This window comes from Agromyces arachidis, from assembly GCF_052805135.1.
Genome location: NZ_JBRBDK010000006.1, coordinates 1 through 57,671 on the forward strand (window position 1 = coordinate 1; position 57,671 = coordinate 57,671).

Here is a 57,671-nt window from a genome sequence, read left to right on the forward strand (position 1 = left end):
CTTCTCTGCCTAATTTGCTATGGTTAGAGGGGGGGGCTGTGTGTCTTGGGTTGTGGGGGGGGGCGGAGAATCCGGTGGTGACATGGGTGGGGGGGGGGGCCCCCCCCCCCCCCCCCCCGCCCGGGTCCGGACCGCTCAGGCCCTCCAGACCTGCACGACCGAGGGCCTGGGCGCGACCACGCCGCCGTCGGCGGTCGAACCGAAGTCCGGGAACAGGGACGTGGGCGACGCGAACGTGCCGTCCTCGCCCGGGTGCTGCACGGCGACGAGGACCATCCCCTCCTCGGCGCGGATGACGGGACCGCAGGTCTCGGCGTCCCGCGGCACCGAGAGGAACTGCTGGACGCGGCCGCGCTCGGCGCCCTCGAGCGGCACCTTGAACAGGCCGTCGTTGCGGCGGATGGTCGACGGGGCGCCGTCGGTGGAGATCCACAGGTTGCCCTCGCTGTCGAACGCCACGTTGTCGGGGCAGGAGATCGGCGAGACGAGCTCCTTCGGGTACCCGGCGAAGTAGGTCTGCCCGATTCCGGCCGGGTCGCCGCACAGCAGCAGGATGCTCCACGCGAAGCGCGTGCCGCCCTGCCCGTCGAGCTCGGTGAGCTCGATGACGTGGCCATCGCGGTTCGTCGCGCGGGGGTTCGCCTCGTCGACGGCGTAGTCGAGGCCGCGTCGCGTGTTGTTGGTGCACGCGATGTAGACCCTGCCGGTCGTCGGGTGCGGTTCGACGTCCTCGCAGCGGTCCATCTTCGTCGCGCCGACGAGGTCCGCCGCGAGGCGCGTGTTCACGAGGACCTCATCGATCGCCATTCCGGGGACGACGCTCCGGCCGTTGCGGGTCAGGGCGACCCACTCCCCCGAGCCGTCGAACGCGCCGTCGGTCGGCAGCGCCCCGGTCCCCGTGATCTCCGCCGCGGGAGAGTTGCCCGAGAACCGGGCCACGAACAGGTCGCCCTCGCTCAGCAGGCGAAGGTTCTGCTTCCGCGCCGCGGCGTCGGCACGGTTCGGGTTGAACCGGTGCTTCGACACGAACTTGTAGAGGTAGTCGCCGCGCTCGTCATCGCCCATGTACGCGACCACGCGGCCGTCCTCGGCGACGTGGACGTTGGCGCCCTCGTGCTTGAAGCGTCCCATCGCGGTGTGCTTGACCGGCGTCGAGGCCGTGTCCTGCGGGTCGATCTCGACGATGTAGCCGAACCGGTTCGCCTCGTTCGCGTACCCGGCCGCGGTGCCGTCGAATCGAGGGTCCCATGTCTCCCAGCCGGTCGACGTCGCGGACTGGCGGAAGCCGTACCGCGCTCGCGCGGGCGTATCGGCGGGTGCGGAGAAGTAGCCGTTGAAGTTCTCCTCGCCCGACAGCACGGTGCCCCACGGCGTCGTCCCGCCGGCGCAGTTGCCGAGGGTGCCGCGCACGATGCGACCCGTCGGGTCGGCCGCGGTCGTGAGCAGGTCGGAGCCGGCGGCGGGACCGGTGAGCTCGAACTCGCTCTCGACGGTCAGACGGCGGTTCCGACGCCCATCGACGACGATCCGCCAGGGACCGCCGACCGCGTCGCGCTCGACCTCCACGACCGCCATCCCCTGGGCCATCTTGAAGATCTCGCTGCGGGTCCGCAGTTCGGCGGGGTCGCCCGTCGGCGGGAACATGATGCCGGGGTTCACGTACTCGTGGTTCGCCACGAGGACGCCGGTGAGCCCGCCTTCGTCCGCGATCACGTCGAGGTAGTCGTTGTTGTACCCGAACTGCCGCGCCTGCGCCGCGGGCGTCTGGTTCGCGAGGTCGAAGACCGGGGCGTCGGAGAAGATCGGGTCGCCCCAGCGCACGAGCGCCTGCCAGCGGTAGCCCGTCGGCACGGTGAACTCGTCGACCGTCGAGGCGACCGGGGCGATGGGGGCGAACGGCAGCCCGGATGCCGCGGCTGAGGCGACGCCCGGGATCGCCTGCGCGGACGTCGCACGGAGGGCGTCGCCGAGCCCGATCGCGATCGCGCCCGCGGCCCCCAGGCCGAGGACGGACCTGCGCGACAGCGCGGTCGACGCGAGCGCGCGGAACTCGGGGTTCGCCGAGGTGTTGCACTCCGGTCCGAGGCACGCGTCGGCGCACTTCAGCCGGCACGTCACCGGCGAGCGCTTCCCCTTCGCGTGGTCGACGACGGAGAGTCGGAGTTCGGGCAGGGCCATGGCAGCTCCTCGTTCTGGCGCGCATGCGCGACGCGGGTCGGCGGATGCGGCGAGCCTCGCGGCGACGGGTGACCGGCGCGAGGATCGCCGTCGACCGGGAGGTGAACGCCGATGGTCCCGTTCGCGAACGCCGAGCGGCTCCGAGCGTCGCCGTCGCGCCGTAGCACCCCCTCGGAGCCGGACGCAACCTCCGTCGTACCCCTGCCGCCGAGCGGGGCGCTTTCACTACGCTGTGCGCATGACATCATCGGCATCGTCGACCGGCAAGTCCGCTGCCAGCGCAGCGCAGAATTCGCGCATCTTCGAGATCGTGGCCCGCATCGGCTACGTGGTCCTCGGGATCGTCCACATCGTGATCGGCGCGATCGCGGTATCCGTCGCGCAGGGCGCCGGCGGCGAGGCGGATCAGGGCGGGGCGATGCAGCAGGTCGCCAGCTGGCCGTTCGGTCTCCTCCTCCTCTGGGTCATCGCCCTCGGGCTGTTCGCCCTCGCGATCTGGAACGTCACCGAGGCGTTCCTCGTGCGCGAGGACGACGCGAAGAAGAAGTGGGGCTACCGGATCAAGTACGTGGGTACGGCGATCGCCTACATCGCGATCGGCATCACCGCGCTCACCTACGCGCTCGGAGGGCGATCGAACTCCGACCAGTCCTCCGAGACGCTCAGCGCCCAGCTGCTCGCCGCGCCCGGCGGCGTGTTCGTCCTCGTCCTCATCGGCCTGGTCACCCTCGGCATCGGCGTCGCCTTCGTCTACCGCGGTGCGACGCGCAGGTTCGAGAAGCGCCTGCTGCTGCCGGGCAACGAGGCGACCCGCAAGGGCATCCTGACGTTCGGCATGGTCGGCTACATCGCGAAGGGCATCGCCGTCGCCATCATCGGCGTCCTGTTCGTCATCGCCGCGGTCACGGCCGACCCCGAGGCCGCGGGCGGGCTCGACGCCGCGCTGAAGAGCCTCGTGGGCCTGCCGTTCGGCGTGTTCATCCTGTGGCTCATCGGTGCCGGCCTCGTGGTCTACGGCATCTTCTGCTTCGCCCGGGCACGCTACGCGAAGATGTGAGCCTCGCCCGTCGAACGCGACGCCGAACGCCCCCGCCGCCCGTCAGGGCGCGGGGGCGTTCCGCGTCGGCGACTCCGGCGGGCTCAGCGCCCGAGCGCGGCGCGCACGCCGTCGATCGGCGTGCTCGTCCGGTCGCCCGTCGCCCGGTCCCAGACCTCGACGACGCCGTCGGCCACGCCGCGACCGGCGATCACGATCGTCGGCACGCCGATCAGCTCGGCGTCGGCGAACTTCACGCCCGGTGAGAGCTTCGGGCGGTCGTCGAAAAGCACGTCGAGGCCGGCGGACTCGAGGTCGGCGACGATCCGCTCTGCGGCGTCGAACGCCGCCTGGTCCTTGCCCGTGGCGAGCACGTGCACGTCGAACGGCGAGACCGACGCGGGCCAGACGAGCCCCTTGTCGTCGTTGTGCAGCTCGGCGATGATCGCGAGGATCCGCGTCACGCCGATGCCGTAGGACCCCATCGTGACCGTGGCCAGCTTGCCGTTCTCGTCGAGCACCTTGAGCCCGAGGGCCTCGGCGTACTTGCGCCCGAGCTGGAAGACGTGCCCGATCTCCATGCCCCGCGCGAGTTCGACCGGTCCCGAGCCGTCCGGTGCCGGGTCGCCCTCGCGGACGTTGGCGGCCTCGATCGTGCCGTCGGCGACGAAGTCGCGGCCGGCGACGAGGCCGAAGACGTGCTTCTCGTCGAGGTTCGCGCCGGTGATCCACTCGGTGCCGTCGACGACGCGGGGGTCGACGAGGTAGCGGATGCCGGTCGACGACTCGGCGCCGAGCACCGCGCCCTCCGCCGACCACGGACCGATGTAGCCCTTCACGAGTCCGGGGTGCTTGGCGAAGTCCGCGTCGGTGGCGGCCTCGACCTCGGCCGGGGCGAAGGCGACCTCGACGCGCTTGGCGTCGACCTCCCGGTCGCCCGGGATGCCGACCACGACGACCTCGCGACTGCCGTCCGGGTGGGTGAGGGCGAGCACGACGTTCTTCAGCGTGTCGGCGGCGGTCCACGCCCGTCCGTCGGGCCGCGGGTACTCGCGGTTCGCCAGGTCGACGAGCGTGGCGATCGTGGGCGTGTCCGGCGAGTCGAGGATCTCGGCGGCGGGCAGCCCCTCGAAGGGGATCGACTCGGGCGCGAGCGTCGTGAACGCCTCGACGTTCGCGGCGTAGCCACCGGCCGAGCGCACGAACGTGTCCTCGCCGACCGGAGTGGGGTGCAGGAACTCCTCGCTCTTGGAACCGCCCATCGCGCCGGCGTCCGCCTGCACGATGACGTACTCGAGTCCGAGGCGGGTGAAGATGCGCTCGTACGCGTCGCGCTGCGCCTGGTACGACGCGTCGAGGCCGGCATCGCTGACGTCGAACGAGTACGCGTCCTTCATCGTGAACTCGCGGCCGCGCAGCAGACCAGCCCGGGGGCGCGCCTCATCGCGGTACTTGTCCTGGATCTGGTAGATCGTGAGCGGCAGCTCCTTGTACGACGAGTACAGGTCCTTCACGAGCAGCGTGAAGACCTCCTCGTGCGTGGGCGCCAGGAGGTAGTCCGCATCCTTGCGGTCCTTCAGCCGGAACAGCGCGTCGCCGTACTCGGTCCAGCGGCCGGTCTGCTCGTACGGCTCGCGCGGCAGCAGCGCCGGGAAGTGCACCTCGTGGGCCCCGGCGGCCTCCATCTCCTCGCGGACGACTCGCTCGATCTTCGCCTTGACCCGCAGACCGAGCGGCAGCCAGGCGAACACGCCCGGCGCCTGGCGCCGGATGTAGCCGGCGCGCACGAGCAGCTTGTGGCTCGCGACCTCGGCGTCGGCGGGGTCTTCGCGGAGTGTGCGGAGGAAGAAGTTCGTCAGGCGTGTGGGCACCCGAAGATTCTAGCGAGGCGCGGATGCCGCGCCCGCGCCGCCTACGGGGTGACGACCGTCGGCGAGCCCACGGGTGCGTCGGCGCCCATCTCGTCGGCGATGCGGTTGGCCTCGGCGATGAGCGTCTCGACGATCTCGGCCTCGGGCACGGTCTTGATGACCTCGCCCTTGACGAAGATCTGGCCCTTGCCGTTGCCGGACGCGACGCCGAGGTCGGCCTCGCGCGCCTCGCCGGGACCGTTCACGACGCAGCCCATGACGGCGACGCGCAGCGGCACGCTCATGCCCTCGAGCCCGTCGGTGACGTCGTTGGCGAGCTTGTAGACATCCACCTGGGCGCGGCCGCACGACGGGCACGACACGATCTCGAGCTTGCGCTCGCGGAGGTTGAGCGACTGCAGGATCTGCAGGCCGACCTTGACCTCCTCGACCGGCGGGGCCGAGAGCGAGACGCGGATGGTGTCGCCGATGCCCTCGCCGAGCAGGATGCCGAACGCAGTGGCCGACTTGATGGTGCCCTGGAACGCGGGGCCGGCCTCGGTCACGCCGAGGTGCAGCGGCCAGTCGCCCCGCTCCGCCAGCATCCGGTACGCCTTGACCATGACGATCGGGTCGTTGTGCTTGACCGAGATCTTGAAGTCGTGGAAGTCGTGCTCCTCGAAGAGGCTCGCCTCCCACACCGCCGACTCGACGAGCGCCTCGGCGGTCGCCTTTCCGTACTTCTGCAGCAGGCGCGGGTCGAGCGAGCCGGCGTTCACGCCGATGCGGATGGAGACGCCGGCCTCCTTCGCGCGACGCGCGATCTCGCCGACCTGGTCGTCGAACTTGCGGATGTTGCCGGGATTCACGCGCACCGCGGCGCACCCGGCGTCGATGGCCGCGTAGACGTAGTTCGGCTGGAAGTGGATGTCGGCGATGACCGGGATCTGGCTCTTCTTCGCGATGATCGGCAGGGCCTCCGCGTCGTCGCGGCTCGGCACGGCGACGCGCACGATGTCGCAGCCCGACGCGGTGAGCTCGGCGATCTGCTGCAGGGTCGCGTTGATGTTCGGCGTGGGCGTCGTCGTCATCGACTGCACGCTCACGGGAGCGTCGCCGCCGACGAGCACCTTGCCCACCTTGATCTGGCGCGACTTGCGTCGGGGAGCCAGGACTTCGGGGACCTTGGGCATTCCGATGTTCACTGCAGGCACGCTGCCAGTCTAGGGCGACGCCGCTGGGCGGCACCTCCATCGAACGGATGGCCCGTGACACCCGCGGGGACCGCCAGCGGACTCAGTCCGACGCGTCGGACCGTGCGGCGGCGGCCTCGCGGCGGATCGCGCGACCGAGCCGGCGGTCGCGCCATTCGGCCTCCTCCGCACTCGCCAGCCGGCTCGTCCCGCGACGGGGCAGGTTCATCCGCTCCTCCGCCGGGATGCCCGCCTGGAGCTGGCGTGCGCGCTCCAGCTCGGCGTTGAACTCCGCGCCGAGCAGCAGCGCCGCGTTGGAGATGAACAGCCAGAGCAGGAACACGACGATCCCGGCGAGCGACCCGTACGTGCGGTCGTAGTTGGCGAAGTTCGCGACGTAGAGCGCGAATCCGGCCGAGGCGATCGCCAGCAGCGCGATCGCGAGCAACGCGCCCAGGCTGATCCAACGGAACCTCGGCTGCCGCACGTTGGGCGTCGCCTGGTAGAGCAGCGCGACCACCAGCACGACGACGACGGCCAGGATCGGCCACTTGGCGATCTCCCAGGCGACGCGCACCGTCTCGCCGAGGCCGAGCAGCGAGCCGATCGCCTCGGTGACCGGCCCCGAGACCACGAGGATCACCGCGACGATCGCGACGAGCACGATCGCCGCGACCGTGATGAGCAGTTGGTAGGGCCGCAGCTTCCAGAACGGCCGCCCCTCGTCGACCTCGAAGATCCGGTTCATGGCCCGGGTGAAGGCCGCGATGTACCCGGATGCCGACCAGAGCGCGATCACCAGCCCGGTGACGAAGCCGAGGCCCGCTGCGCTCGAGCCGGCGAAGTCCCGCAGCGGCTCCGCGACCACCTCCAGCGCCGATCCGGGTGCCACCTGCTCGGCCAGGCCGAGCAGTTCCCGGATGGCGCGGCCGTCCTGACCGACGAGCGCGAGCAGCGAGGTGACCGCCAGGAGCCCCGGGAACAGCGCGAGGGTGCCCCAGTAGGTCAGGGCGGCAGCGGTGTCGAGGCACTCGTCGTCGATGAACTCGCGGGCCGTGCGGCGCGCCACGTACTTCCACGCGCGCGGCGTGATCTCGGTGAGCGTGTCGGGCTTGCGCGGGTCGCGCGGGTCGAGCTGTTCCATGGCTGCCCCCTCGGCCTGGTCCGTCACCCCATCCTCGTCGCGACCACGACATCGCGCGAGGGGGTGGCGCCCGCCGAGCCTCAGGCGCAGCCCTCCGCGACGTCGGCGGGAGCGCGGAGCAGGGTCACGGTCTCGTCGGCGGACGGCGGCGTCTCGCGCATGCCGATCGCCCCGGAGAACGTGAGGCTCACCCCCACGGTGTTGGTTGCTCCTCCGGCGCGCGCGACCTCGAGGGTCTCGACCGCCCACCCGCTGCAGGTCCACAGCTCGGGGTCGATCGGCTGCGAGAGCTGGTCGGTGCGGTCTCCGACCCGGCCCGCGGCCGAGGTGATCGCGGCATCCCCGACCTCGGACGCCTCCGCCAGCGCGATGAGGCGCGGCCAGACCAGGTTGTCGAGATCGGCGTCGACGCGGCGCTGCTCGTCGTACTGCGTCTCGATGAGGCGGAAGCCGTCCCAGCGGTGCTCCACGCCGCCCGGGAAGTGCGGGGACGCCTCGATGGGATCGGAGACGGGATCGGCGCCGAACACCGTCGTCAGCGTCGCGACCGCCTCGGCCGGATCGCCCATGTAGTCCACCTCGGCCACGACCGAGCCGCCGTCATCGATGAGTTCGAGCACGTCGGGTCGCAGCACCACCGCGACGACCGCCTCGAGCGGGTCGGCCGGTTCGGCGGATGGCGATGCGCTGACGGGCGCCGGCTCGGCCGGCGGGGCCGACGCCGGGGCCGGCTCAGCGGCGCAGGCTGCCAACGGGAGGACGAGCGCGGCGACGAGCGCGGCGCGGAGGCGCGAGTACCGGGTACGGATCATGACGGCTCCCTCGGTGTTCATTCGCAGACGTCGGTGGAGATCGGCGAGCTGATGTATCTGACGGTCGGCGAGCCCTCCACGGCGACGCCGCGCGTGCCGACGATCTCGGCCATGAGCGAGTTGCAGGCCGTGCGTTCGAGGTCGTCGGGAGCCGGATCGCCGACCGCGAGCCCATCGACGGTGACCAGTCGGAGTCCACCCGCCGCGGCGGCATCGAGCTGGACGCCCCACGTCGGCGCGTCGGGAACCTCGGCCACCATGCCGACCGGGTACTCCATGACGGCCAGCCCGTTCCAGCGATGGAAGGTGCCGGTGCCCTCGGTGAACTGCGACTCGTAGGTCTCGACGGCGGGCTCGCCGAGCAGGTCGGTGAGCCGGGCCAGCGCGGCGTCGACGGGCTCGGCGTAGGGATCGCGAGCGCCCTCGATCGGCTCGCCCGCTCCGTCGAAGTACTCGACCGCATCGGCTCGTACGAGGATCGCGGCGACCTCCGGCTCGGGGTCTGGGGCGTCGGGCGTCGGCGACGCCGTCTCGACGGATGCCGCTTCGGAGGCCGTGGGCGTCGGCGAGCCATCCGAGCTCGGCGCGCAGGCGGCGAGGGCCAGGCTCGCCGCGATCACGAGGGCGGGAAGCATCGCGGCACGGGTTCGGCGGATCATGGGACTTCGCTCGTTCGATCCGGGCATCATCAGACCGTGTTCGCGCCGAGGTTCACGGGCGCGATGAGCGTCGGCTCCGCGACGGGGCCGGCCACCTGCACGATGACGGAATAGGCGTTCGGCATCCCCTCGATCACCTCGGGTCCGAGCTCGGAGCCCGTCTCGAGCGGGACCTGGACCCAGTCCGGGCCGCCCGGATGGTCCACGCGTCCCTCGAGTGCGTCGATGTCACCGCCGACGGCGAAGCCATCGCCGGCCATCACTGCGACATCGCCGACGGCGGCTGCGGCGGCGACGACCGAGACGTTCATGTTGCGCACATCGGGCCGGTCCTCGTCGATCCAGTCCCGCTCGTCGTCGTCGGTGAAGTACCCCATGTGGTCGTCGACGACACGGAAGCCGTCCCAGTGGTAGATCGTCATGCGCGGTGCCTCGCAGCACACCCCCGCGAACTCCTCGATCTCGGCGTCGCTGCCGAACACGGCGGCGAGGGTCTCGACGATCGCGACGGCCTCGTCGTCGTACGAGACCTCGGCCACGACCGTTCCGCCGGCGTCCGTGAGGTCGAGGCCCTCCGGGCGCATCACCACCGTGGTGACCGACTCGAGCGGATCGGCACTCGGCGTCGGAGCCGGAACTGCGGTCTCGGGCGCACCCGAGGGCTCGGCCGCGGGAGCGGGCTCTGTGGCGCAGCCGGACAGCGCGAACGCGAGTCCGGCGGCGAGGGTCAGGGCGGGCAGCGCGGCGCGGCGCGAGGGTCGGGTCAACGGAACTCCTGTTCGGAAGGGCGGTGGGGAACCGTCGTGCCCAGCATGGCAGCGGGGGTGCGCCGTCAGGCGCACCCCCGCGTCACGAATCGGTATCGCTTCTCCGCTTCAGGCGGCGGCCGCATCCTCGCCGCCCACGTGCGCGAGCAGCTCGCCGACGAACCGCTCGGGCTCCTCGAGCAACGGCGAATGGCCGGAGGCCTCGAACACCGCCTCACGATAGGTGCCGCCCTGCTCGGCGTAGCGGTCGAGCACCGCCCTGGTCTGCGCGATCATCGGCTGCGGCGGTGCGACGTCCGGCCCGGGCCAGCCCGGGATCACGCCGAGCGCGCCGAGGTGGTTGAGGTCGAACAGCGACGTGTCGGACACGATGACGTCGTTCGCACCGCGGATCCACAGGATCGGCGGCTTCCGCTCCAGGTCGGCGATGCCGCTGACGTCGAAGTGCGTCGGCGCCATGGTGTTCAGCACCCCGCGGTCGCCCGGCGCGAAGCCGGGCCAGTTCTCGGAGGCGCGCGAGTCTCCCGGGTAGTTGCCCTCGCCGATCGCGGTCGTGAGCATCGACTCGACCCAGAGGTCATCGTGGTCCGACGTGAAGCCGGGCGTGACGTAGGTGCCCAGGTAGACCGAGCGCGGTGACGACGGCGCGTCGGCGGTCCGATCGCCGCCTTGGAGCCGCGCGATGAAGTCGGGGTTCGCTCCCCCGCCGCCCGAGCCTGCGGCATCCGGCGTGAGCAGCCGGCCCGCGGCATCCGTCGCCCCGAAGCCGTAGGGCGACACGGGGTTCACGAGCGTGACGGATGCCACGGGCAGCTCGTGCTCGAGGAGCGCCTGCATCACGACGCCGCCGCCCATGCTCCACCCGACCAGGTGCACCTCGTCGAGCCCGAGGGCGTCGACCACGGCCGCGACGTCCTCGGCGTAGTCGCCGAGGCCGCGGGTGGCGTCGACCGGCCGCACCTCGCTGCCGCCGAAGCCGCGGAGGTCCACGGCCAGTGCGCGCACGTCGGCCGGGAGGGCGAGCATGGTCGGCTGCCAGAACAGCGACGACGACACGTTGCCGTGGACGAAGAGCACGGTCGCACGCGGGGCGTCGGCGTCTTCGGCGGGGCGCTCGATCACCTGCGCGGTGTAGCGCGGTGTCACGAGCTCGTGCACGACGATGCCGGGGAGGATGTGGTCCATGTGGCGCTCCTTCGGGCCTGCTGGGTGTGATGCGGATGATGCGGGTCGGAACGGTGGATCGGGGCGGCCGCCGGCGGGCCGGGACCGCCCCGGAATCGGCTACGTGGCCAGCGCGGTGACGCCGGAGGTGTCGAGGGCGGGCTGGGTCTTCTCGACGACCTCGTCGACGGTGACGCCCGGCGCCACCTCGACGAGCTTCAACCCGTCGGGCGTCACGTCGATGACGGCGAGGTCGGTGATGATCCGGTCGACGACGCCCTTGCCCGTGAGGGGCAGCGAGCAGGTATCGACGATCTTCGGCGAGCCGTCCTTGGCGACGTGCTCCATGAGCACGATGCGCTTCCGGGCGCCGTGCACGAGGTCCATCGCGCCGCCGGGGCCCTTGACCATCTTCCCGGGGATCATCCAGTTCGCGAGGTCGCCGTCCTTCGACACCTGCATGGCGCCGAGGATGGCCGCGTCGACCTTGCCGCCGCGGATCATGCCGAAGCTCGTGGCCGAGTCGAAGTAGGCCGCACCGGGGAGCACGGTGACGGTCTCCTTGCCAGCGTTGATCAGGTCGGGGTCGACCTGGTCCTCGGTCGGGTACGGTCCGACGCCGAGGATGCCGTTCTCCGACTGCAGCACGACGGTGACGCCGTCGGGCACGTAGTTCGGGACGAGGGTCGGCAGGCCGATGCCGAGGTTCACGTACGAACCGTCGGCGAGCTCCCTCGCCGCGCGCGCGGCCATCTCGAGCCTGGTCAGCGCCATGGTCAGTTCCCCTCTCGCACGGTGCGGCGTTCGATCCGCTTCTCGATGTCGCGACCCACCTCGACGATGCGGTCGACGAAGATGCCGGGCAGGTGCACGGCGTCGGCGTCGATCTCGCCCGGCTCGACGAGCTCCTCGACCTCGGCGATGCAGATGCGACCGGCCATCGCGCAGAGCGGCGAGAAGTTGCGGGCCGACTTGTCGAAGACGAGGTTGCCGTGCCGGTCGCCCTTCAGCGCGTGCACGAGCGCGAAGTCGGTCGTGATCGCCTCCTCGAGCACGAACTCGCGATCCTCGCCGCGCATCGTGAAGGTCTGCACTGGCTTCGGCTTCGAGGCGATCGCGATCGACCCGTCGGCGGCGTACTTCTGCGGCAGGCCTCCCTCGGCGACCTGCGTGCCGACGCCGGTCTGGGTGAAGAACCCGGCGATGCCCGCACCGCCGGCGCGGAGCTTCTCGGCGAGCGTGCCCTGCGGCGTCAGCTCGAGCTCGAGCTCGCCCGAGAGGTACTGCCGCTCGAACTCCTTGTTCTCGCCCACGTACGACGAGGTCATCTTGCGGATCAGGCCCGCACCGAGCAGGACCCCGAGGCCCCAGTCGTCGACGCCGCAGTTGTTCGAGACGACCGACAGGTCGCCGACCCGGCGCTCGAGCAGCGCCTGGATCAGAACCATGGGGATGCCGCAGAGCCCGAACCCGCCGACGGCGAGCGACGCGCCGTCCGGGATGTCGGCGACCGCCTCAGCGGCCGATCCGACGGTCTTGTCCAGTGTCATCGTGTGACCTCCTCGTCAACGCGTCCCGACGGATGCCGCGGCGTCCGCCTCGGCGAGCCGAGGTTCCACGATCGCGGCGACCCGCGCCGCGCCCGCATCCGTCATGACGATGGTGTAGTGGTTGAGCTCCGCGACATCGGTGACGCGGAGCGCCGGCATCCGTTCTGCGGTCGCCGCCACCCGATCGGCAGGGTACAGGGCCTCGGGCTGGTCGAGCAGCCCGCGCCCGGCGCGGATGAAGTCGACCGGCGCGGGAAGGCCCTCGAGCTCCGCCGCGTAGCCGTCGCCGCCGTCGAGCTCGAGCACGTTCTGCGCCACCGCGTCGGCGACGGACGAACTGCGCAGCTCGGGGGCACTGCCGACGAGGTCGTAGGCGACGTAGTCCGCGATGCGCTCGTCCCACGCGGGCCCGATCGCGGGATGGGCCTTCCAGAACTGGTCGTACGCGGCCCCGTCCGCAAACCGCATGGCCAGCCGTGCGATCGCCGGCCCGAGGACCGCCGCGGCCACCTCGTCGGGCGCGAGGCCCTCCGGATGCGGGATCGGCAGCCCACCGTCGACGAGCACGACGCCCGCGACCCGGTCCGGGTGCGCCGCCGCGAACCGCACGGTCACGAAGGCGCCCATCGAGTGGCCGACCACGAGCGCGCGGTCGATCCCGAGCGCGTCGAGCAGGCGGGCCTGGTCGTCGGCGTGGTCGCGCAGCGACCACGGTCCGGGCAGGTCGGCCGAGCGCCCCCGACCGCGCAGGTCGGGAGCCACGATCCGGCGCGCGGGCAGCGCGTCGGCGACGTGGTGCCAGGCGCGGTGGCTCGCGGTGATGCCGTGGATGGCGAGCATGGGCGTTCCGGCGGCGTCCGCGCGCCACTGGCCGCCGGCGAGATCGCCGCCGCGCACGGGCGCGGTGAACGGGGCCGGACCGGTCATCGCGCGCTCCATCCGCCGTCCATCGTGTAGCTCGCGCCAGTCACCATCCGGGCGTCGTCGCCCGCGAGCCACCGGACGAGGCTCGCGACCTCGGCCGGCTCGGTGAGGCGCTTGATCGCCGATTCGGTCAGCATCACCTTCTCGACGACCTGGTCCTCGGGGATCCCGTGGACCTTCGCCTGGTCGGCGATCTGCTTCTCCACGAGGGGGGTGCGCACGTAGCCCGGGTTGACGCAGTTCGACGTGACCCCGTGGGGTCCGCCCTCGAGCGCGGTCACCTTGCTGAGCCCCTCGAGTCCGTGCTTCGCGGCCACGTACGCCGACTTGTAGGGCGAGGCGCGCAGCCCGTGCACGCTCGAGATGTTGATGACGCGACCGAACCGGCGCTCGTACATGCCGGGCACCGCGGCCCGGATGAGCAGGAACGGCGCCTCGAGCATGACCCGGAGCAGGAGCGAGAACCGCTCCGGCTCGAACTGCTCGATCGGGCGCACGTGCTGCAGGCCGGCGTTGTTCACGAGGATGTCGACGTCGAGGGCGAGGTCGGCGAGCGCCGCGGTATCGCCGAGGTCGACCGTCCAGGCGGCGCCGCCGATGCGCTCGGCCGCGGATGCCGCGGCCGCCCCGTCGAGGTCGGCGATGGTCACGTGGGCACCCGACTCCGCGAGCGCCTCGGCGCACGCCAGTCCGATGCCGCTCGCACCCCCGGTCACGATCGCCCGGCGTCCGGAAAGCTCGGTCATGCGTCCTCCTCGTCGCTGCGGCGCGCGCCCCGTCCGAGGGCGCCGCCGATGAATCGCATCATCTCGTCGAGCACGTGCTCGGGCACCGCGCTGGTGCCCGACGCGGTCGGGTCGGCGTCGTCGCCGGCCCCGCCCTCGCTCCCCCACAGCACCCAGCGCATGCCGATCATCTCGCCGATGCCCATGAGCGCCCAGGCGGCGACCGTCGGGTCGACGTCGCCGATCTCGCCGTCGAGCTGCGCCAGGCGCAGCCCGTCGATGTAGCCCTCGACGATGCGCGTGTAGTGCAACCGGAGCGACTCCGGCGAGACGAACTCCGCCTCCCGGACGATCCGGTACAGGGCCGGGTGCTCGGCGGTGAACCGGAAGAACGCGGCGAAGCCCGCGCGCTCGGCCTCGAGGCGCGTGGCCGCGGAGGCCGCGCCCTCGCTCATCGCCTTGCGCACCCGCTGGTTCAGGTCCTCGACGAGCTCCTCGAAGATGCGCAGCTTCGTGTCGAAGTACAGGTAGAAGGTGCCCTGGCCGACCCCGGCGCGCTCGGTGATCCGCGAGACGGACGCCTCGGTGTAGCCGTGCTCGGCGAACACGTGCTCGGCGGCCTCGAGCAGCCTCCGGCGCGTCTTCTCCCCGCGCGCGGTGCGCGGCGCGGCGGCGGTCACGATCGCACCGCTTCCGACTCGCGGACGGCTCGTTCGGCCAGCACCCGCCGCAGCGTCTTCGACGCCGTCGACCGGGGGATCTCGTCGATGAACCGGATGTCGCGCGGCACCTTGTACCCGGCGAGGGAGCCGCGGGCGAACTCCGTGAGCTCCGCGGCATCCGTGATCGCGCCGGGCCGCAGGACCACCCATGCCGAGCCGGCCTCGCCCCAGCGTTCGTCGGGCACGCCCACGACGGCGACGTCGGCGACGGCGGGGTGCCCGATGAGCACCGCCTCGACCTCCGCCGGCGAGACGCCCTCGCCCCCGGAGATGTAGACGTCGGTGAGCCGGTCGACGATCGTGAAGTAGCCGTCGGCGTCGCGCCGGACGAGGTCCCCGGTGCGGAGCCGGCCGCCGCGCAGTGCCTCGGCCGTGGCGTCGGGATCCCGGAAGTAGCCCGCGAACACGCCGGGACCCGAGACGAGGAGCTCGCCCTCGGCCTCACCGTCGAGCAGTTCGCCCGTGGCCGGGTCGGCGACCGCGACGTCGACGTGGGCGTACGGCAACCCCGCCGAGCCGACGCGGCGGGTGGCGTCGCGATCGGGCAGGCAGAGCACGTTCGGCGACGCCTCGGTGAGCCCGTATCCCTGCGTGAGGGCGACGCCCCGCGCGTGCCAGGCGCGCAGCAGCGCCGGGGGCATCGGCGCACCGCCGACGACCGCATGCCCGAGGCTCGAGAGGTCGGTCGCGGCGAAGTCCGGGTGCTGGGCGAGGAAGAGGTAGTTCGCCGGCACGCCCATCATGGTGGTGATGCGACGCTCGGCGATGAGGTGCAGCACCCGGCCCGGATCGAAGGTCCGCTCGAGCACCACGGTGGCACCGGACCACCACGCCAGCAGGGGCTGGATGTTCCAGCCCCCGACATGGAACTGCGGCATCACCGACAGCACGACGTCGTACTCGGCGATCGGGATCGTCTTCGACAGCGAGAGGTTGGTCCAGAAGCAGTTGGCGTGCGTGAGCACCGCGCCCTTGGCGCGCGAGGTCGTGCCCGAGGTGAACACGATCAGCAGCGGGTCGTCGTCGTGCACGGCCCGGCGCGTGGCCGGCGGCACCGCGCGCGGGCCGGGATGGGGCACGTCGCGCTCGACGCCGTGCGCGCCGAGGGCGCTCGTCGGCAGCCGGCGGGCCAGCCGCTCGAGGGCGGCGCGCGCCAGGCTCGCGAACTCGTCCTCGACGAGCAGCAGGACCGGATCGGCGAGCTCGAGCTGCTCGGCGAGCTCCCGCGGCGAGAGTCGCCACGACAGCGGCACCAGGACGAGCCCGGCTTTCGCGCAGGCGAAGAACAGCACGACGTGGTCGGCGCTGTTCCCGGTGAGCGTCGCGAGCCGGTCGCCGACGGCGTACCCGGACCCGCGGAGCGCCGCGGCGAGGCGCTCGGCGCGTTCGTCGAGCTCGCCGTAGGTGACGACGACCCCGCGATCGTCGATGGCCACGGCGTCGGGCGCGGTCCGCGCGCGATCGGCGGTCCATCGGCCCAGGGTGCAGGGCCCGTCGTGGACGGGGGGTGCGTCAGGCATCGACCGCCTCCTCGCGTTCGGCCGGATGCTGCCGCCTCCCGGTGCGGATGCGATCGGGAAGTCCGGCGATGCCCCCGGGGAGGAACAGCACCACGAGCACGAACAGCGTGCCCAGGATGAACAGGGGCTCGGACAGCGGCACACGGAGCACGTCGGGCAGCGCGGCGACCGCGTCCGAACCGGCGAGCGCCGTGAGCCGCTGGTCGAGCAGTGTGTAGACGATACCGCCGACGATCGCGCCCCAGCGCGCACCCACCCCGCCGAGCACCACGATGACGAGGAGGGTCAGCGTGAAGTCGGCCGTGGCCACCCGCGGCGCTGCGCCGGACTGCAGGAGCAGGTAGCCCATGCCCGCGACCGCGGCGAGCACCGAAGCGACGATGAACACGAGCAGCTTCACGTCGTACGGGCGGATGCCGATGACGTGCACGCGCAGCTCGTTCTCGCGGATCGCCTCGGCGACGTGGCCCGCGCGGCTGCGTTCGACCCACAGCACCACGAGGTACACGACGACGAGCACGCCGAGCGCCATCCAGTAGAGGTTGCGGGTGTCGACGACCCCGACGAGTTCGGGCGGCACGTTCGCGGTGTCGAGCGAGAGCCCCTCCTCGCCGCCCGTGGCCCCGGCGGGGTTGCGGCGGATGAGCACGGAACCGGCCTGGGCGAAGGCGAGCGTCACCATCGCGAACGAGATGCCCGTGACGCGGAGCGCGAGCGAGCCGACGGTGGCGGCGAGCAGCAGCCCGGCGACCAGCGTGATGCCGATCGAGACGACGAAGATCGCCGGGCTCGGCCAGTCCGACGGCCCGAACGCCTCGAGCGTCATCGCGAGGCCGTACGCTCCCGCGGCGAAGAAGAGCGCGTGCCCGAAGGACAGGAGGCCGGCGAGGCCGAACATCATGCGGTAGCTGAGGGCGAGCGCCGCGATGAGCAGCGCGAACGCGAGCATCTGCAGGGTGCCCGGCGTGTACGTCGGGCCGGGCAGCACGCCCGGGATGTCGATCGCGAGCAGCGGCAGCACCGCGAGTCCGGCGACGAGCAGGATCCCGCCGATGACGAGGCGGAGCGACGTGGCGGTCATGCGGCCTTCCCCAGGAGTCCACGCGGGCGGATGAGCAGCACGGCGGCCAGGAGCACGACGACCACGAGGTCGCCGGTGCCGCCGAGGAAGAAGTTCGCGAACTGCTGCAGCACGGCCACGAGCACCGAGGCGATCGCGGCGCCGGTGAGCGAGCCGAGTCCGCCGATCACGGTGACGATGAACGCGAAGATGAGCAGCACCGAACCGAGGTGCGCCGAGACGTACCCGTAGTAGACGGAGGCCAGCACGCCGCCGAGGCCGGCGGCGGCGCCGCCGATCGCGAACACCAGGGTGAACGAGCGTCGCACGTCGATCCCCAGCGCCGTGACCATGTGCCGGTTCTCGACGCCGGCGCGGATGATGAGCCCGTACCGCGTCCGGCGCAGGAAGAGCACGATGCCCCCGAGCACGAGGCCCGCGCACAGGATGAGCAGGAACCGGTCGTTGGGGATGCGGGCGCCGAGGATCTCGGTGGTCTGCGTGAGCCACGCCGGCCGGTCGGTGTAGATCGGGTCGGAACCCCAGATGCCCTCGAACAGCGCGACCGCGGCGAGCGAGATGCCGACCGTCACGAGCGCCTGCTCGATGTGGCGCTCGTAGAGCCGGCGGATGACGAGGACCTCCGTGAGCACCGCGACGGTCGCGCCGACGACGATGCCGACGGCCATCGAGACGAGCAGGCCGGTCCAGGTGCCGTCGGAGATGCGACGACCCGCCTCCCAGCCGAGGAACGCCGCGATCGTGAGGAACGCGCCGTGCGCGAAATTGAGCACGCCCATGAGCCCGTAGATGAGCGAGAGCCCGCTCGCGACGAGGAAGTAGAGCGCGCCGAGCCCGAGCCCGGTGATCAGGAGGAGGACGACGGTGTCCATCAGGCGGCCTCCCGTTCGTCGTGCACGCCGAGGAAGCGCTGCACGCGGTCGTGGTCGTCGAGGAGCTCGTCGGCCGTGCCGGTGAACACGACCCGGCCCGACGAGAGCACCACCACGCGCTCGGCGAGGCGGCGCACGACGAGCAGGTTCTGCTCGACGAGGAGGATCGGGGCGGTGCGCGCGGCCTCGGCGAGCGCATCGGCGACCTCGTCGACGATGCGCGGGGCGAGCCCCTTGGTCGGCTCGTCGACGAGCAGGAGCCGGTTCTCGTTGACGAGCGCCCTGGCGAGCGACACCATCTGCTGCTGGCCGCCCGAGAGCGTGCCCGCGCGCTGCTCGAGCCGGGCCTGCAGGTCGGGGAACAGGGACGCGACGAGTTCGCGGCGCGGCGTCCGGTCGCGTTCGGCCAGGCGCAGGTTCTCGGCGACGGTGAGCGAGCCGAAGACCTCGCGGTCCTCGGGCACGTAGGCGACGCCGCGCTGCACGATCCGGTGCGTCGGCATCCGGTCGATGCGCTCGCCGGCCAGGCGCACCTCGCCGGAGCGGTCGATGAGGCCGAGGATCGACCTGATGGTCGAGGTCTTGCCGACGCCGTTGCGGCCGAGGAGGGCGGTCACGCCGGTCGCGGGCACGTCGAAGGAGACGTCCTCGACGACCTGCTGGCCGGCGATGCGTCCGTGCAGGCCCCGGATGCTGAGGATCGGCTCGGCGGCCGTGGGCTCCGCGCTCATGCGGCGGTGCCGAGGTAGGCGGACTGGACGGTGGGGTTCGCCATGACGGCCTCCGGTGAATCGACGGCGAGCAGTTCGCCGTGGTGCATGACGGCGACCCGGTCGGCGAGGCCGAGCACGACGTCCATATGGTGCTCGACCATGAGCACGGTGCGCCCGCCGCGGTGGAGCCCGCGGATCACCTCGGTGAGCGCGGGGACGTCGGCTGAGCCGACGCCCGCCATGGGCTCGTCGAGGAGGATCACGCGGGGCTCCATCGCGATGAGCATCGCGATCTCGACCTTGCGCTTCTCGCCGTGGGCGAGGCCGGAGGCGACGGCGTCGGCCCGGTGGGCCATGCCGACCTCGTCCAGCGCCGCGAGGGCCCGCCGGGTGGCGGCATCCGTGCGCCGCGGCGTGCGGAACACGGATGCCGCGCTGCCCTCGCGCACCTGGGCGGCGAGCCGAACGTTCTCGCGGACGTCGAGCGCCGGGTAAAGGCTCGAGGTCTGGAACGTCCGGCCGAGTCCGGCTGCCGCGCGTCGGTGCACGGGATGCCGCGTCACGTCGGCGCCCGCGAGGCGCACCACGCCGCCGGTGGGCCGCAGCACGCCGGAGGCGACGTTGAACAGCGTCGTCTTGCCGGCCCCGTTCGGGCCGATGACGCCGAGCATCTCGCCCTCGGGCACGGCCAGCGAGATGTCGTGCAGCAGCTGCGCGCCGCCGATGCGGAGGGTGACGTGCTCGAGCTCGAGCGCCGGCCGGTCGGTCATGTCGGTGCGGTTCCGATCGTGAGGTGGCGGATCAGGTCACTTGCCGTCGACGACCGGCGGTGCGACCGTGTCGGCGTCGACGGTCTCGACGAGCTCGGGCTCCCACCCGGCGTCGCCCTCGGCCAGCGCGACCTGGAACATCGGCTGGATGAGCGCGTGGTCCTCCGCCCGCACGGTGACCTCGCCCTTGACCGAGTCGAAGGTCCAGCCCTCGAGCGCGTCGATCATCGACTCGACGTCGTCGCCCCCGCCCTCGCGGACGGCCTGCACGATCATCTGCGCGGCCACGAAGCCGTCGACCGAGAACAGGTCGGGCTCGGCGCCCGCCTCCTCGAGGTGCTCGATCATCGCCGCCTCGACCTCGGTGCCGGCCGCGCCGCCGAAGTAGTGGTTGAGGAACGAGATGTCGCCCGACGCGTCGCCGTACGCCTGGTAGGTGGCGACGTCGCCGAGCCCGGTGACGACCGTGGTGGCGTCGAACACGCCCTGCTGCTGCAGCGAGGTCCACATCGCGCCGGAGGAGGCGCCGGCCCATGCGACGAACACGAGGTCGGGCTGCGCGGCGATGATCTGCTGCGCGAACGGCGTGAACTCGGTCGCGTCCTCGGCGACGAGCACGCCCTCGACCTCGGCGCCCTGGCCGCCGAGCACGCCCTCGACGCCGGCGAGGTTGCCCTGGCCGAACGCGGTGTCCTGCGCGAAGACGACGATCTTCTTGCCGGCGGGGTCGCCGATGAAGGTCCCGGCCGTCGCGACGTCCTGGTAGGTCTGCCGACCCGAGCGGAACGTGTACTCGTTGACGCCGGTGACGGCGTCGGTCGCGGCGGGACCGGAGATGTAGAGCACCTCGTTCTGCTCGGCCTGCTCGGCGAGCGAGGTGGCGATCCCGGACACGACCGTCCCGGCGAGGATCATCGTGCCCTGGCCGATGAGGTCCTTCGCCTTGGCGACGGCGGTGTCGGGGTTGCCCTGGTCGTCCTCCCACGTGATCTCGAGCTCGCGTCCGTCGACCGCGCCGGTACCGTCGGTGGCGTAGTCGAGCCCGGCCTCGAAGCCGGCGGTGTACGCCTCGCCGTAGGCCGCGAGCGGACCGGTCTGGGACGTGATCATGCCGATCGCGACGGGCGCGGCGTCCGCGCCGTCGTCCTCGCCTCCTCCGGCGGCGCTCGTCGGTGCGCAACCGGCGAGCGCGATGGCGGTGGCCGCGGCGGCGACGAGCGCCGGCGCGAGGTACTTCGGTGTAACTCGCATGCTGAGAGCCTCTCTGGGTGACGACGATGTCAAACCTGACAACTGGTTCAGGTCTCAGGAACGTACACTAGGGGCCAACGCGCACGACGCGCAACCCGATCCGGGTGCGCACCATCCCCGCGCACCCCGAGACGAAGGAGTCCACCCGAATGAGCTTCCCCGACGTCGTCATCGTCGCCGGCGCCCGCACCCCGTTCGGCCGCATCGCCGGCAACCTCGGCGGCCGCACCGCCGTCGAGCTGGGCACGGTCGCCATCCGCGGCGCCCTCGAGAAGGCCGGCGTCTCACCCGACGACGTCGATGCCGTGATCATGGGCCAGGTGCTGCAGGCCGGCGCCGGCCAGAACCCCGCCAAGCAGTCGGCGGTCGCCGCCGGGATCCCGTGGCGCGTGCCGGCGATCACGCTGAACAAGGTGTGCCTCTCGGGGCTCGTCGCCGTGACGGATGCCGCCCGGCTCATCCGCCTCGGCGAGGCCGACGTGGTCGTGGCCGGCGGTCAGGAGTCGATGACGAACGCCCCGCACGTGCTCCCGGGCTCCCGGAAGGGCCACCTCTACGGCGCGATCGAGCTGCTCGACACCACCGCGCACGACGGCCTGACCGACGCGTTCGACCACGAGTCGATGGGGGCGTCGACGGAGCGGTTCAACGAGCGGTACGGACTGGGCCGTGCCGAGCAGGACGAAGTGGCCGCCGCCAGCCACGTCCGCGCCGGAAGGGCGCAGGCCGACGGCCTCTTCGACGCCGAGATCGTGCCCGTCGAGATCCCGCAGCGCAAGGGCGATCCCATCGTCGTGACGACCGACGAGGGCGTGCGACCCGACTCGACGCCCGAGACGCTCGGCCGGCTCCGCCCGGCCTTCGCCGAGGGCGGCGCCATCACGGCCGGCAACTCCTCGCCCATCTCCGACGGCGCCGCGGCCGTGGTCGTCGCGAGCCGCGCGTGGGCCGAGGAGCGCGGCCTGCCCTGGCTCGCGATCGTCGGCGCCTCCGGCCAGGTCGCGGGGCCCGACAACTCGCTGCACTCCCAGCCGTCCAACGCCATCGCGGCCGCGCTCGACCGCGCCGGGTGGCAGGCCGGCGACCTCGACCTCGTCGAGATCAACGAGGCGTTCGCCGCGGTGTCGCTGCAGTCCATGAAGGACCTCGCGCTCGACCACGAGAAGGTGAACGTCCATGGCGGTGCGATCGCCCTCGGCCACCCGATCGGCGCGTCCGGCGCCCGGCTCGCCCTGCACGCCGCGCTCGAGCTGTCGCGCCGGGGCAGCGGCAAGGCCGCGGTCGCGCTGTGCGGCGGGGGCGGCCAGGGCGAGGCGCTCCTGCTCTCGCGCTAGTCGCCTCCGGTCCGGGTGACGCGCCCGCGTCGACGCTGATGCAGACTGTCAGCACGACGCGGGCGCGAGCCCGCCCCGGGAGGGGCCGCATGAGCGAGACCAGCACCGACGACGCCCGGCACGCGGCATCCGCGCCCGCGCGTCTCGACCACCGACTCCGCCGGATGACCGGCCGCGATCCCGCGGAGCCGCACCGCTCCGCCACCCCGCTCGAGCTGTTCTTCGACCTCGTGTTCGTGGCCGCGTTCAGCGCCGCCGGGAGCCAGACCGCGCACCTGCTGGAACTCGGCCACTTCGCCGCCGCCACGGCGGGCTTCGTCTTCGCGGTCTTCGCCATCGCCTGGGCGTGGATCAACTTCACGTGGCTCGCCTCCGCGTACGACAACGACGACGTGTACTTCCGCGTCGCCACGATGGTCGTGATGATCGGCGTCATCGTGCTCGCACTGGGACTCCCGGCGACGTTCCGCTCGATCGACGAGGGCGGCGAGCTCGAGAACGGCGTCGTCGTCCTCGGGTATGTGATCATGCGCGTCGCCGTCGTCGCCCTCTGGCTCCGAGCGGCGCGCCACGACCCGCCACGGCGGCGCACCGCGCTCACCTACGTCGTGCTCGTCTCCACGGCCCAGGTCGGTTGGATCGCGCTCCTGCTCGTGAATCCGCCGCTCCCGGCGACCTTCGTCGTGTGGCTCGTGCTGGTCGCCTACGAGATGGCGGGACCGGTGATCGCCGAACGGGTGGGCGGCGGCACGCCGTGGCATCCGCACCACGTCGCCGAGCGGTACGGCCTGCTGGTCATCATCACGCTCGGCGAGATCGTCCTCGGCACCATCCTCGCGATCAACGCCGTGGTCGAGGAGCAGGGCTGGGACCTCGAGGCCGTGCTCGTCACCGTGGGCGGCACGACGCTCGCGTTCGGGCTGTGGTGGGTGTACTTCACGATGCCGTCGGCTGCGGTGCTGGCCCGCCACCGCGAACGCGGGTTCGTCTGGGGCTACGGCCACATCGTGATCTTCGGCTCGCTCGCCGCCACCGGCGCGGGCCTGCACGTGGCCGCCTACGTGATCGAGGGCCTCGCGCACATCGACGACACCCTCGCGGTGCTCACCGTGGCGGTGCCCGTCGCCGTGTTCTCCACCGCGCTGTTCGCGATCTACACCGCGTTGCTGCGGCAGTTCGACCCGTTCCACATCCTGCTCTACCTCGGCAGCCTGGTGCCGCTCGCCGCCGGAACGGCATGGGTCGCCGCCGGAGCGACCATGGGCACCGGACTCCTGGTCGTCGCGGTGTCGCCGCTCGTCGTGATCGTCGGCTACGAGACCGTCGGACACCGCCACCAGGCGGCCGCGCTCGAGCGCGCGCTCGCCTGAGCCCGCCGGGCCCGCGGCATCCGATCGCCGCGACCGACGGGCGGGTCAGAGCACGCTGATCGGCTTGACGAGGTCGGCGTAGATGAGCAGCGCACTCATGCCGCCGAGCACGACGACGACGGCGAAGGTCAGCGGCATCAGCTTCGCGAGGTCGACCGGCCCCGGGTCCGGCCGGCGACGCAGCTTCGCCCACCCGCGTCGGATCGCCTCCCAGAGCGCACCGGCGACGTGCCCGCCGTCGAGCGGGAGCAGCGGGATCAGGTTGAACACGAACAGCGCCACGTTCAGCGACGCGAGCATGCCGATCATGAACGCCGCGCGGGAGGCCACCGGCACCTCGTCGAGCGCCGCGACCTCGCCCGCGACGCGTCCGACGCCGACGACGCTGATGGGGCCCTCCGGGTCGCGCTCCTCGGGGCCGAACGCCGCTTCGGCGACGTCGACCATGCGCTGCGGCAGCGTGAACACGATCCCCGCGACGCCGGCGAGGGTGTCGCCGACCGTCGGCAGCACTTCGGAGGCGGGCTGCCGCACCGTCTCGGACACCGGCGCGATCCCGATGAACCCGACGTCCACGGTGACCGGCTCGCCGGCGCCGTCCTCGACGACCCGGCCGCGGTCGTCGGTCACGTAGCGCTCGCTGAGCAGCGGCGTGACCTGGAGCGTCAACTCCTCGCCGTCGCGCACGACGACCACGTCGATGGTCTCGTCGGGGTGCTCGCGGATGATCGCCGTCGACTCCGCCCAGCTCGAGACCTCGGTCCCGTCCACCGACACGATCAAGTCGCCGGGCTCGAGGCCGGCCTCGGCGCCCGGGGCGGCGGGGTCGCCGGGCTCGCAGGCCTGGCGCTCGCTCGTCGCCGGCAGCGCGCATTCCGACACCGACGCGATCGTGGTCGAGGGCTGCGCCACGCCGAATCCCATGAGCAGGACCGCGAACAGGATGACGGCGAGCAGGAGGTTCATGAACGGTCCGCCGAGCATGATGACGATGCGCTTCCAGACCGGCAGGAGGTAGAACGCGCGGTGCTCGTCGCCCGGCGTGATGGACTCTGCGCTCGAGGCCCGCGCGTCCTGCACGAGCGCTCGGAGGAAGCTGGTGCTGCCCTCCCCGGTGTGCCCGTCCTTGCCGGGCGGGAACATCCCGATCATCGCGATGTACCCGCCGAGCGGGATCGCCTTCACGCCGTACTCGGTCTCGCCGCGCCGCTTCGACCAGATCGTCGGGCCGAACCCGATCATGTACTGGGTCACCTTGACGCCGAAGAGCTTGGCCGGAACCAGGTGGCCGATCTCGTGCAGGCCGATCGACACGGCGAGCCCGACGACGATGATCAGGACGCCGACGATGAAGGCGAGCACGGATTCCACCCCGTCATCGTAGGGCCGTCGGCTCTGCGCGCGCTGTCCGGGGGCTGTGAGCCGGTGCCGCGCCACCGCGGCTGCGGCGGCTCAGCCTCGCGCGATGCGCAGGTCGGCCCGCCTCCGCGCCTCCTGCTCGGCCGCGGCGAGCGACTCCACGCCGAGCTCCCCGGTGGACGCCTCGTACGACTCGACGACCTCCCGGACGATGTCGACGATCCCGGTGAAGCCGATCCGCCCCGCGTGGAACGCGGCGACCGCCTGCTCGTTGGCCGCGTTGAACACGGCCGGGTACTCGCCGCCGGCGCGTCCCACCTGCTTCGCGAGCCGGACCGCCGGGAACGCCGCCTCATCGAGCGGCTCGAACGTCCAGTGCTGCGCCGTGGTCCAGTCGAGGGGCCTGCCCGCGGCGGCGACCCGGTGCGGCCAGTCGAGCCCGAGCGAGATGGGCAGGCGCATGTCGGGCGGCGAGGCCTGCGCGATCGTCGAGCCGTCGATGAACTCGACCATGCTGTGCACGATCGACTGCGGGTGGACCACCACGTCGATCCGGTCGTAGTCGACGCCGAACAGCAGGTGCGCCTCGATCACCTCGAGCCCCTTGTTGACCAGCGTCGCCGAGTTCGTGGTCACCACGAGCCCCATGTCCCAGGTCGGGTGGGCCAGCGCGTCGGCGGGCGTGACGTCCGCGAGCTCCTCGCGGGTCCGGCCCCGGAACGGGCCGCCGGAGGCGGTGAGCACCAGGCGGCGGACCTCGTGATCGGTCCCGGCGCGGAGCGCCTGGGCGATCGCGGAGTGCTCCGAGTCGACCGGGACGATCTGCCCCGGCCGGGCGAGGCGCGTGACGAGGTCGCCGCCGACGATCAAGGACTCCTTGTTCGCCAGCGCCAAGGTCGTTCCGCGCTCGAGCGTCGCGAGGGTCGGGCCGAGCCCCACCGAGCCGGTGATCCCGTTCAGCACGACGTCGGCGTCGACGTCGCGGACCAGCTGCACCGCCTCGTCGATGCCCACCGCCGTGTGCTCGACCCCGAACGCCTCCGCCTGCCGCTCGAGCTCGGCGCGGTTCGAGCCGACCGCGAGCCCGACCACGTCGAATCGGTTGGGGTTGGCGCGGATGACGTCGAGCGCCTGCGTGCCGATGGAACCCGTGGACCCGAGGATGATGACGCTGCGCACACGGCCACTCTAGGCGGCCCGCGTGCACCCCGTGCCGGTCAGGCGCGCGGCAGCACGGCGACGGATGCCGCGAGGCGCCCGGGCACGGCTACGTCATGCAGCCGGATCTCCGCCCAGCGGGAGCCGAACTCGGGCAGGCTCCGGGAGATCCGGCCGATGCCGTCGTCCTCCAGCGGGCTCGTGATCGCGACCAGCGACGGCTCGATCGCGCCGACGTGGCCCACCGCGCGCAGGAGCGCCGCCTTCCTCGCCCAGAGCCGCGCGCGCACCATCGCCTGCGTGGGCGGGTCGAGACGCTCGAGGTGCGCCCGCTCGAGCGGATGCAGGGCCGCCTCGTCCACGAGGCGCGTCGTCGTCTCGGTCGCCGGCTCGAGGCCGACCCCGAGCGGATGGCGGTTGCCCACCGCCGCGACCACGACCCCGGCCGCGACGGCGGCGTCCGCGTACCACGGCGCTCCGGCCGGGGTCGCCGGGTACCGGACGGCGGGACTGCCGTGCCGGGCGCCGCAGACCGCGCACGCGTGGTCGAGTTCGACGTCGTCGGCCGGGACGTCGGCGGTCGCCGCCAGGTGCGCGCGCAGCACGCCGTCGACGGCGGGCGTCCGTCGCCCCCCGCCGACGACCACGACCCGGACGCCGGTGTCGCCCAGTACGACGACGTCGCTCTCGCTGAGGTCCATGCGCCCATGATGGCGCACGCCCGCGGGGGCGTCCTGCCCCACGGGATATTCCGCGGCGTGCATGGGCCGTGACGTAGCGTCGGAGGGTGACCGAGATCGAGGCCGACGCCGTGCCCGCCCCGCCGTCGAAGCCCGGGCCGGTGTACTGGATCGTCCGCGGCGTCCTCCGACCGCTGGTGCGCCTGGTCTACCGACCGGTGATCACCGGCGCCGAGCACGTTCCCCGGCGCGGACCGGTCATCCTCGCGTCCAACCACCTCTCGTTCGTCGACAGCGTGGTCATCCCGCTCGCGGCGCCGCGCCCCGTGCAGTTCCTCGCCAAGTCGCACTACTTCACCGGCACCGGGGCGAAGGGCTGGCTCTCCCGGACCTTCTTCACGGCCATCGGCGCGGTCAGCGTCGAACGCGGCGCCGGCGCCCAGGCCCAGGCCGCCCTCGACCAGGGTCGCCGGATCCTGGAGGCCGGCAGCGCCTTCGCCCTGTACCCGGAGGGGACCCGATCGCTCGACGGCCGACTGTACCGGGGGCGCACGGGCGTGGCCTGGCTCGCGCTGACCACGGGCGCCGTGGTGGTCCCCGTCGGCCTGAGCGGCACGCAGGAGATCCAGCCCGTGGGCGCGAAGCTCCCGCGCGTGCGGCCGGTGCGGGTGCGCTTCGGCCCGCCCATCGACGTCTCCCGGCACGGGGCCGCGACCTCGGGGCGCGCCCGCCGCGCCGCGACCGACGAGATCATGGCCGGGATCCACGCCCTGACCGGCCAGGAGCTCGCCGATGCGTACAACGAGGCGCCGCCGCAGGGCACGTTCGCCCGCATCGCCGACCGCGTGGCCCCCCGCGAACGCGTCTGACCTGCACCGGCTCCCAGCCGCGCACGAGCCCGGCGCGCTATCGTCGAGCCGATGACGACGTCGATGCGGACCTGGATCGCCGCGGTCGCGGCATCCGCCGCCCTCGTGCTCGCAGGCTGCGCGGCCCCACCCGGATTCGATCGCACCGGGGCCGGTGAGCCGGGCGACCGCCGCGTGCCGTCGACCGAGTCGTTCGATCCCGGCTTCATCGTGAGCGACGACTCGTTCTACGACGCCACGGCGATGGACGAGGACGAGATCCAGGACTTCCTCGAGTCGCGCGACTGCCGACCGGTCGATCTCGTGCCCTGCCCGGCCGAGTACGTCGAATCGGTCGACCGCGTGCCCGCGGTGGGTCCGCGGCACTGCCGCGCCGTCGAGGGCGGCGAGGACCTGCCGGCGAGCCGCCTCATCGCCGAGGTCGCGCGCGCCTGCGGCGTCAACCCGCGGGTGCTGCTCGTCCTGCTCCAGAAGGAGCAGTCGCTGCTGACCCGCCCGAGCGCCCGGGGCTACGAGCGCGCCACCGGCTACGCCTGCCCGGACGACGCGGACTGCGACGCACGCTACTTCGGCTTCTTCAACCAGGTGTACCGGGCGGCATGGCAGTTCCGGCAGTACACCGCCGAGCCCGACCGCCGGTACCGCATCGGCGCGGTCGACGTCGGCTACCACCCGGACGACGCGTGCGGCGCGAGCACCGTCCGCATCCGCAACCAGGCCACCGCCAACCTGTACAACTACACGCCGTACCAGCCGAACGACGCGCTCCTGGCCGACCCGTCCGCGGGCGACGAGTGCTCGGCGTACGGCAACCTCAACTTCTGGCGGCTGTGGCACCGGTGGTTCGGGGATCCGCAGTCCGAACGCCTGCCCGCCTACTTCCCGCCGTGCTCGCGCCTCGTCGGCGGGTACACCTGCCCGCCGGTCGTGCCGCCCGTGAGCGACGCCGATCCGCGGACGGGCGGCTGAGCGGACGCCGGCTCAGTCGACGGCACCGCGCGCGATCGACGTCGGCTCGTGTCGCACCGGGAAGTTGACCGACGCGGCGATGAAGCACTTCCCGGATGCCTCGTGGTGGAGGGCATCGGCGAGTTCGCGCATCCCCTCGTCGGCGACCACCACCCGCGGCCGCAGCACCGCCTCCACCAGGTGGCCACCTCCCCGGCCGTCCTCCCGCATGGTCGCCGTGGCGGCATCCGTGTAGCCGACGACCACCACGCCGTGGTTCGTCGCCACGTGCAGGTACGAGAGCATGTGGCACTGGCTGAGCGCCGCGAGCGTGAGCTCCTCCGGGTTCCATCGATCACGATCGCCGTGGAACGCGCGATCGCTCGAACCCGCGATCTCGTGCAGCTTGCCCTCGGCCCGCACGGCGTGCCCGCGGCCGTACGACCGGTACGACGCCGTGCCCTCGCCGCGATCGCCCTGCCATTCGAGGGCGATCGCATAGCGGTGCTCGCCGAGCATGGGGACTCCTCACCGACGCCGGAACCGCGTCATCGTCGTCGATTCTGCAGCACACCGCCGACAGCGGGCCCGGGGCGCGGCGATAAGCTGGTCCGATCATGACTGACACGCAGATCCCCGTCGAGTCCCTCCCCGCCGAGTCGAGCGCGCACGCCGCCGCCGTGCCGCAGGAGCGCCGGGTCGTCACCGCCGTCCCGGGCCCCCGGTCGCAGGAGCTGCACGCACGCCGCACCGCGGTCGTGTCCGCCGGCGTCTCGAGCGTGCTGCCCGTCTACATCGAGCGGGCCCACGGCGCGATCCTCGTCGACGTCGACGGCAACCGGTTCCTCGACTTCGGCGCCGGCATCGGCGTCACCACGGCCGGGCACACCCCCGCAAGGGTCGTCGAGGCGATCACCGCGCAGGCGCGCGACGTGCTGCACACGCTCTTCACGATCACCCCCTACGAGGAGTACGTCCGCGTCGCGGAGCTGCTCGCCGAGCGCACTCCGGGCGACTTCGCCAAGAAGACCGTGCTGGTGAACTCCGGCGCCGAGGCCGTCGAGAACGGCGTGAAGATCGCCCGCAAGCACACCGGTCGCCGTGCGGTGGCCGTGCTCGACCACGCGTACCACGGTCGCACGAACCTCACCATGGCCATGAACTACAAGGCCATGCCCTACGCCACCGGGTTCGGCCCGCTCGCGGGCGACGTCTACCACGCGCCGAGCTCCTACCCGTACCGCGACGGCCTGTCCGGCGAGGACGCTGCGAAGCGGACCATCGGGTACCTCGAGAAGGTCGTGGGCGCGAGCGACCTCGCCTGCCTCGTCGTCGAGCCCATCCAGGGCGAGGGCGGCTTCATGGTCTACGCCGACGGCTTCCTCCCGGCCCTGCAGGAATGGTGCACCGCGAACGGCGTCGTCATGATCGCCGACGAGATCCAGTCGGGCATGGCGCGCACGGGCCGCTACTACGCCGCCGAGCACTTCGGCTGGACGCCCGACCTGGTCCTCACGGCCAAGGGCATCGCCGCCGGCATGCCGCTGGCCGCAGTGACCGGACGCGCCGAGATCATGGACGCGTCGCAGCCGGGCGGCCTCGGCGGCACGTTCGGCGGCAACCCGGTGGCGTGCGCCGCCGCCGTGGCCGTGTTCGACGCCATCGAGGAGGAGGACCTCCTCGCGGAGGGCCGTCGGATCGAGGCCACGCTCACGGCCGGGCTCGAGCGGCTCCGGGAGAAGTACGACGTCATCGGCGACATCCGCGGCCGCGGCGCGATGATCGCGATCGAGCTGGTCCAGCCGGGCACCGCGCAGACCACCAAGGAGCCGAACCCCGGCGCCGTGGCATCGCTCGTCTCGTACGCCGCGCAGCAGGGCGTGCTCTTCCTCAGCGCCGGCACGTGGGGCAACGTGCTCCGCTTCCTGCCCAGCCTCCGGATGACCGACGAGCTCATCGAGGACGCCCTCGGCGTGCTCGACGAGGCGTTCGCGACGCTCGCGTGAGCGTGGCCGGCACCTTCCGCGCCGCCGACGCCGCCGAACTCGCCGTGGTGGAACGCGGCGGCTTCGTCGAGTCCCGACACGTGGGCTCGGCGATCGTGCTCGCGCCCGACGGCGAGATCGCGCGGGTGCTCGGCGACGCGCGCTCCCCCGTGCTCCCGCGCTCGAGCATGAAGCCGTTCCAGGCCGTCGCGGCCATGACCTCGGGCGTCACGCTCCGGGGCGAGGATGCGGCCATCGCGACCGCCAGCCACAGCGGGACGCCCGCGCACGTCGCCGTCGTCCGCGGCCTCCTCGCCCGTGCCTCGCTGCCCGCGACGGCGCTGCAGTGCCCGCCCGATCTCCCGAGCGACCGCGCCGCGCGCGACCAGATGGTGCGGCAGGGTCAGCGCGCCGAGCCGATCACGATGAACTGCTCCGGCAAGCACGCGGCGATGCTGCTCGCGTGCCACGCGAACGACTGGCCGATCGAGGACTACCTCGCGCCCGACCACCCGATGCAGCGGCGCGTCCTCGACGTGCTCGAGCGCCTGACCGGCGAGCGCCCCTCGGCCACGGTGATCGACGGATGCGGCGCACCGGTGCACGCGCTCAGCCTGACCGGCCTGGCCCGCGGCGTCCAGAAGATCGCCACGTCGTCGCCGTCGTCGCCGTTCGCCCTCTTCCGCGAGGCCGCGGCGCTCACCGAGGCGGTCCGCGCCAACGGCTGGGCCGTCGCCGGCCCCGGGCGCCCGGACACCGTCGCGATCGACCGACTCGGGGTCTTCGCGAAGTTCGGTGCCGAGGGCGTGCAGGTCATGACCGCGCCCGACGGCACCACCGTCGCGCTGAAGATGCTCGACGGCGCACCCCGCGCGCTGGCGATCGTCGCGTTGCGGCTGCTCGTCGCCGCCGGGGCGCTCCCCGGCGCCGCCGTCGACGCGGCCGAGCCGGAACTCGGACTCGAGGTGCTCGGCGGTGGAGCGGCGGTCGGCCGCATCCGCGCGACGGTCTGACCGCGTCCCGCACCAGACGAGCGGATGCCGCGACCCGTCGGGCCGCGGCATCCGGTCGCTTCGGTCGGGTCCGCCGACCTCAGCCGGTCTTGGCCAGGCGCTTGGCCCGCGCCGCCCTGGAGACCTGCGCGACGACCACCAGCACCAGCGCGATGATGAACACCGCCGACGCGATGACGTTCGCCTCCGCCGGGATGCCGCGGGACGCCGAGATGTAGACGTACTTCGGGAACGTCGTCACGGAACCCGAGTTGAAGTTCGTGATGATGAAGTCGTCGAAGCTCAACGCGAAGGCGAGCAGCGCCGCCGCCACGATGCCCGGGACGAGCAGCGGGAACGTCACGCGCCAGAAGACGGCCCGCGGCGAACCGTAGAGGTCGCGCCCCGCCTCCTCGAGCGCCGGATCGAGGCTCGCGACGCGCGCCTTGACCGTCACGACCACGAAGCTGATGCAGAACATCGTGTGCGCGAGGATGATCGTGAGCATGTCCTTCGGCACGCCGACCGCCAGGAACTGGGCGGCCAGGCCCGCACCGAGCACCACCTCGGGCGTCGCCATCGGCAGGAACAGCAGCAGGCTGATGGCCGAGCGGGCGCGGAACCGGTAGCGCACGAGCGCGATCGCGATCATCGTCCCGAGCGTCGTCGCCGCCACGGTGGCGACCAGCGCGATGATGATGCTGTTCGCGAAGGCCTCGCACACCGCGCCGCCCTCGACGTTGCAGACGTTCAGCCACTTGTCGAAGGTGAAGCCGCGCCACGAGATGTTCGACTTGATCGAGTCGTTGAACGAGAACACGAACGTGTACGCGATCGGGATCAGCAGGAAGATGAACGCCAGGGTCACGTAGACCGGCAGGAGCCAGTCGCCGAGCCCGATCCGCCCACGCCGCGGGGCCTGCGCCGGACGCCGGTCCTCGAGTTCCTCGCTCTCCGCGAGTCCGCCGAGGACCGCCCCGGCCTGTCCTTCGCCGCTCACAGCAGGTCCTCCGTTCCGGATCGCTTCACGTAGACGCCCACGAGCACGAGGATCGCTCCCATCAGGATGATCGACAGCGCCGCGGCCGCCGGGTAGTTCAGCAGGACGAGGAAGTTCGCCTCGATCACGTTGCCCATCATCTGCGTGTCCGGACCGCCGAGGAAGTCGCGGCTCGCGTTGACGTAGTCGCCCGCCGCCGGGATGAAGGTCAGCAGGGTGCCCGCCACGATGCCCGGCATCGAGAGGGGGATGGTGACCTTGCGGAACACGGTGAACGGGTTCGCGTACAGGTCGCTGCCCGCCTCGAGGTAGCGGGTGTCGAGGCGCTCGAGCGTGGTGTACAGCGGCAACGTCATGAACGGGATGAAGTTGTACGTCAGGCCGAAGATCACCGCGAACGGCGTGCCGGTGAAGTACGCGTCGGGTGCCATCAACGACAGCGCCTTGAGCGAGGTGATGATGATCGACTCGTCCGAGAGGATCTGCTTCCAGGCGAGGGTGCGCAGGAGGAAGCTGATGAAGAACGGGGCGATGACCAGCACCAGCAGCAGGCTCTGCAGCAGCGGCCGGCTGCGCGCCTTCACGCCGATGAAGTAGGCGATCGGGTAGCTGAACAGCAGCGCGAACACCGTCGCGGTCAGGGCGTAGCCGAACGAGCGCAGGATGTGCGGCCAGTACGCGTTGACGACGTCGACGTAGTTCTGCCAGTTGAACGCGTAGTCGTAGACGCCGATGTCACCGAACTCCGAGGGCGCCTGGAGCGACGTCAGCAGCAGCGAGATGAGCGGCGTGAGGAAGAACAGGACGAGGTAGAGGATGCCGGGCAGGAGCAGGAACAGCGCGATGCGGCTCCGCTTCTGCTGCGCCTGCGGCTGCGCCTCCGTCGTCGCGAATGCAGCGAAGGCCATGGCTCAGCTGCCCTCGAGCTCCGACAGGAGCGCCTCGCGCCGCTGCACCGCGATCGACCGCGTGTCGTCGTCGGCCGGGAACCGGTCCGACTCCTGCGGCTCGTCAGCGAGGCCGAACCCGTGCTCGACGTCCCAGCTGACCCAGACCTCGTCGCCGTCGTGGGCGACCGGACCGAAGCCGACGTTCTGGGCGAACACCGACAGCGTGCCCGCGCCGGGCACCGCCACGATGTACTCCGTGCTGACGCCCGCGAACGACACGTCGATGACCCTGCCCGGTCCGAGCACGTTCCGCGACGCGGTCTCGACGGGCGCCTCGGTGTGCAGCGCGACCTTCTCGGGACGGACGCCGATCGTGACCAGCCCCTGGTGGCGCTGGGCACGGGCGACAGGGACCGTGATCCGCTGCCCGGCGATGTCGACCGACAGCGCATCGCCGGTCGAACCCGCCACGTCGCCGGTGAAGAGGTTGGACTTTCCGAGGAAGTTGGCGACGAACGCGGTGCGGGGCAGCTCGTAGAGCTCCTCCGGAGCGCCCATCTGCTCGATCGCGCCCTTGTTCATCACCGCGACCGTGTCGGCCATGGTCATGGCCTCCTCCTGGTCGTGCGTGACGTGGAGGAAGGTCAGGCCGACCTCCTCCTGGATCGTCTTCAGCTCGAGCTGCATCTGGCGACGCAGCTTCAGGTCGAGCGCACCGAGCGGCTCGTCCAGCAGGAGCAGCGCCGGGCGGTTGACGATCGCCCGGGCGAGCGCGACGCGCTGCTGCTGGCCGCCCGAGAGCTGCGCCGGCCGGCGCTCGGCGAGGTGGTCGAGCTCCACGAGCTTGAGCGCCTCGTGCGCCTTGCCCATCGGGTCGTCCATCCGGCGCCGCTTCAACCCGAAGGCCACGTTCTCGATGATCGACATGTGCGGGAAGAGCGCGTAGCTCTGGAACACCGTGTTCACCGGGCGCTGGTGCGCCTTGGTGTCCGTGACGTCCTTCCCGCCGATGAGGATGCGCCCGCGGGTGGGCTCCTCGAGGCCGGCCACGAGGCGCAGCGTCGTCGTCTTGCCGCAGCCGGACGGGCCGAGCAGTGCGAAGAACGACCCGGCGGGGATCGTGAGGTCGAGCTCCTCGATGGCGGTGAACCCTGGGAAGCGCTTCTGGATGCCGACCAGCTCGAGATCGGCGCCGCGCTCGGCGAACTCGCGACCCGACATCACGAACCCAGGAGGATCTGCTGGAACTGCGACTGGTACTTCTGCTCCTCGGCACCCGAGAGGGCGCGGAAGATGTACGCGTTCGAGAGGAACTCCTCGTCGGGGAAGATCAGCTGGTTCTCCGCGAGCTCGGGGTCGATCGCGACCGCGGCCTCCTTGGCGCCGACGACGGGGGTGATGTAGTTCACCCACGCCGCGACCTCAGCGGCGACCTCGGGGTCGTAGTAGTAGTTGATCAGGGTCTCGGCGTTCGTCTTTCGCGGCGAGCCGACCGGGATGAGGAAGTTGTCGTTCCACAGCGTGCCGCCGGCGTCCGGGATGGCGAACTGCCACTTGTCGCCCGCCTCGGCGTTCAGCACGGTGATGTCGCCCGACCAGCAGATCGCGGCGAGCGTGTCCTCGCTCTTGAGGTCCTCGAGGTACGAGTTGCCCTTGATGTTGCGGATCTGGCCGTTGGCCACCTGCTCGTCGAGGATCTCGATCGCCGCATCGAACTCGGCATCGCCCCAGTCGCCGGAGATGTCGACGCCGTTCTGCAGCATGATGAGGCCCATCGTGTCGCGCATCTCGGAGAGGACGCCGACGCGACCCTTCAGGTCGGCGCTCCAGAGGTCCTGGACCTCGCTGAGGCCGCCGGGGACCTTCTCGGTGTTCCAGCAGATGCCGGCGAACCCGCCCTGCCACGGCAGGGAGTGCTTGCGTCCCTTGTCGAAGTCCGGGTCCTGCAGGGCCGGGGCCAGGTTGGCGATGTTGGGGATGTTGTCGTGGTTCAGTTCCTGCGTGTAGCCGAGGCGGATCCAGCGCGACACCATCCAGTCGGTGAGGCACACCGTGTCGGCGCCGATGTCCTGACCGAGCGCGAGCTGGTCCTTCACCTTGCCGTAGTAGGTGTTGTTGTCGTCGACGGCGACGTCGTAGTTGACCGAGATGCCGGTCTCCTCCTCGAAGCGAACGAGCGTCGGGTAGTTGCCGTCGTCGTCCTCGTCGATGTAGGCGGCCCAGTTGGCCCAGTTCAGCGACTTGTCGGAGTCGGACTGGTCCGCCGCAGCGGTCGGCTTCGCCTGGCCGCCGCCGGTGGAACAGGCCGCGAGCGCGAGCGCGGACGCCCCCGCAGCGCCGCCCGCGAGGAGCGTGCGACGGGTGAGCTGGGCCTGGCGCGCTTGCGCGATCAGGGCGCGGACGATGGGGTCCTGGGGAAGGGGTCGGCTGGTCACGCGTGGCTCCTCATCGGCTTCGATGTATTCATGCAGGGGTGCGAAGATGATGACACACTGCGTGGCGGAAATCACGAGATGATGACCGAATCGTTAATTTCTCGCGTCGGAACGAACGGAATCAGTGCTCTTCGATGCCGAAGACGCTCGGATTCCGTTGTCCGCGGCCACCCAGACCCGCCGATCCGGCAGTCCTTCCGCCGGCACCTCCCAGCACTGCCCGGCAGCGTCGTCGAGCAGCGGGGGCGGTCCACCGCCGCGCACGAGCGCACGGTACTCCCTGACGCCGCCGTGCACCACGACGACCGCGCGGCTCCGCGCCTCCGAGGCGAGCGACCAGTTCGCCGCCCAGGCATCGGCATCGCCGATGACGACACGGACGCCGTCGGACGGAGCCTCGCCCAGCATCGCCGCAGCCCGGGCCGCCGAATCCGCCTCGCCGAGCACGACGACCTCGGCATCCGGCACGGCACGTCGCACGGCGGCGGCGTCGGTGCGCGGCGCCGAGCTGCAGATCGCGGTCGGCGAACGCGTCGACGGCGTGAATCGCGGCGGCGGCGGGATCAGGACGGGGCTCGGCCGGGGGGCCGCGAGGAACTGCGCCCGCAGGCCGCGCCACTGTCCGGACCCCGAGCGCGACTCGGCGTCCCACAACCGCCCGTCGCCGCCCGCCTGCACCAGGTCGGCCCGCGACGGGTGGCGCAGGAGCACCACCGCCGTCAGGCCGTCGCGGACGCCGGCTGGGAGCCCCATCGTCCTCGTGGCGGACGCGATGACCGCGAGGCCACGGGCACGGGCACCCTGGAGCACGGTCGCGAGCCGGTCCATCGCGTGGAGCCTGGCGTCCTCGGGCCAGGTCGCGAGCCTCGTGTCGACATCGTCGACGACGAGCAGCCTCGGCAGGTCTCCGCGGCCCGAGGTGATCGCGTCCGCCAGCTGCGTGAGCGCATCCCACGCCCGGCTCGCGGGTCCCTCCATCCGCAGCACGGCGTCCGGACCCTCGGTGGCGGCCACCTGCGCCGCGACCGCGTCGAGGAGCGCCGTGCGGCCCGAGCCCGCCATCCCGACCGCCACGAGCGGGCCGTCGACGGCGGGCTCCCACCTGGCGGCGACCCGTCGCTGCCGTTCCGGGTCGTCCGCGACCCCGAGCAGCAGGCCGGTCGGGCCGGGGTCGCCGCCGAGCACATCGGCGATCGTTCCGAGCTCGATCGACGATGGCAGCGGATCCAGCCAGGTGCGCCGCGGGACCGGGACTCCCCGATGCCGCTCGAGGGCCCGGCCGATCGCCGTCTCGTCGGCCATGGCGGATTGGAAGCGGACGACGCGCCCATCACCGCGATCGGCGACCGCCCGGCCCGGAATCGCGGCATCGAGCTCGGCGGCGTCCGCACTGCCGACGACCGCCAGGCTGTCGGCGCGATCGAGCACGCGGAGCGAGACGCGGATGCCGCAATTGGCCGTCACACTCTCGCGGACCACGCCGTTCGGGCGCTGCGACGCGAGCACCAGGTGCACGCCGAGGGAACGACCGCGGGCCGCGACGTCGGCGATGACCGCGCCGAGCTCGGGGAACCGCTCGACCATCGCCTGGAACTCGTCGACGACGACCACGAGCCGCGGCAGCACCACCTCGGCGGGCAGGCCTGCGAGGTCGCGCACGCCGGCGTCGGCGATGACGCGCTCCCGGTACCGGAGCTCCGCCCGGATGCTCAGGACCGCCCGCCCGGCCTCGGCCTCGGCCAGGTCGGTGACCACGCCGGTGACATGCGGGAGGCGGCGTACCGGCTCGAAGGCCGCTCCGCCCTTGAAGTCGACCAGGAGGAACGCGACCAGGTCGGGCGGATGAGCGACGGCGAGCGCGGTGATCCAAGCCGTGAGGAACTCGCTCTTGCCGCTGCCCGAGGTGCCCGCGACGAGCGCGTGCGGGCCCGTCACGAGATCCAGCTCGAGCGGGCCGTCGTCCGCGGCGCCCACCGCGACCCGCAGTCCCGCGCGCCCCGACCGATGGTCCTGCGGTGCGGGGACGTCGGAGAGCGCGACGCGCTGCGGCAGCGCCGACCCCGCGGCCAGGCCCGCGCGGCTCGCGGCGACGGCGGTCCGTCGCGCCCAGGCCGCCGCCTCGGCGGCGCCGCTGAGTTCGGGGACGACGGTCGTCGGCGAGTCGCCGCCGACCACGGCACTCCCCCGGTGGCGCAGTCGCACGAGCGTCGCCAGCCCGGGCGGGAGGTCGGCGACCGCCTCGCCGAGTGCGATGACGTGCGCGCGATCACCGCGACCGGGACGCCCGCCCGGCGCGCCCGAGTCGACGACCGTCAGGACCGCCGGTGCGCGCGGCGCGGCGTGGGGCAGTGACTCCAGCCACGCCCATTCCGGCGTGGGCGGGCCCTCGATCGAGAGCGCGTCCGGCGGGACGAGGTGCGCGCACTGCAGGACGGCCGCCCGGGCCGCGGCCAGTGCGAGCGGACGAGGCCCGACGAATCCGATCCCGCCGGCCACGGGGACGGTGAACGGCGCGCCGGTGAGCCGCGCGGCCCGGCGCAGCAGCCCGGCGTCGGCGTCGTCGGAGGGGACGCCGTCGATCCGCACCGTGCTCGGCACGACGGCGACCCCGACGACGACCTCGCCCGGTTCGCGGGCCAGCCAGCCCGGCGCCTCCTGCCGCACGACCCCCCGCGCGCCGGGCGCATCGAGCCACGCCCGGTCGCGCTCCGCCGCGTGGCGTTCGGCGACCTCCGATTCGAGCCGTCGCAGTGCGTCCTCGCGTCGCGCCGCACTCCGGCGCCGCTCGCGAGCCGACTGTCGCCGGGAGTCGAGCATCGAGGCGACCGCGACGAGCGGGCCGAGCACGGCGAACGCGATCGCCAGCAGGGAGCCGGTCACCGCCCACACCACGAGCGCACCGGCGACGGGCGCTGCGGACGCGATCCACGGGAACCCGGCACGCCGGGGCTCCGGCGCAGGCGGCGGCAGCGTCAGCGGGATCACGCCGACGCTCGGCCGAGGACTCGAGGGGTGCACGCGACGAGCCCATCACGCCGCCGGCACGGCGAACCCCTGCCGTCGCCACCGGTGGCCCGTCTCCGTGACCTCGGGGCGGTGGGGAGGACCGGTCAGTCGACCGTGAAGGCCTGCTCGCCGATCTCGACCTGGCTCCCCCGCGGCACGAGCACGCGACGACCGGGTTCGCATCGGACGCCGGCCTCCCCCGGCCGGCGGACCACCGTCCCGTTCGAGGAGAACCGGTCCGCGACCCACAGTCGGCCCTCGTGCTCGCCGAACTCGAGATGCGTCTTCGAGACCGAGAGCCCCCGGTCGACGATCTGCACGAGGTGCGCGAACCGCTCCCCGGGCTGGGGCATCGGCCGACGGCCGACGAGTCCGCTGCCGCCGACGGTCACGACCTCGCCCGTGGTGAAGCGGAACTCCCAGCTCGCCGACGGCGTCGCGCCCTCACCGTGCTCGCCGGCGGGACGCGGTTCGGCGGGCCACGACGCAGCGGCGGGCTCGGGAGCGGCCGCCGGGGCCGGGGACTCGACGGGCGCTGCGGTGTCCGGGGCCGGCGGAACGGGGACGCTGATCACGCCGCTCTCGGATCGGTGCAGCACGTACGTGTCGCCGGGTCGCGGGTCGACGGGTCGACGCGATTCCGGCGTCGCCGAGGTCGAGCTGCCGCATTCGCCGCAGAACATCGCCCCCTCGGGGAGGTCGGCACCGCAGATGGCGCAGTTCACGAGCCGTCTCCCTTCCGGCTGCCAGCGTAGCGCCCGAAGGACGCGAGCGAGACCGCGGCCCTCAGCCGCTCGCGCATCGGACGGGGTGCGGCGAGCCGCTGCTGCAGCTCCTCGACCGCCTCCCAGACGCGGTCGTCGTCGCCCTCCGACGGTCCTCCCGGGGCGTAGACCGCCCGGTCCACCACCGCGGCCAGCACGAGCGGGCCCATGCCGCCGACGGACGAGGCCTGCTCGGCACGAGTGGCGGCCGGCTGGATCGGATACCCGTAGTCGGCGGCCGTGTCGGTGAACTCCTGCCATCCGCCTTCGATGCGCTCGACCGGCGTCGGGGCCCGCCGTCGGAGCCGACGACGCCGCGACTTGGCCAGCACGACGGCGAGGAAGGGGCTGGCGAGCAGGAGCAGCACCGCGAGCGCGATGCCGACCACGCGAGCGGCGGCGAGCAGCGCGTCGAGCCACCGCGCGTCGTCGTCCGCGCGGTCGTCGGCACCGGAATCGGGTTCGACGGCGAGCTCCTCGATCGGCGTGCGGTCCTCGGGCGGGGGAAGCGCGGATTGCGGACGCGACACGACGGTCGGCTCGTCGGGCAGTCGCTCGGGGATCTCGCGCGGCTCCGGGTTCGGGTCCACCTGGATCCACCGCCCGTCGGCGGCCTGCACCTCGATCCACGCCTGCAGGTCGGCTCCACGGAACACGCGGTCGCCCGAGGCGTCGCGTCGATCGCCCTCGGCCGGGAGGTACCCGACGACGACCCGTGCGGGGAAGCCGATGGCCCGCGCCATCAGGGCGGCCGCCACCGAGTACTGCTCGCCATCGCCGAGCATCGGCTTCACGCTGGCGAACTCGGCGATCCGGTCGAGCGAGTGGCCGGATCGGCTCGGCTCCTCCTCGCCGATGCCGTGGCTCACGTACCCCTGGGTGTGGAAGGCCTCCACCACGCGGGCGAGTCGCTGCCCCGGCGGATCGGAGGCGGGCGCCCAGGTGTCGAGCAGGAGGAGCAGTTCGTCGGGCGCCTCCGGCCCCTCGGGAAGCACGGCTGCGCCCGGCTCGAGGGCCGCGAGGTCCACCTCCCCGACGGAGGCCACGGACCACGCCCGGTACGTGTCCCCCTCCCGCAGGCCCGAACGGACGCCGCCAGCGCCGGTGACGTCGTTGTAGTGGAACTCCTCCGCGAGCGCCTCGGCCCGCGCGGTCCCGCGGGGACCGAACTCGATGCGCTCGAGGCGGCCCGCACCGGGGACCCAGACGTCGTCGTAGGCCAGCACCTGGACCTCGAGCTCGATGCCCTCGCCCGGGGTGCCGGACTGGTCGAGGCGGTACGGCAGCCTGGTGAACTGGCCGGACTCCGCCGACCGATCGGCACCGCCGACCGAGTACACCACCCCGTCGTAGGTGTCGAGCGTCGCGATGCGCAGGCCCACCCCGTCGGGCAGGCCGCGGACCGAGAGCATGCGATCGGATGCCGCCCCCGGGTCGAACGTGCGTCGGAACGCTGCCAGGGGGCTGTCGAAGTCGTTCGGCTCGAACGGCGGCTGCAGCTGCGACCGCACGACCTCGCGCGGGCCGGGCGGGACGACGAAGGAGGCCGCGGTGGCGCCGACGAGGGCGAGGGCGACGAGCCCGGAGGCGCCGACGACGCGGCGGACGTCGGCGAGCGACGCGTCCGCGGAGCGCTCGGACTCCACCGTCCGTCGCCCGGCGATCCCGACCCGGACGAGCCAGGCGATGCTCGTCACGAGGAACGCGAGTCCGGACTGCACGGCGAGCTCGTCGTGCACCACGCCGAGGGCGATGCCGGCGACGAGCAGGAGGGCGGGCGGCAGCGCCGCCGCAGCCGGCCGCGCGGTGCGCAGGGCGATCGTCACCGACGCCGCGGAGGCGACCAGCCCGAGCAGGAACGGGGGCACGAGCAGCGCCTGGTAGCTGCCCACCGGGACGGCGATGGTGACCAGCTGCTTCCACGACAGCGCGGTCCCGGCGACCAGCTCGACGAGGCCCTCGGCGGTCGGGAGCACGTTCGCGAAGGTCCGGCCGGGCACCGCTGCCGGCACGCCGAGCACCAGGTACGCCCCGGCGACTGCGGCGACCACCGCCCACGACGGCCAGGATCGCACGGCGCCGACCAGGGCCACCGCGGCGCCCGCGACGATCGCGACCGCGGCGGCGACGAGGAAGGCGACGCTCTCGTACACGGGCCACCACGGCACCATCGCCGCGGCGGTCATGGCGCCGACCATGGCGACGCCGAGCAGCCATCCGGCCGGGAGCGGGCGGGATCGGATGCGTCCGCCTGCCGGAGCGGGGGCGCCGCCCGCACGGCGCTCCGGACCGATGGACCTCGCGTTCATGCCACGGAGGCCGATCGCGCGACCATCGAGCGGAGGTCCTCGAGGTAGCCGACACCGAAGACCGAGAGCGCGCCGATGCTCCGGGCGCTGGCCTCGCCCTCGGCCGCGCATCGGACCACCACGCCCTCGACCCCGGTCGGCAGGCGGGAGGCGGCGTGCCCGAGCTCCGCGGCGGCGCGCGCCGCACCGGTGACGACGAAGACGAGCGAGACCCCCGTCACCGATTCCGCCGCGGCACGGACGGTGTCGGCGAGCGCGGTCGCACGCGGGTCGGCTTCGACCAGGCACAGGGCGTCGAGCAGGCGATCACGTGAAGCGGTCGGCAGTTCGCGCATCCCGGCACCGGACCGCGTCCCGGCCTGCACGCCGTCGGACCGGGCACGGCCCGAGACGATGAAGCTGATGCTGCGTGCGTCGCGGATGGCGCGCGCGCCGAGCGAGGCCGCCGCGCTGACGGCCAGCTCGAAGTCCTCCGGGTCGTCGTAGGCGTCGGCCGACAGGTCGAGCAGGACCATCATGCGGCTGCGGCGCGTCTCCTCGAACTGCCGCACCATGAAGGTGCCGGTCTTGGCCGAGCTCCGCCAGTGGATGAAGCGGCGATCGTCGCCGGGCTGGTACTCGCGCAGGGCGTGGAACGCGATGTCGCTGGCCGTCAGGTCGCGTGTCGGCGTGCCCTCCAGGTCCCGCAGGTAGCCCGTGCTCAGCGGGGACACCGCGATGGTGCGGGGATGCACGTGCAGCAGTCGCACCCCGGACCACTCGATCTCGCGCCGCATGAGCCCGATCGGGTCCGCTCGGACGGTGCGGACGGGGCCGACCTCGATCACCCCGCGACGACGGGTCGGGATCGCGATCCGCTCGTCGAACACCGCGTCGTGCGCGAGCGCGGGCAGGACCCGCGACGCGACGCGATCGCCCACGGGCAGCTCGAGGCGCGCGGCGGCGAAGCGTCGCCGTCCGGGATTGCGCACCACGAGTCGCGCCTCGGCCGCCTCCCCGACCGGGACGCGGTCGACGGGCAGCGTCAGCTCGACCCGTCCGGCACCGCGCCCGGCGAGGTGGGCCGAGGCGAAGGCGACGAGCAGGAGCAGCCCCCAGCCGACGACGACGAGCTCGCCCCATCCCCATCCGTACCCCGCGACGAGGGAGACGGCCGCCGCGGTCAGGACGCCCCACCCGAGCGGCGTGACCACGCCGCGCGCGGCGGCCGCCCGACGGGCGAGGACGGAGGCGATCGAGCGGGCCCGCGCGACCCCGCGGCCGATGACCACCGCGAGCAGGCCCTCCTTCGCGGCCTCCTCCGGAATGCTCGAGCGCGTCTGGAACGTCACCCGGCCTGCCTCGCGGACGGCGGCGGCGTCTCGATCAGCACCTGGGCGATCACGTTCGAGGCGGTCACGCCGTCGAACTCCGCCTCGGGGTCGAGGATCAGCCGGTGGGCCAGCACGGGCTCGGCCAGCGCCTTGACGTCGTCGGGCACGACGTAGTGGCGGCCGCGGCCGGCGGCGTGCGTCTTGGCGGCGCGGACGAGCGCCAGCGCCCCGCGCACGCTCACCCCGAGCCGCACCTCGGTCGCGGTGCGGGTCGCGTCGACGAGCCGGGAGACGTAGTCGTGGATCGTGGGATCGACGTAGACGCTGCGGGCCAGCGCCGCCATGCGGACCACGTCGTGCGCGCCGATGCGGGGCTCGACGCGCTGGTCGTGCGCACGCTGGTCGGTCCCCTCGAGGATCCGGATCGTGGAGGCGTGATCCGGGTAGCCGACCGAGGTGCGCATCAGGAACCGGTCGAGCTGGGCCTCCGGGAGCCGGTAGGTGCCCGCCTGCTCGACCGGGTTCTGGGTGGCGATGACCATGAACGGCCGCCCGGCCGGATGCGTCCTGCCGTCGACGGTCACCTGCCCCTCCTCCATGACCTCGAGCAGCGCCGACTGCGTCTTGGGGCTCGCGCGGTTGATCTCGTCGGCGAGGACGATGTTCGCGAAGACCGGCCCGGGGTGGAACTCGAAGGCGCCGGTGCGCTGGTCGTAGACCGAGACGCCGGTGATGTCGCCGGGGAGGAGGTCGGGGGTGAACTGGACTCGGTTGCTCGTCCCGTCCACGGACTGGGCCATCGCGCGGGCGAGCGAGGTCTTCCCCGTCCCCGGCACGTCCTCGAGGAGGAGGTGACCCTCGCTGAGCAGCGCGGTGAAGGCCAGGCGGATGACGCGGTTCTTGCCGAGGAGGACCTCCTCGACCGCACCGACCAGCCGGTCGAGGTCGGCGGCGAATCGGGTCGCGTCGTCGGGGGTCATGGTCATGGGTGCTCCCTGGGCGCTCAACGGGTCTCGAATCTCGCGGTCACGCCCGCGACCTCAACATCCAACCAGACGAGGTCGCCGGGCTCGGCGTCGACGACCTGGCACGAGGTCGCCGACTGCGCCACGCGGCCGACCTCGTCGCCTTCGACCCCGCATCGGTACGCGGGCGGCAGGCCGCCGTTCTCGGGGCCGGCGGCCCACGACCAGGTCGAGGTGGCCGGGTCGTAGGTCCTTCCGGACATGGCGAAGGTGAGCGACGGCGACTCGCCGGCGGGCTGCGTCTCGGACCACGGCCCGCACGATCCCCACACCGAGCAGGCGCGGACCTGGAACCGGGCCGTCTCGCCGAACGGTCGGTTCAGCAGGGCCCGGAGCCATCCGGACCCGGTGAAGTCGCGCGGTGAACCCACCCGTGCGCCGTTGGCGTCGACCGCGATGATCTGGAGGCGGCGCGTGCCCGCGTCCACTCCGGCGACGTAGCGGTCCCAGGTCTCATCGTTGAGCCAGTCCATGGTGCTGTCGACGGAGCCGACGCCCCCGGGGGCCGGTCGCACCACGGTGCTCGCGACCGCGGTGCTCGCGCACCCGGCGCGGTTGTAGCCCCAGACGACGAACGAGTACCGGGCGGACTCGGTGGAGGTTCCCGTGAAGGACACGCTCGCGACGTCCGGCCCGACCTTCACCGTCTCGGCGACGGTCCCCCCGACGGACGGCGCCACCACCGTGCCCGGCGCGGGAGTGGTCACCCGGCACGCCTGCGCGCCGGTCGGCACCGCCGACTCCCCCTCGAGCAGCCGCTGCACGAAGTACCCCGCGATCGCGTCGCCGTTGCCCGTGAACGGACTCCACGACACGACCACCGACCCGGCAGCAGGGTCGGCGTCGACCGCGATGTCGCCCGGGACGGGCGCACCGAACGGCGTGCCCGACGTCGTCGCCTCGGTCCACGCGGCCATCGCCGGGAGCGCGCCGTTCCGCGCGCTCACGGTCACCGCCACACTGCTCCCGTTCGCCAGGCGCTGCGATTCGGTCGCGCACACGGTCGCGGTGCAGACCCGCTCGGCCGAGACCTCGACCGGCGAGCCGGCGACCGTGACGACGTAGGTGTCGACCGGGCTGCCCGACCCCGTCGGGACAGGGACCCATTCGATGCGGAGGCGGCCGTCGAGCGGCAGCGCGCGAAGCCCGCTCGGCGGCGCGGGGATCACGTCCGACCACACCGGCGTCGGCAGTTCGACCGGGTCGGAGAGTCCGATGCCGTTGCGCGCCTGGATGCGCACCCGCACGGCCGCGGAGGGGCCGTTGGCCGGCGTGGGCACGCTGCAGGTCGTCGCCGCGCACTCCGTGGCGCCCACCTCCGATCCGCCGGCGTCGACGAGCGAGATGCGGTAGCCCTCGATGGGCGAGTTGTTGAACGCCCCTGCGCCGAAGGCGACATCGAGGACCCGGTCCCCGAAGCCCGTCAGCCTCGCGTCCGTCACCGGGTCCGGGCGGTCCTGGATGGAGATCCGCACCGTACCCCACGCGTAGCGGCTCCGGTCCCCGGTGGCGTCGGCCACCTGGTACTGGACGTCGGCGTTGACGGGCGCCGCACCTTCGGCGACGGTGACGGACAGGCGCGCGCGGTCGGCGTCCGGCGTGATGGTCACGCCGGCGGGCAGTCCCGAGTCCAGTCCGCGGACGGCGACCACGCGCAGCGGCGTGTCGGGGAACGGGTTGCCCGCCGCGTCGTTGGCCAGCACGTCGACCGTCGTCGTCCGGCCGCGCGGCGCGATCGCCTCGTCGTCCGCCGGTTGCGCGAGCGGTCTGGTCGACGGGACGACGCGGAGCTCGATCCGCCCCGGCGTGCCCGCCACGTCGCCGTCGGCCACGCCGACGGTGATCGCCTCCTTCGTGCCGTGCGGGGTCGACTCCGCGGCGCGGATCCGCATGACGTCGTCGTCGAGGGCGACGTCGAAGCCGGGCGGCGGCTCCCCCGCCAACGTGAAGGCGAGGTCGGCGCGCCGCTCCTCGTCGGGGCGGCTCGTGAGCCGCTCCAGGGCGATCTCGCGCGATTGCCCGGGCTCGAACTCGATCACGCCGCCCGTGAACGTCGGCGGCTGTCCCTCGGTGGGGCGGACGTCGATCGGGATGACGATCGTCCCGGTGCGTCCTTCCGGATCGTCGGCCGAATCGCCGTCGGTCACCGTGAACGAGATCGAGGCCGGTCCGAAGTAGCCCGTCTCGCTGCGGAACCGGAGCGTGTCGTCGTCGACCACCAGCTCGCTGCCGTCGGCGTGGGAGGCGCGCACGGCCGCGGCATCCGTCACCCTGACGGGTCGACCGGATGCCGCGACGACGTGGTCGTCGAGCTCGATCTCGACCTCCTCGCCCGTCGTCACGCGGACCTGCGGCGCATCGCGGCGCAGCTGCGGGAGCGCATCGTCGCGTCCGGGCACCCAGATGAACGCGAGCGACGTGAGGCCGGGGTCGTCGGGATGGCCGATCGCGTACGGCACGATCCGCTGCTCGTCGCGCACCTCGACCTCGACGACGCCGTCGGCGGTCACGCGCGCGCCCTCCTCGTACCCTTCGACCAGCGAGACGGGCGCGTCCCGGACGTCGGCGTCGGCGACGAACGCCTCGTCGAGCACGTCGACCTCGACGAGGTCCTCCTCGAGGATGTCGCTCAGGCTCAGCAGGACGTCCGAGGCCTCCGGGCGGATCAGCGGAGCGTCGTCGCGCGCGTCGACCCGGAGGAAGGCGGAGGTCGCCCCGAGCCGCTCGTTCTCGACGGTGTACACGAAGCTGTGGTCGGCCTCGCCCGGCGGGACCACGACGCGGACGACGTCGCCGTCCACCTCCGCCGTCGCCGTCCCGGTGTTCGGCTCGATCGACGCGATGGACAGCTGCTCGCCATCCGGGTCGGAGTCGTTCGCGAGCACGCGGACGGCGAGGGACCGGCCCGGCCGGACGGTGATGCGGTCGTCGACCGCGACCGGCGCACGCGCCTCGTCGAGACCCGGTGCGACGCCGACCCGCACGGTTCCCGTGGCGCGCGCACCGAGCGCATCGACCACCGAGTACTCGAACGTGTCCGTCCCCGCGGAGTACTCGCCGGCCTGGTACTCGAGCCAGTCGGCGCCGCGATCCACGACCGCGCCGCGCTCGGGGTTCGACTCCTGGCCGAGCAGCTGCACGGAGTCGCCGTCCGGGTCCACGCCGCCGAGGGGGATCCGGATCCGCACCGTGTCGCCGGCGAGCACGCGGGCCGTCGCGGCGGCGGGGACCGGCGGCGCGTTCGTGTCCACGTCGGCCTCGCGCACCGTGATCGTCACCGACGCCGTCGCGTTCTGGCCGTCGGGCCCGACCACCCGGTACGACGCCTCGAACACGCCCGGCTCCGGAGGGGCGTGGTACCGCAGCCGGTTCCCCGACGCGAACAGGAGGCCCTGCTCCGGCGCGGAGACGAGCTGCGGGTCGAGGGCGAGGGGGTCGCCGTCGGGGTGCTCGTCGTTGTCGAGCACGGGGATGTCGATCACGTCGCCCGTGCGCGCGGAGGCGGTGTCGGGTGCCGCCACCGGCGGCTGCGGGGCCGGGGGCGGGGGCACCTGGACGACCGTGACCGTGCCCTCGGCATCGGCGAGGCCGTTGCTCACGCGATAGCCGAAGCTCGCCGATCCCTGCTCGAGCGGGCGGATCAGGCTCACGCGGAGCATCCGGTGCTCGATCACCTCGACCCGGACGCCGGCGTCGTCGGGCTCGCCGCCCGGCCCGGTGATGACGAGCAGCCCGCCGGTCGGATCGATGTCGCCGGCGAGGACGTCGACCTCCACGGGCTGGTCGAGGCGGAGGAAGGCCGTGTGGGGCACGGTGATCGGCGTCGTGTCGCGCTCGGGCGGAGCGGCCACCTCGACCCGGATCGTCCCGGTGGCGGTCTGGCCGCCGTCGGTGACCGCGTACTCGAGGAAGTGCGTGCGCACGGCCGAGCTGGAGAACCGGAAGGTGCCCTTGTCGAAGTCGGGGGCGAGGACGGCCTCGGGCTTCGCGGGCACCGCCGAGAGACGGATCTCGCCCGAGCCGCCGCGCACGTGCCGGAGCGGCTCGAGCCGGATCTCCTCGTCCTGCGTCGCGAGCGCGACGAAGGACTCCGCGACCAGGGGGGCCTCTCCGGGAGCACGCACCCCCACGATCAACGTCCCGGTGCCGTCGTCGCGCCCGTCGGACACCAGCAGCGAGATCCGTCGCTCGCGCCCCTCGCCGCCGCGCTCGTCGAACACGACGACGCCCTCGGCCGTCGACGTCACGTCGTCCGGGTCGGCCGTGGTCGCCGCGCGGAGGAAGACGGGGTCGCCGTCGGGGTCGACCCACTCGCCCAGCACGGCGGTGGTCACCCGGCCGCTCGCCTCGACCACCGCGCGCGCCTGGCGGACCTGCACGGGCGCCGAGTTCTCGTCCGGCGGCCGCACCGTGATGCGCACCTCGGCCTGCGCGAGGCCCCCTCGTCCGTCGTCGATGTCGTAGCGGATGGCGAAGGAGCCCTCCGCACGGTCGTCGAGCGTGAGCTGGAGCTGCTGGCGGTTCGCGACCAGGTCGATGCGCGCGCCGTCCGGGAGGTCGCCGGAGGTCGCGGAGACCACGAGGACGTCGCCGTTGGCGTCGTAGTCGTTGAGCAGTACGGGCAGCAGGGTGGCGCGTCCGGGTCGCGCGCCGAACTCGTCGTCGACGGCCACGGGCGGGACCTGGCTCTTCTCGGTCGTGACCGGCGAGTCGGGGTCGTTCTGCTCGATGCGGCGCTCGTCGCGCTCGACCGCGAGCAGCTCGTCCCAGTTGTCGATGAGCTCGTATCCGCGCGCCGCCGCCCAGCTCGCGCCGCTCTGCGGATCGTTCAGCACCAGCGCGTCCCCGTTCGCGAGGAAGCGGAGACCGCTGCCGGGGATCCGCCGGTCGAGCTCGAAGGGCTCGCCCTCGGCGTCGCCCTCGCACGCACGCCACGCGCTGCCGTCGCCCCAGGCCGCGTGGACGCACCCGCCGTGCACGATCGGCCGGGCGGCGGCGCCGGAGCGCCCCCCGACGAGTTCCCGGGTCTCCGAGCCGTCGAGCGCGACCTCGACGAGTCGCTCGCGCGTGGCGATGAGCACCGCGTCCCCTCCGTTCGACGGGCGCTGCAGGACCGCACCGTCCGCCGGTGAGACGAGCCCGGAGAGGTCGACGGTGCGGCCCTCCAGGTGGAGGCGCTGCGATGCCGGGTCGAGCACCGCCCAGCGGCCCGCGACCGAGGTGACCTGCAGGCCGTCGGCGTCGTCGACGGGGTCGAGCTGCCACCGGGCCGCGATCGCCTCGGGTGCCGTCGCCGAGACCTGCCGCACCTCGCCGGTCGACGGCGTGAAGCCGAACACCCGGCCGGCCTCGTCGACCGAGACGACGGACTCCGCGCCGAACTCGAACGCGGGTTCGGAGTCGCTCGCGAAACGCCCGAACTCCTCGATGGGTTGCACCCAGAGGTCGCCGTCCGCGGTCACCACCACGCGGTCCCCGGCGATGGCGAGGTCGGCGCCGGCCGGGGGCACCGCGACCGTGTCGACCACGGCGGCCGTCGCCGGGTCGACGATGCCGACGCTCGCGCGGTCGCGGTCGAGGACCAGCACCGTGGAACCGGCTTGGACGACCTCGGGGCGCGTGCCCCCGGCTTCGACGACGGCGTTCAGTTCACCCACGGCGGTGTTCGCGCGACCGACGGACTCGTAGCCCTCGTTGGACACCCAGACGGCGGCGTCGCCGAGGTCGACCCGCTGGGCGGTGTAGCCTCCCGACGCGACCGCGACCCCCGCGACCACCGCCACCACCGCCGCGACCGCCGTGGCGGTGATCACGCCGGAGCGCCGGTTCCGCCAGAGCTCGAGGAGATCGATCACGGCACGTCCACCTCGACGCAGCGCTCGGCGCTCGGGGCCCCCGGACGCCCGTCGCGCGACACCGTCACGGAGGCGCAGACGGGTCCGTCGGACTCGGCCACGACCGCGGCCGACGTCTCCCTCTGGGGCGGTCGCTCGTTCCCCTCGATGCGCACCACGTAGACGTCGCCCTGGCGCAGCCCCGGATCATCCCACGTGAAGACGACGTTCGGCCCGGCCACCTCCGCGCGCACGTCGACCACGACCGGGATGGTCGTCGCTCCACGGGCTATGGTGAGCAGCCCGGCGACGAGGAGCCCGACGAGCACGGCGGCCGCGACCCCGACCCCCCAGAGCAGCCGGCGGGTCGTGGGGGGCGCGCTGCCGAGTCGCGCGCCGTGCGCATCGCCGCGGGAACGGGAGTCGACGGCCGACGCCCCGATCCGCCCGGAGGGGGCGGGCCGACGCCGCCGCGTGCGCGACGAGCCCTGCGCCACCGAGGCACCGGCCCCGATGCGCGTCCGGTCGTCGAGGTCGACGGCCGTGGCGAGCGCCCAGTCGTCCATCGCCACCTCGAGCGGCGTCTGCGGCAGTGCGAGTTCCTCCTCGACGGCCTGCAGGTCGCGGATGAGCTCCAGCGCGCTCGCCTGCCGCGCCGACGGTCGCTTGGACATCGCGCGGGCGAGGACCGCCTCGAGGCTCGGCGGCACGTCGGGGCGTCCGGTGGGCCGGAGCCTGGCGCGCTCGATGCGCGTCACGATCGCCATCGTGCCGTTGTCGCCGTCCGGCACCTCGAACGGACTGCGCCCGGCGAGGAGCGAGTAGACGGTCGCCCCGAGCGACCAGACCTCGCTCGCGACCGTCCCCGAGACCTCGTCGAGCAGCACCTCGGGGGCGGACCACGGAATCGAGAGCCCGACGGCGTCGCTGGCCTCGGCCTGCCCGAGCGTCGCGGCGATGCCGAAGTCGGACAGCACGGGGTGCCCGTACGCCGTGGTGAGGATGTTCGACGGCTTGATGTCGCGGTGGAGCACGCCCTGCCGGTGCGCCGTCTCGATGGCGCTCGCGATGCGCACGCCGATCGAGAGCACCTCGGCGATCGGGAGCTGCACGGCGCGGTAGCGCTGGCCGAGCGTCGCCGAACAATACTCCATCACGAGGTAGGGGCGCCCGTCGGCGGCCACGCTGGCCTGGTACACCGTCAGGATCGACGGGTGGCCCGAGAGCTGGGCCATCAGGTTCGCCTCCGCCTGGAACATGCGGCGGACGTCGTCGTTGACGACCTCGGCGAGCAGCACCTTCACGGCCACGAGGCGACGCGGCATGTTCTGCTCGTAGAGGAAGACGTCCGCGAACCCGCCGGCTCCGAGCACCCGGATGAACGAGAAGCCGGGGAGGCTCGGCGGCGTGGACGGAAGTCGCCTCGTCACGTTCCTCCCAGCGGTTTCGGGCACCGGCGCGGTCCGGGTGGGCGCACGCCGCCCGACGCATCGCCCCATTGTAGGTCGCCGGGGACGGCTTCGAGCCGCCCGGTTCAGGAGGCGTCGGACGCGTCCTGGGCGGGTCGTTCCACGCGCACGACGTCGACGACCACGACGGTCACGTTGTCGCGCCCGCCGTTGCCGACCGCGGCCTCGACGAGTTGGCGCACGGCCTGCTCGGGGCGACGGCCCGAGATGAGGAAATGGCGGATGCCGTAGGAGGTGAGCTCCTTCGTCAGCCCGTCGGAGCAGACGAGTAGTCGCATCCCCTCCTCGAGCGCGATCGCCCGGTAGTCGGGGACCGGCGCCTCGTGGAACCCGACGGCGCGGGTGATCACGTTGGAGTGCGGGTGCGTGTCCGCCTCCTCGCGCGAGATCTGGCCGGCGTCGACGAGCTCCTGGACGATCGAGTGATCGACGGTGAGCTGCTCGAGCACGCCGCCCACCAGCCGGTACACGCGCGAATCGCCGATGTTGAAGACGATCCAGGCGGGCTGGTCGCCGATGACGCCGAGCGCGACGCCGGTGACCGTGGTGCCGCTGCCCTCGTCGGTGACGCCGGTGCCGCGACCCATGTCCTGCACCGCGAGCTGGAGCGACGCGTCGATGTCGCTCGTGCCCACGGCGGGCTTGCCCCCGTGCTCGGCCAACCGGGTCACCACGGCGGCGCTGGCGAAGTCGCCTGCGGCGTGGCCGCCCATGCCGTCGGCGACCGCGAAGACCGGGGCCTGCGCCACGAAGCTGTCCTCGTTGACCGCGCGGCGGAGTCCGGTGTCGGTCGCCGCAGCCCAGGACAGCGTCACCACGGTGCCGTCCGGCAGCGCGACCCGGTGCCGCGCGTTGGCGTTGCCGATCTGCGTCACCTGGTCCGCCCCTGTCCGGTGGAGGTCATGCGTCGGTCCCGCCGGTATCGGCGAGGATCTCGACGATCGTATCCCCTCCGAGCTGCAGCGTGGTGCCGGCCGCGACCACGACGGACTCCCCCGGACGCAGCCGGCGCACGCCGGCCGGGGAGCGGACCACGGTCCCGTTGGTCGATCGGAGGTCGGTCGCCACGATCCTGAAACCCTCCCTCCGCAGCTCGAGGTGCGTGGCGGAGACGACCTCAGCGGGCGAGTCGACGCGGACCAGCACGACCTCGTCCCGCGGCATCCGCTGCGGCCGGGGGCTGCGCCCGATGAGGACGGGACGATCGATCGGAAGCGGCGCGGCGCCGGCGATCCGGAAGGCGGTGGCGGGGATCGGGAGTTCCAGGGTGTCTCCCGGGTCGTCCGGATCGCCGACGCCGCGATCAGGGACGAGGTCGTCCTCGACGACGAGGTCCGGAGGGGACGACCGCACGGTGGTCCCGGACACGGAGCGCAGCGAGCGCACCGTGTCCGCGTCGTCGAGCACCGGCATCGGGGCGGTCGGCGGCGAGTGCCGAAGGGAGCGGACGGTATCGGAGTCGTCGGCCCCGCCGGGCAGGTGCGGTCGACGGGCGAGCACGGTGTCGGCGTCGAGCGCGTACGGATCGGACGTGCCCGGGAACTCGCGCCAGGACCACTCGACCGCCGCCGCCCGGAAGGCCGAACGCCGGGCCGAGACCGCCTCGCCGTCCAGGGCCGCGTGCCGGACCGCCTCGAGCGGCGACCCGGCGGCGGCCATGCGCAGCCGGGTGACAGCCGAGAACTCGGCGAGGTGCCACGGCGTGATCCCGCGCGAGTCGAGACGCCTCGACCCCCCGGGAGAGGCGAGGTCGACGACCGCGCGGCCGCGGACGAGCGCGGTCAGCGGATCGCCCCCGCGCGGCCACCAGACGAGGGCGAGGTCCTCGACGCCGCCCGCTCCCATCGGGATGCGCGCGACGAGGTCCTCGACCTCGGCGTCCTCGGCCGCGGAGAGCTCGGCGAGCGCGCTCGTGACGCGCTCCGGTGCCGGCGCCGCGAGCGCGGCGATGAAGCGCGCCCCGACGACGACATCCCACTGCGGCGCGGCGGGGTCGAGCCTGCTGCGCACTGCCCCATCGACCATGGGCTCCAGTCTCGCACCCCGCGGGCGGCGGCCGTCAGCCGAGGAAGCTCATGACGTGCTTGATGCGCGTGTAGTCCTCGAAGCCGTACTGGGACAGGTCCTTGCCGTAGCCCGAGTGCTTGAACCCGCCGTGGGGCATGTCCGACACGAAGGGGATGTGGGTGTTGATCCACACGCACCCGAAGTCAAGGTGCTTGGCGAACCGCATCGCGCGGCCGTGGTCGCGGGTCCACACCGAGGCGGCGAGCGCGTAGTCGACGCCGTTGGCCATGGCGAGCGCCTCCGCCTCGTCGCGGAACGACTGGACGGTGAGGACCGGGCCGAAGATCTCCCGCTGGACCGCCTCGTCCTGCTGGCGGAGGCCGGTGACCACGGTCGCCTCCCAGAAGTAGCCGCGCTCGCCGTGGCGGCGTCCGCCCGTCGCGATGTCGGCGTGGTCGGGGAGCCGATCGATGAAGCCGGCGACGTTGGCCAGCTGCGTCGGGTTGTTCAGCGGCCCGAAGAACACGCCGTCCTCGCGGGGACCGCCGGTCCGGGCGGAGCTGCGCACCCGGTCGACCAGGACGGCGACGAGCTCGTCGTGGACCGATTCGTGGACCAGCACCCGCGTGGCCGCCGTGCAGTCCTGGCCCGCGTTGAAGTACGCCGCCGAGACGATCCCCTCGGCGGCCGCGGCGAGGTCGACGTCGTCGAACACGATCGCCGGCGCCTTGCCCCCGAGCTCGAGGTGGACCCGCTTGAGGTCGGCGGCGGCGGCACGGGCGACCTCCATCCCGGCCCGCACGGATCCGGTGATGGCCACCATCTCGGGGGTCGCGTGCTGCAGGAGGGCTGCGCCCGTGCCCCGGTCGCCCGTGACCACGTTGAGCACGCCGGCGGGCAGGTGCTCGGCGGCCACCTCGGCGAGCTTCAGCGTCGCGAGGGGGGTGGTGTCGGACGGCTTGAGCACCACGGTGTTGCCGGCGGCGATCGCCGGTGCGACCTTCCACACGGCCATGTTGAGCGGGTAGTTCCACGGTGCGACCTGGCCGATCACGCCGATGGGTTCGCGACGGACGAACGAGGTGTGGTCGGCGAGGTACTCGCCGGCCGACCGACCCTCGAGGTTGCGGGCGGCGCCCGCGAAGAATCGCAGCTGGTCGACCGACTGGAGGATCTCATCGGCGACCAGGGTGGCGCGCGGCTTGCCCGTGTCCTGCGATTCGAGGTCGGCGAACTCCTCGGCCCGCGCCTCCATCGCGTCGGCGATGCGGAACAGCGCGAGCTGCCGCTCGGCGGGCGTGGTCCGCCCCCAGCCCTCGAAGGCGGCGGACGCGGCGGCGTAGGCGGCGTCGATGTCGGCGGACGTCGAGACGGGCGCGTGGCCGTACACCTCCTCCGTGGCCGGGTCGACGAGATCGAGCGCGTCGTCCCCTCGGGCGTCGACGTACTCGTTGCCGATGAAGTTGCGCAGGGTCTCGGGCACGGGGTCCTCCGGTGGGTGTGCGGATGCCGCGGCGCGCGGCCGGCGGGCGCGACGGCGCCCGGGATGCCGACCATCGTGCCACGGCATGGCAGGGAACGGAAGGGTCGGTCACGATGGAATCCGTTGCGAATCGGCCACGGATCGACGGAATCACTTGTCTTTGAGTGAGGGCACTGTCATGATCGGACGCATGACGAACGGCAACCGCGCGACCGGCCAGCGACCGGTGCAGCTCGACGACGTCTCGAAGGCGATCATCGAGCAGCTCCAGGCCGACGGCCGCCGCTCGTACGCCGACATCGGCAAGGCGGTCGGGCTCTCCGAGGCGGCGGTGCGCCAACGCGTCCAGCGCCTCACGGAGGCGGGCGTCATGCAGATCGTCGCAGTCACCGATCCGATGCAGCTCGGGTTCACCCGGCAGGCGATGATCGGCATCCGCGTCACCGGCGACACGCTCGCACTGGCCGAGGCGCTCTCGGAGATCCCCGAGATCGACTACGTGGTGCTCACGGCCGGCAGCTTCGACCTCATGGCCGAGGTCGTCTGCGAGAACGACGATCAGCTCATCACGCTCCTGAACTCGCGGATCCGAAGCCTCGACGGCGTGCAGTCGACCGAGACGTTCGTCTACCTCAAACTGCAGAAGCAGTTCTACAACTGGGGCACCCGCTGACGCGGGGAGCCCGGAAGGAGATCCCGATGACCACCCTCGACGCAGCCTCCGGCCCAGGTGCGACCGGCCTCGACGACGCCGCGCTGCAGCGAAAGGCGAAGGACCACCTCTGGATGCACTTCGCCCGGCAGTCGACGATGGAGGAGCACGGGGTGCCCATCATCACGCGCGGCGAGGGCCACCACATCTACGACATCCACGGGCGCGAGTACTTCGACGGCCTCTCCGGGCTGTTCGTGGTGAACGCCGGCCACGGCCGCCGTCGCCTCGCCGAGGTGGCCGCGAAGCAGGCCGAGGAGCTCGCCTTCTTCCCCATCTGGTCGTACGCGCACCCCGCGGCCATCGAGTTGGCCGACCGACTCGCCGAGTACGCGCCGGGCGACCTGAACCGCGTCTTCTTCTCGACCGGCGGCGGTGAGGCCGTCGAGACCGCCTTCAAGCTCGCGAAGTACTACTGGAAGCTCAAGGGCCAGCCGACCAAGCACAAGGTCATCTCCCGGGCGGTCGCCTACCACGGGACGCCGCAGGGCGCACTCGCGATCACGGGCATCCCGGCGATGAAGCAGATGTTCGAGCCGCTGACCCCCGGTGGCTTCCGCGTGCCGAACACGAACTTCTACCGCGCGGCCGACGTCGGCGCGCCGGCCGACGACATCGAGGCGTTCGGCATCTGGGCGGCGAACCGCATCGAGGAGATGATCCTGTTCGAGGGACCCGAGACCGTCGCCGCGGTGTTCCTCGAGCCCGTCCAGAACTCGGGCGGCTGCTTCCCGCCCCCTCCGGGCTACTTCCAGCGCGTGCGCGAGATCTGCGACCAGTACGACGTGCTGCTCGTCTCCGACGAGGTCATCTGCGCGTTCGGCCGGATCGGCCACATGTTCGCGTGCGACGCCTACGGCTACGTGCCCGACATGATCACCTGCGCGAAGGGCATGACCTCCGGCTACTCGCCGATCGGCGCGACGATCGTCTCCGAGCGGATCTACGAGCCGTTCAAGACCGGGACCACGTCGTTCTACCACGGCTACACCTTCGGCGGGCACCCGGTCTCGGCCGCGGTGGCGCTGGCGAACCTCGACATCTTCGAGGAGGAGAAGCTCAACGAGCGCGTCCGCGAGAACTCCCCGCTGTTCCGCGCCGAACTCGAGAAGCTGCTCGACATCCCGATCGTCGGCGACGTCCGCGGCGACGGTTACTTCTTCGGAATCGAGCTCGTGAAGGACCGCGAGACGCGCGAGACCTTCAACGACGAGGAGTCGGAGGACCTGCTCCGCGGCTTCCTGTCGAAGGCGCTCTTCGACGCCGGCCTGTACTGCCGGGCCGACGACCGCGGCGACCCCGTGATCCAGCTCGCCCCGCCGCTGACGATCGGCGTCCCCGAGTTCCAGGAGATCGAGCAGACCCTGCGGGGCGTGCTCACCGAGGCCGCCGACCGGGCGTCCCGGTTCACCGGCCACCGTCACGGCGGCGAGCACCTCCTCGTTCCCGCGCGGGTCTGACGGCGGTGGTGCGCCGGCAGCCGTCGACCGACGGCTCGGCGACGGGATACCGGCGCGCCGCGTTCTGGCTCGACGACCTGGCCGCGCGCGGACTGGACGACCTCCGTCCGCGCGCGGCCCTCACCTCGGACGCGCGGTTCGATGTCTGCCTGATCGGCGGCGGCCTCACCGCGCTGTGGACCGCGTACGCCCTGGTCTCCGCCGAGCCGAGCCTGCGGATCGCGGTGCTCGAGCGCGAGATCGCCGGATACGGCGCCTCGGGCAGGAACGGCGGGTGGTGCTCGGCGCTCTTCCCGCATGGCGCTGCCGCCCTCGAGCGCGGACACGGCCACGACGCG

At 72.7% G+C, this 57,671-nt stretch carries 47 protein-coding genes (1 of these 47 running past the window's edge); 10 read left to right on the forward strand and 37 right to left on the reverse strand.

The features are described 5' to 3' along the window. Positions 1-135 precede the first annotated feature (135 nt). Positions 136-2,178 carry a PhoX family protein gene (locus ACUY4T_RS09510; protein ID WP_446018693.1) on the reverse strand — a complete coding sequence of 681 codons (2,043 nt, stop codon included), beginning with the start codon at positions 2,176-2,178 and terminating at the stop codon, positions 136-138. 238 nt (positions 2,179-2,416) lie between these two features. Between ACUY4T_RS09510 and ACUY4T_RS09515 the strand changes: the two genes are divergently transcribed. Next, complete coding sequence (locus ACUY4T_RS09515) at positions 2,417-3,235, forward strand: DUF1206 domain-containing protein (protein ID WP_446018694.1); 819 nt, start codon at positions 2,417-2,419, stop codon at positions 3,233-3,235. An 83-nt stretch (positions 3,236-3,318) separates the two neighbouring features. Here ACUY4T_RS09515 and ACUY4T_RS09520 read toward each other — a convergent pair whose 3' ends face one another. From ACUY4T_RS09520 to ACUY4T_RS09605, 18 genes are all read right to left on the reverse strand, one after another. Beyond that, the gene (locus ACUY4T_RS09520) at positions 3,319-5,085 is read right to left on the reverse strand and encodes a proline--tRNA ligase (RefSeq protein WP_446018695.1); all 1,767 of its coding nucleotides are present in this window, start codon (positions 5,083-5,085) and stop codon (positions 3,319-3,321) included. Positions 5,086-5,126: 41 nt separating this feature from the next. Then, positions 5,127-6,257 (reverse strand): flavodoxin-dependent (E)-4-hydroxy-3-methylbut-2-enyl-diphosphate synthase, encoded by a 1,131-nt coding sequence (ispG, locus tag ACUY4T_RS09525; RefSeq protein WP_446018869.1) that lies wholly within the window; start codon positions 6,255-6,257, stop codon positions 5,127-5,129. 103 nt (positions 6,258-6,360) lie between these two features. Then, positions 6,361-7,401 carry a YihY/virulence factor BrkB family protein gene (locus tag ACUY4T_RS09530; RefSeq protein ID WP_446018696.1) on the reverse strand — a complete coding sequence of 347 codons (1,041 nt, stop codon included), beginning with the start codon at positions 7,399-7,401 and terminating at the stop codon, positions 6,361-6,363. 80 nt (positions 7,402-7,481) lie between these two features. Continuing rightward, positions 7,482-8,213, reverse strand: a complete 732-nt coding sequence (locus ACUY4T_RS09535; RefSeq protein WP_446018697.1) for a hypothetical protein — start codon at positions 8,211-8,213, stop codon at positions 7,482-7,484. Positions 8,214-8,230: 17 nt separating this feature from the next. Next, complete coding sequence (locus ACUY4T_RS09540; RefSeq protein ID WP_446018698.1) at positions 8,231-8,872, reverse strand: hypothetical protein; 642 nt, start codon at positions 8,870-8,872, stop codon at positions 8,231-8,233. A 29-nt stretch (positions 8,873-8,901) separates the two neighbouring features. Beyond that, positions 8,902-9,639, reverse strand: coding sequence for a hypothetical protein (locus ACUY4T_RS09545; RefSeq protein WP_446018699.1), 738 nt, complete (start codon positions 9,637-9,639; stop codon positions 8,902-8,904). 108 nt (positions 9,640-9,747) lie between these two features. Further along, positions 9,748-10,824 (reverse strand): alpha/beta fold hydrolase, encoded by a 1,077-nt coding sequence (locus ACUY4T_RS09550; RefSeq protein ID WP_446018700.1) that lies wholly within the window; start codon positions 10,822-10,824, stop codon positions 9,748-9,750. A 99-nt stretch (positions 10,825-10,923) separates the two neighbouring features. After that, positions 10,924-11,577 (reverse strand): CoA transferase subunit B, encoded by a 654-nt coding sequence (locus tag ACUY4T_RS09555; protein ID WP_446018701.1) that lies wholly within the window; start codon positions 11,575-11,577, stop codon positions 10,924-10,926. A 2-nt stretch (positions 11,578-11,579) separates the two neighbouring features. Beyond that, complete coding sequence (locus ACUY4T_RS09560) at positions 11,580-12,353, reverse strand: CoA transferase subunit A (protein ID WP_446018702.1); 774 nt, start codon at positions 12,351-12,353, stop codon at positions 11,580-11,582. Positions 12,354-12,368: 15 nt separating this feature from the next. Further along, the gene (locus tag ACUY4T_RS09565; protein WP_446018703.1) at positions 12,369-13,280 is read right to left on the reverse strand and encodes an alpha/beta hydrolase; all 912 of its coding nucleotides are present in this window, start codon (positions 13,278-13,280) and stop codon (positions 12,369-12,371) included. Continuing rightward, on the reverse strand, positions 13,277-14,023 hold the full coding sequence (locus tag ACUY4T_RS09570) for a 3-hydroxybutyrate dehydrogenase (protein ID WP_446018704.1): 747 nt from the start codon (positions 14,021-14,023) through the stop codon (positions 13,277-13,279). The genes ACUY4T_RS09565 and ACUY4T_RS09570 overlap by 4 nt, the downstream gene beginning before the upstream one ends. Next, positions 14,020-14,682, reverse strand: coding sequence for a TetR/AcrR family transcriptional regulator (locus ACUY4T_RS09575; RefSeq protein ID WP_446018705.1), 663 nt, complete (start codon positions 14,680-14,682; stop codon positions 14,020-14,022). Before ACUY4T_RS09575 ends, ACUY4T_RS09570 begins: the two co-directional genes overlap by 4 nt. Then, positions 14,679-16,244 (reverse strand): class I adenylate-forming enzyme family protein, encoded by a 1,566-nt coding sequence (locus ACUY4T_RS09580; protein ID WP_446018706.1) that lies wholly within the window; start codon positions 16,242-16,244, stop codon positions 14,679-14,681. Before ACUY4T_RS09580 ends, ACUY4T_RS09575 begins: the two co-directional genes overlap by 4 nt. Further along, on the reverse strand, positions 16,237-17,325 hold the full coding sequence (locus ACUY4T_RS09585) for a branched-chain amino acid ABC transporter permease (protein ID WP_446018707.1): 1,089 nt from the start codon (positions 17,323-17,325) through the stop codon (positions 16,237-16,239). Before ACUY4T_RS09585 ends, ACUY4T_RS09580 begins: the two co-directional genes overlap by 8 nt. Continuing rightward, complete coding sequence (locus ACUY4T_RS09590) at positions 17,322-18,197, reverse strand: branched-chain amino acid ABC transporter permease (protein WP_446018708.1); 876 nt, start codon at positions 18,195-18,197, stop codon at positions 17,322-17,324. The genes ACUY4T_RS09585 and ACUY4T_RS09590 overlap by 4 nt, the downstream gene beginning before the upstream one ends. Beyond that, positions 18,197-18,928 (reverse strand): ABC transporter ATP-binding protein, encoded by a 732-nt coding sequence (locus tag ACUY4T_RS09595; RefSeq protein WP_446018709.1) that lies wholly within the window; start codon positions 18,926-18,928, stop codon positions 18,197-18,199. Before ACUY4T_RS09595 ends, ACUY4T_RS09590 begins: the two co-directional genes overlap by 1 nt. Next, positions 18,925-19,680 carry an ABC transporter ATP-binding protein gene (locus tag ACUY4T_RS09600; protein WP_446018710.1) on the reverse strand — a complete coding sequence of 252 codons (756 nt, stop codon included), beginning with the start codon at positions 19,678-19,680 and terminating at the stop codon, positions 18,925-18,927. The genes ACUY4T_RS09595 and ACUY4T_RS09600 overlap by 4 nt, the downstream gene beginning before the upstream one ends. Before the next feature lie 36 nt (positions 19,681-19,716). Next, a complete protein-coding gene (locus tag ACUY4T_RS09605; protein ID WP_446018711.1) occupies positions 19,717-20,931 on the reverse strand; it encodes a substrate-binding domain-containing protein in 1,215 nt (404 codons plus the stop codon). A 149-nt stretch (positions 20,932-21,080) separates the two neighbouring features. Here ACUY4T_RS09605 and ACUY4T_RS09610 point away from each other — a divergent pair, with 149 nt between their 5' ends. Then, the gene (locus tag ACUY4T_RS09610) at positions 21,081-22,265 is read left to right on the forward strand and encodes an acetyl-CoA C-acetyltransferase (RefSeq protein ID WP_446018712.1); all 1,185 of its coding nucleotides are present in this window, start codon (positions 21,081-21,083) and stop codon (positions 22,263-22,265) included. A gap of 89 nt (positions 22,266-22,354) precedes the next feature. Continuing rightward, positions 22,355-23,635, forward strand: coding sequence for a low temperature requirement protein A (locus ACUY4T_RS09615; protein ID WP_446018713.1), 1,281 nt, complete (start codon positions 22,355-22,357; stop codon positions 23,633-23,635). A 45-nt stretch (positions 23,636-23,680) separates the two neighbouring features. Here ACUY4T_RS09615 and ACUY4T_RS09620 read toward each other — a convergent pair whose 3' ends face one another. The 3 genes from ACUY4T_RS09620 to ACUY4T_RS09630 form a co-directional block, all read right to left on the reverse strand. Continuing rightward, the gene (locus ACUY4T_RS09620; protein WP_446018714.1) at positions 23,681-25,006 is read right to left on the reverse strand and encodes a M50 family metallopeptidase; all 1,326 of its coding nucleotides are present in this window, start codon (positions 25,004-25,006) and stop codon (positions 23,681-23,683) included. A gap of 81 nt (positions 25,007-25,087) precedes the next feature. Further along, a complete protein-coding gene (gene dxr / locus ACUY4T_RS09625; RefSeq protein ID WP_446018715.1) occupies positions 25,088-26,173 on the reverse strand; it encodes a 1-deoxy-D-xylulose-5-phosphate reductoisomerase in 1,086 nt (361 codons plus the stop codon). A 38-nt stretch (positions 26,174-26,211) separates the two neighbouring features. After that, positions 26,212-26,853, reverse strand: a complete 642-nt coding sequence (locus ACUY4T_RS09630; protein ID WP_446018716.1) for a 4'-phosphopantetheinyl transferase family protein — start codon at positions 26,851-26,853, stop codon at positions 26,212-26,214. An 86-nt stretch (positions 26,854-26,939) separates the two neighbouring features. Between ACUY4T_RS09630 and ACUY4T_RS09635 the strand changes: the two genes are divergently transcribed. Further along, positions 26,940-27,701 (forward strand): lysophospholipid acyltransferase family protein, encoded by a 762-nt coding sequence (locus tag ACUY4T_RS09635; protein WP_446018717.1) that lies wholly within the window; start codon positions 26,940-26,942, stop codon positions 27,699-27,701. A 51-nt stretch (positions 27,702-27,752) separates the two neighbouring features. Beyond that, positions 27,753-28,670 (forward strand): hypothetical protein, encoded by a 918-nt coding sequence (locus ACUY4T_RS09640; RefSeq protein ID WP_446018718.1) that lies wholly within the window; start codon positions 27,753-27,755, stop codon positions 28,668-28,670. A 12-nt stretch (positions 28,671-28,682) separates the two neighbouring features. Here ACUY4T_RS09640 and ACUY4T_RS09645 read toward each other — a convergent pair whose 3' ends face one another. Continuing rightward, positions 28,683-29,168 (reverse strand): OsmC family protein, encoded by a 486-nt coding sequence (locus ACUY4T_RS09645; RefSeq protein WP_446018719.1) that lies wholly within the window; start codon positions 29,166-29,168, stop codon positions 28,683-28,685. A 98-nt stretch (positions 29,169-29,266) separates the two neighbouring features. On the opposite strand from ACUY4T_RS09645, the gene gabT reads away from it, so the two are divergent. Continuing rightward, positions 29,267-30,655, forward strand: a complete 1,389-nt coding sequence (gene gabT / locus ACUY4T_RS09650; protein WP_446018720.1) for a 4-aminobutyrate--2-oxoglutarate transaminase — start codon at positions 29,267-29,269, stop codon at positions 30,653-30,655. Between the two features lie 2 nt (positions 30,656-30,657). Continuing rightward, on the forward strand, positions 30,658-31,647 hold the full coding sequence (locus ACUY4T_RS09655) for an asparaginase (protein ID WP_446018721.1): 990 nt from the start codon (positions 30,658-30,660) through the stop codon (positions 31,645-31,647). Between the two features lie 79 nt (positions 31,648-31,726). Here ACUY4T_RS09655 and ACUY4T_RS09660 read toward each other — a convergent pair whose 3' ends face one another. The 14 genes from ACUY4T_RS09660 to ACUY4T_RS09725 form a co-directional block, all read right to left on the reverse strand. Then, on the reverse strand, positions 31,727-32,527 hold the full coding sequence (locus ACUY4T_RS09660) for an ABC transporter permease (protein WP_446018870.1): 801 nt from the start codon (positions 32,525-32,527) through the stop codon (positions 31,727-31,729). A gap of 95 nt (positions 32,528-32,622) precedes the next feature. After that, entirely contained in the window at positions 32,623-33,534 is a 912-nt protein-coding gene (locus tag ACUY4T_RS09665; protein WP_446018722.1) for an ABC transporter permease, read from the reverse strand. A gap of 3 nt (positions 33,535-33,537) precedes the next feature. Beyond that, a complete protein-coding gene (locus ACUY4T_RS09670) occupies positions 33,538-34,737 on the reverse strand; it encodes an ABC transporter ATP-binding protein (protein WP_446018871.1) in 1,200 nt (399 codons plus the stop codon). Beyond that, complete coding sequence (locus tag ACUY4T_RS09675) at positions 34,737-35,951, reverse strand: ABC transporter substrate-binding protein (protein ID WP_446018723.1); 1,215 nt, start codon at positions 35,949-35,951, stop codon at positions 34,737-34,739. Before ACUY4T_RS09675 ends, ACUY4T_RS09670 begins: the two co-directional genes overlap by 1 nt. Before the next feature lie 93 nt (positions 35,952-36,044). Then, a complete protein-coding gene (locus tag ACUY4T_RS09680; protein ID WP_446018724.1) occupies positions 36,045-38,969 on the reverse strand; it encodes an FtsK/SpoIIIE domain-containing protein in 2,925 nt (974 codons plus the stop codon). Between the two features lie 92 nt (positions 38,970-39,061). Next, positions 39,062-39,682, reverse strand: coding sequence for an FHA domain-containing protein (locus ACUY4T_RS09685; protein WP_446018725.1), 621 nt, complete (start codon positions 39,680-39,682; stop codon positions 39,062-39,064). Continuing rightward, positions 39,679-42,030, reverse strand: a complete 2,352-nt coding sequence (locus tag ACUY4T_RS09690; protein ID WP_446018726.1) for a transglutaminaseTgpA domain-containing protein — start codon at positions 42,028-42,030, stop codon at positions 39,679-39,681. Before ACUY4T_RS09690 ends, ACUY4T_RS09685 begins: the two co-directional genes overlap by 4 nt. Continuing rightward, entirely contained in the window at positions 42,027-43,361 is a 1,335-nt protein-coding gene (locus ACUY4T_RS09695; protein WP_446018727.1) for a DUF58 domain-containing protein, read from the reverse strand. The genes ACUY4T_RS09690 and ACUY4T_RS09695 overlap by 4 nt, the downstream gene beginning before the upstream one ends. Further along, positions 43,358-44,329, reverse strand: coding sequence for an AAA family ATPase (locus tag ACUY4T_RS09700; RefSeq protein WP_446018728.1), 972 nt, complete (start codon positions 44,327-44,329; stop codon positions 43,358-43,360). The genes ACUY4T_RS09695 and ACUY4T_RS09700 overlap by 4 nt, the downstream gene beginning before the upstream one ends. A gap of 17 nt (positions 44,330-44,346) precedes the next feature. Beyond that, entirely contained in the window at positions 44,347-50,223 is a 5,877-nt protein-coding gene (locus ACUY4T_RS09705) for an Ig-like domain-containing protein (protein WP_446018729.1), read from the reverse strand. After that, positions 50,220-51,632, reverse strand: coding sequence for a serine/threonine-protein kinase (locus ACUY4T_RS09710; protein WP_446018730.1), 1,413 nt, complete (start codon positions 51,630-51,632; stop codon positions 50,220-50,222). The genes ACUY4T_RS09705 and ACUY4T_RS09710 overlap by 4 nt, the downstream gene beginning before the upstream one ends. A gap of 104 nt (positions 51,633-51,736) precedes the next feature. Beyond that, positions 51,737-52,546, reverse strand: coding sequence for a PP2C family protein-serine/threonine phosphatase (locus ACUY4T_RS09715; RefSeq protein WP_446018731.1), 810 nt, complete (start codon positions 52,544-52,546; stop codon positions 51,737-51,739). Between the two features lie 25 nt (positions 52,547-52,571). Beyond that, positions 52,572-53,696: an FHA domain-containing protein gene (locus tag ACUY4T_RS09720; protein WP_446018732.1), complete on the reverse strand. Its 1,125-nt coding sequence runs from the start codon at positions 53,694-53,696 to the stop codon at positions 52,572-52,574. Between the two features lie 34 nt (positions 53,697-53,730). Beyond that, positions 53,731-55,161 (reverse strand): aminobutyraldehyde dehydrogenase, encoded by a 1,431-nt coding sequence (locus ACUY4T_RS09725; RefSeq protein ID WP_446018733.1) that lies wholly within the window; start codon positions 55,159-55,161, stop codon positions 53,731-53,733. A 190-nt stretch (positions 55,162-55,351) separates the two neighbouring features. Between ACUY4T_RS09725 and ACUY4T_RS09730 the strand changes: the two genes are divergently transcribed. The 3 genes in view from ACUY4T_RS09730 to ACUY4T_RS09740 are tightly spaced (at most 26 nt apart) and all read left to right on the forward strand, a layout consistent with a single transcriptional unit that may run on beyond the window. Beyond that, complete coding sequence (locus tag ACUY4T_RS09730) at positions 55,352-55,834, forward strand: Lrp/AsnC family transcriptional regulator (protein WP_446018734.1); 483 nt, start codon at positions 55,352-55,354, stop codon at positions 55,832-55,834. Between the two features lie 26 nt (positions 55,835-55,860). Continuing rightward, a complete protein-coding gene (locus ACUY4T_RS09735) occupies positions 55,861-57,333 on the forward strand; it encodes an aspartate aminotransferase family protein (protein WP_446018735.1) in 1,473 nt (490 codons plus the stop codon). 5 nt (positions 57,334-57,338) lie between these two features. Continuing rightward, positions 57,339-57,671 carry the beginning of an NAD(P)/FAD-dependent oxidoreductase gene (locus ACUY4T_RS09740; protein WP_446018736.1) on the forward strand. Its footprint extends 1,113 nt past the window's final position, so 333 of the gene's 1,446 nt are visible here — the first part of the coding sequence; the start codon lies at positions 57,339-57,341; the stop codon falls past the right edge of the window.

Bases quoted from the DNA above. Each gene is read 5' to 3' on its own strand.
- ACUY4T_RS09510 (WP_446018693.1), bottom strand. From the start codon at position 2,178: ATGGCCCTGCCCGAACTCCGACTCTCCGTCGTCGACCACGCGAAGGGG.
- ACUY4T_RS09515 (WP_446018694.1), top strand. From the start codon at position 2,417: ATGACATCATCGGCATCGTCGACCGGCAAGTCCGCTGCCAGCGCAGCG.
- ispG (WP_446018869.1), bottom strand. From the start codon at position 6,257: ATGCCCAAGGTCCCCGAAGTCCTGGCTCCCCGACGCAAGTCGCGCCAG.
- ACUY4T_RS09530 (WP_446018696.1), bottom strand. From the start codon at position 7,401: ATGGAACAGCTCGACCCGCGCGACCCGCGCAAGCCCGACACGCTCACC.
- ACUY4T_RS09535 (WP_446018697.1), bottom strand. From the start codon at position 8,213: ATGATCCGTACCCGGTACTCGCGCCTCCGCGCCGCGCTCGTCGCCGCG.
- ACUY4T_RS09540 (WP_446018698.1), bottom strand. From the start codon at position 8,872: ATGATCCGCCGAACCCGTGCCGCGATGCTTCCCGCCCTCGTGATCGCG.
- ACUY4T_RS09550 (WP_446018700.1), bottom strand. From the start codon at position 10,824: ATGGACCACATCCTCCCCGGCATCGTCGTGCACGAGCTCGTGACACCG.
- ACUY4T_RS09555 (WP_446018701.1), bottom strand. From the start codon at position 11,577: ATGGCGCTGACCAGGCTCGAGATGGCCGCGCGCGCGGCGAGGGAGCTC.
- ACUY4T_RS09560 (WP_446018702.1), bottom strand. From the start codon at position 12,353: ATGACACTGGACAAGACCGTCGGATCGGCCGCTGAGGCGGTCGCCGAC.
- ACUY4T_RS09565 (WP_446018703.1), bottom strand. From the start codon at position 13,280: ATGACCGGTCCGGCCCCGTTCACCGCGCCCGTGCGCGGCGGCGATCTC.
- ACUY4T_RS09570 (WP_446018704.1), bottom strand. From the start codon at position 14,023: ATGACCGAGCTTTCCGGACGCCGGGCGATCGTGACCGGGGGTGCGAGC.
- ACUY4T_RS09580 (WP_446018706.1), bottom strand. From the start codon at position 16,244: ATGCCTGACGCACCCCCCGTCCACGACGGGCCCTGCACCCTGGGCCGA.
- ACUY4T_RS09585 (WP_446018707.1), bottom strand. From the start codon at position 17,325: ATGACCGCCACGTCGCTCCGCCTCGTCATCGGCGGGATCCTGCTCGTC.
- ACUY4T_RS09590 (WP_446018708.1), bottom strand. From the start codon at position 18,197: ATGGACACCGTCGTCCTCCTCCTGATCACCGGGCTCGGGCTCGGCGCG.
- ACUY4T_RS09595 (WP_446018709.1), bottom strand. From the start codon at position 18,928: ATGAGCGCGGAGCCCACGGCCGCCGAGCCGATCCTCAGCATCCGGGGC.
- ACUY4T_RS09600 (WP_446018710.1), bottom strand. From the start codon at position 19,680: ATGACCGACCGGCCGGCGCTCGAGCTCGAGCACGTCACCCTCCGCATC.
- ACUY4T_RS09605 (WP_446018711.1), bottom strand. From the start codon at position 20,931: ATGCGAGTTACACCGAAGTACCTCGCGCCGGCGCTCGTCGCCGCCGCG.
- ACUY4T_RS09610 (WP_446018712.1), top strand. From the start codon at position 21,081: ATGAGCTTCCCCGACGTCGTCATCGTCGCCGGCGCCCGCACCCCGTTC.
- ACUY4T_RS09615 (WP_446018713.1), top strand. From the start codon at position 22,355: ATGAGCGAGACCAGCACCGACGACGCCCGGCACGCGGCATCCGCGCCC.
- ACUY4T_RS09630 (WP_446018716.1), bottom strand. From the start codon at position 26,853: ATGGACCTCAGCGAGAGCGACGTCGTCGTACTGGGCGACACCGGCGTC.
- ACUY4T_RS09640 (WP_446018718.1), top strand. From the start codon at position 27,753: ATGACGACGTCGATGCGGACCTGGATCGCCGCGGTCGCGGCATCCGCC.
- ACUY4T_RS09645 (WP_446018719.1), bottom strand. From the start codon at position 29,168: ATGCTCGGCGAGCACCGCTATGCGATCGCCCTCGAATGGCAGGGCGAT.
- gabT (WP_446018720.1), top strand. From the start codon at position 29,267: ATGACTGACACGCAGATCCCCGTCGAGTCCCTCCCCGCCGAGTCGAGC.
- ACUY4T_RS09665 (WP_446018722.1), bottom strand. From the start codon at position 33,534: ATGGCCTTCGCTGCATTCGCGACGACGGAGGCGCAGCCGCAGGCGCAG.
- ACUY4T_RS09670 (WP_446018871.1), bottom strand. From the start codon at position 34,737: ATGTCGGGTCGCGAGTTCGCCGAGCGCGGCGCCGATCTCGAGCTGGTC.
- ACUY4T_RS09690 (WP_446018726.1), bottom strand. From the start codon at position 42,030: ATGAACGCGAGGTCCATCGGTCCGGAGCGCCGTGCGGGCGGCGCCCCC.
- ACUY4T_RS09700 (WP_446018728.1), bottom strand. From the start codon at position 44,329: ATGACCATGACCCCCGACGACGCGACCCGATTCGCCGCCGACCTCGAC.
- ACUY4T_RS09720 (WP_446018732.1), bottom strand. From the start codon at position 53,696: ATGGTCGATGGGGCAGTGCGCAGCAGGCTCGACCCCGCCGCGCCGCAG.
- ACUY4T_RS09730 (WP_446018734.1), top strand. From the start codon at position 55,352: ATGACGAACGGCAACCGCGCGACCGGCCAGCGACCGGTGCAGCTCGAC.
- ACUY4T_RS09735 (WP_446018735.1), top strand. From the start codon at position 55,861: ATGACCACCCTCGACGCAGCCTCCGGCCCAGGTGCGACCGGCCTCGAC.